55 protein-coding genes, 2 tRNA genes and 1 other RNA gene are annotated in these 55,852 nt (G+C 69.0%); 34 read left to right on the top strand and 24 right to left on the bottom strand.

From position 1 onward, the window contains the following. Window positions 1-31: 31 nt before the first annotated feature. From BST10_RS15800 to BST10_RS15790, 3 genes are all read left to right on the top strand, one after another. Entirely contained in the window at window positions 32-553 is a 522-nt protein-coding gene (locus BST10_RS15800) for a tRNA adenosine deaminase-associated protein (protein WP_083038895.1), read from the top strand. Continuing rightward, window positions 550-1,017: a nucleoside deaminase gene (locus BST10_RS15795; protein ID WP_013830954.1), complete on the top strand. Its 468-nt coding sequence runs from the start codon at window positions 550-552 to the stop codon at window positions 1,015-1,017. The genes BST10_RS15800 and BST10_RS15795 overlap by 4 nt, the downstream gene beginning before the upstream one ends. 29 nt (window positions 1,018-1,046) lie before the next feature. Then, window positions 1,047-1,137: transfer RNA gene (locus BST10_RS15790), tRNA-Ser, on the top strand. A gap of 80 nt (window positions 1,138-1,217) precedes the next feature. Here BST10_RS15790 and BST10_RS23865 read toward each other — a convergent pair. The 3 genes from BST10_RS23865 to BST10_RS15775 are packed head-to-tail and all read right to left on the bottom strand — an operon-like array spanning window position 1,218 to window position 4,029. Beyond that, window positions 1,218-1,838 carry a DUF4333 domain-containing protein gene (locus BST10_RS23865; RefSeq protein WP_235673652.1) on the bottom strand — a complete coding sequence of 207 codons (621 nt, stop codon included), beginning with the start codon at window positions 1,836-1,838 and terminating at the stop codon, window positions 1,218-1,220. Beyond that, window positions 1,835-3,298 carry a neutral zinc metallopeptidase gene (locus BST10_RS15780; RefSeq protein ID WP_083038891.1) on the bottom strand — a complete coding sequence of 488 codons (1,464 nt, stop codon included), beginning with the start codon at window positions 3,296-3,298 and terminating at the stop codon, window positions 1,835-1,837. The genes BST10_RS23865 and BST10_RS15780 overlap by 4 nt, the downstream gene beginning before the upstream one ends. Continuing rightward, window positions 3,298-4,029 (bottom strand): Rv3717 family N-acetylmuramoyl-L-alanine amidase, encoded by a 732-nt coding sequence (locus tag BST10_RS15775; RefSeq protein WP_013830951.1) that lies wholly within the window; start codon window positions 4,027-4,029, stop codon window positions 3,298-3,300. Before BST10_RS15775 ends, BST10_RS15780 begins: the two co-directional genes overlap by 1 nt. Before the next feature lie 53 nt (window positions 4,030-4,082). Between BST10_RS15775 and BST10_RS15770 the strand changes: the two genes are divergently transcribed. Continuing rightward, window positions 4,083-5,441, top strand: coding sequence for a WS/DGAT/MGAT family O-acyltransferase (locus BST10_RS15770; protein WP_083038888.1), 1,359 nt, complete (start codon window positions 4,083-4,085; stop codon window positions 5,439-5,441). A gap of 32 nt (window positions 5,442-5,473) precedes the next feature. Here the strand turns inward: BST10_RS15770 and BST10_RS15765 are convergent, their stop codons facing one another. From BST10_RS15765 to BST10_RS15760, 3 genes are read right to left on the bottom strand one after another with little or no spacing between them, the layout of a single operon-like run. Further along, the gene (locus tag BST10_RS15765) at window positions 5,474-7,318 is read right to left on the bottom strand and encodes a fatty acyl-AMP ligase (RefSeq protein ID WP_235673651.1); all 1,845 of its coding nucleotides are present in this window, start codon (window positions 7,316-7,318) and stop codon (window positions 5,474-5,476) included. Window positions 7,319-7,340: 22 nt separating this feature from the next. After that, a complete protein-coding gene (locus BST10_RS23325) occupies window positions 7,341-7,496 on the bottom strand; it encodes a hypothetical protein (RefSeq protein ID WP_013830947.1) in 156 nt (51 codons plus the stop codon). A gap of 12 nt (window positions 7,497-7,508) precedes the next feature. After that, entirely contained in the window at window positions 7,509-7,925 is a 417-nt protein-coding gene (locus tag BST10_RS15760; protein WP_083038887.1) for a DUF302 domain-containing protein, read from the bottom strand. Window positions 7,926-8,001: 76 nt separating this feature from the next. Between BST10_RS15760 and BST10_RS15755 the strand changes: the two genes are divergently transcribed. The 3 genes from BST10_RS15755 to BST10_RS15745 all read left to right on the top strand — a co-directional run bounded on the left by BST10_RS15755 (window position 8,002) and on the right by BST10_RS15745 (window position 11,108). After that, window positions 8,002-8,907, top strand: coding sequence for a haloalkane dehalogenase (locus BST10_RS15755; protein ID WP_083038885.1), 906 nt, complete (start codon window positions 8,002-8,004; stop codon window positions 8,905-8,907). A 100-nt stretch (window positions 8,908-9,007) separates the two neighbouring features. Beyond that, window positions 9,008-10,042 (top strand): ATP-dependent DNA ligase, encoded by a 1,035-nt coding sequence (locus tag BST10_RS15750; RefSeq protein WP_083038945.1) that lies wholly within the window; start codon window positions 9,008-9,010, stop codon window positions 10,040-10,042. A gap of 1 nt (window position 10,043) precedes the next feature. Next, window positions 10,044-11,108, top strand: coding sequence for a DNA polymerase domain-containing protein (locus BST10_RS15745; RefSeq protein ID WP_083038883.1), 1,065 nt, complete (start codon window positions 10,044-10,046; stop codon window positions 11,106-11,108). A gap of 20 nt (window positions 11,109-11,128) precedes the next feature. Here the strand turns inward: BST10_RS15745 and BST10_RS15740 are convergent, their stop codons facing one another. The 3 genes from BST10_RS15740 to BST10_RS15730 all read right to left on the bottom strand — a co-directional run bounded on the left by BST10_RS15740 (window position 11,129) and on the right by BST10_RS15730 (window position 13,313). Further along, a complete protein-coding gene (locus tag BST10_RS15740) occupies window positions 11,129-11,983 on the bottom strand; it encodes a M56 family metallopeptidase (RefSeq protein WP_242665671.1) in 855 nt (284 codons plus the stop codon). Between the two features lie 74 nt (window positions 11,984-12,057). Next, complete coding sequence (locus tag BST10_RS15735; RefSeq protein ID WP_083038879.1) at window positions 12,058-12,432, bottom strand: BlaI/MecI/CopY family transcriptional regulator; 375 nt, start codon at window positions 12,430-12,432, stop codon at window positions 12,058-12,060. A gap of 200 nt (window positions 12,433-12,632) precedes the next feature. Further along, window positions 12,633-13,313, bottom strand: a complete 681-nt coding sequence (locus BST10_RS15730) for a TetR/AcrR family transcriptional regulator (protein ID WP_083038877.1) — start codon at window positions 13,311-13,313, stop codon at window positions 12,633-12,635. 109 nt (window positions 13,314-13,422) lie between these two features. Between BST10_RS15730 and BST10_RS15725 the strand changes: the two genes are divergently transcribed. The 4 genes from BST10_RS15725 to BST10_RS15710 all read left to right on the top strand — a co-directional run bounded on the left by BST10_RS15725 (window position 13,423) and on the right by BST10_RS15710 (window position 17,996). Then, the gene (locus tag BST10_RS15725) at window positions 13,423-13,845 is read left to right on the top strand and encodes an MmpS family transport accessory protein (RefSeq protein WP_041319066.1); all 423 of its coding nucleotides are present in this window, start codon (window positions 13,423-13,425) and stop codon (window positions 13,843-13,845) included. Further along, window positions 13,842-16,751 carry an MMPL/RND family transporter gene (locus tag BST10_RS15720; protein ID WP_205277437.1) on the top strand — a complete coding sequence of 970 codons (2,910 nt, stop codon included), beginning with the start codon at window positions 13,842-13,844 and terminating at the stop codon, window positions 16,749-16,751. Before BST10_RS15725 ends, BST10_RS15720 begins: the two co-directional genes overlap by 4 nt. A gap of 213 nt (window positions 16,752-16,964) precedes the next feature. After that, a complete protein-coding gene (locus BST10_RS15715; RefSeq protein WP_041320345.1) occupies window positions 16,965-17,423 on the top strand; it encodes a DUF5078 domain-containing protein in 459 nt (152 codons plus the stop codon). A gap of 12 nt (window positions 17,424-17,435) precedes the next feature. After that, on the top strand, window positions 17,436-17,996 hold the full coding sequence (locus BST10_RS15710) for a hypothetical protein (protein WP_083038874.1): 561 nt from the start codon (window positions 17,436-17,438) through the stop codon (window positions 17,994-17,996). A 22-nt stretch (window positions 17,997-18,018) separates the two neighbouring features. On the opposite strand, the gene BST10_RS15705 is transcribed toward BST10_RS15710, so the two are convergent. The 3 genes from BST10_RS15705 to BST10_RS15695 form a co-directional block, all read right to left on the bottom strand. Continuing rightward, window positions 18,019-19,338 (bottom strand): DUF4226 domain-containing protein, encoded by a 1,320-nt coding sequence (locus tag BST10_RS15705; RefSeq protein WP_083038872.1) that lies wholly within the window; start codon window positions 19,336-19,338, stop codon window positions 18,019-18,021. A gap of 30 nt (window positions 19,339-19,368) precedes the next feature. After that, window positions 19,369-20,127 carry a lipid uptake coordinator LucA gene (lucA, locus tag BST10_RS15700; RefSeq protein ID WP_083038870.1) on the bottom strand — a complete coding sequence of 253 codons (759 nt, stop codon included), beginning with the start codon at window positions 20,125-20,127 and terminating at the stop codon, window positions 19,369-19,371. Window positions 20,128-20,205: 78 nt separating this feature from the next. Further along, window positions 20,206-20,291 (bottom strand) — tRNA-Ser (locus tag BST10_RS15695). 123 nt (window positions 20,292-20,414) lie between these two features. On the opposite strand from BST10_RS15695, the gene ffs reads away from it, so the two are divergent. The 4 genes from ffs (at window position 20,415) to BST10_RS15675 (ending at window position 24,526) form a co-directional block, all read left to right on the top strand. After that, window positions 20,415-20,509, top strand: an RNA gene (gene ffs / locus BST10_RS15690) — signal recognition particle sRNA small type. 32 nt (window positions 20,510-20,541) lie between these two features. After that, complete coding sequence (locus BST10_RS15685; protein ID WP_083038868.1) at window positions 20,542-21,816, top strand: aspartate aminotransferase type Ic; 1,275 nt, start codon at window positions 20,542-20,544, stop codon at window positions 21,814-21,816. Window positions 21,817-21,911: 95 nt separating this feature from the next. Beyond that, window positions 21,912-22,541 carry a CHAP domain-containing protein gene (locus BST10_RS15680; RefSeq protein WP_083038866.1) on the top strand — a complete coding sequence of 210 codons (630 nt, stop codon included), beginning with the start codon at window positions 21,912-21,914 and terminating at the stop codon, window positions 22,539-22,541. A gap of 56 nt (window positions 22,542-22,597) precedes the next feature. Beyond that, window positions 22,598-24,526 carry a DNA polymerase III subunits gamma/tau gene (locus tag BST10_RS15675; RefSeq protein WP_083038864.1) on the top strand — a complete coding sequence of 643 codons (1,929 nt, stop codon included), beginning with the start codon at window positions 22,598-22,600 and terminating at the stop codon, window positions 24,524-24,526. A gap of 4 nt (window positions 24,527-24,530) precedes the next feature. On the opposite strand, the gene BST10_RS15670 is transcribed toward BST10_RS15675, so the two are convergent. Further along, on the bottom strand, window positions 24,531-25,844 hold the full coding sequence (locus tag BST10_RS15670) for a class I SAM-dependent methyltransferase (protein ID WP_083038862.1): 1,314 nt from the start codon (window positions 25,842-25,844) through the stop codon (window positions 24,531-24,533). A gap of 100 nt (window positions 25,845-25,944) precedes the next feature. Here BST10_RS15670 and BST10_RS15665 point away from each other — a divergent pair, with 100 nt between their 5' ends. Next, complete coding sequence (locus BST10_RS15665) at window positions 25,945-27,159, top strand: FAD-dependent oxidoreductase (protein ID WP_083038941.1); 1,215 nt, start codon at window positions 25,945-25,947, stop codon at window positions 27,157-27,159. A gap of 21 nt (window positions 27,160-27,180) precedes the next feature. Here BST10_RS15665 and BST10_RS15660 read toward each other — a convergent pair whose 3' ends face one another. From BST10_RS15660 to BST10_RS15650, 3 genes are read right to left on the bottom strand one after another with little or no spacing between them, the layout of a single operon-like run. Further along, entirely contained in the window at window positions 27,181-28,488 is a 1,308-nt protein-coding gene (locus BST10_RS15660; protein WP_083038860.1) for a class I SAM-dependent methyltransferase, read from the bottom strand. Further along, window positions 28,485-29,879 carry an FAD-binding oxidoreductase gene (locus BST10_RS15655; protein ID WP_083038858.1) on the bottom strand — a complete coding sequence of 465 codons (1,395 nt, stop codon included), beginning with the start codon at window positions 29,877-29,879 and terminating at the stop codon, window positions 28,485-28,487. Before BST10_RS15655 ends, BST10_RS15660 begins: the two co-directional genes overlap by 4 nt. Window positions 29,880-29,931: 52 nt before the next feature. After that, entirely contained in the window at window positions 29,932-30,705 is a 774-nt protein-coding gene (locus BST10_RS15650) for an Rv3717 family N-acetylmuramoyl-L-alanine amidase (RefSeq protein ID WP_163762380.1), read from the bottom strand. Window positions 30,706-30,821: 116 nt separating this feature from the next. On the opposite strand from BST10_RS15650, the gene BST10_RS15645 reads away from it, so the two are divergent. The 3 genes from BST10_RS15645 (at window position 30,822) to BST10_RS15635 (ending at window position 32,728) form a co-directional block, all read left to right on the top strand. Next, a complete protein-coding gene (locus tag BST10_RS15645; protein ID WP_041319060.1) occupies window positions 30,822-31,157 on the top strand; it encodes a YbaB/EbfC family nucleoid-associated protein in 336 nt (111 codons plus the stop codon). After that, entirely contained in the window at window positions 31,158-31,769 is a 612-nt protein-coding gene (recR, locus tag BST10_RS15640; protein ID WP_083038856.1) for a recombination mediator RecR, read from the top strand. 101 nt (window positions 31,770-31,870) lie between these two features. Continuing rightward, window positions 31,871-32,728, top strand: a complete 858-nt coding sequence (locus BST10_RS15635; RefSeq protein ID WP_083038854.1) for an endonuclease domain-containing protein — start codon at window positions 31,871-31,873, stop codon at window positions 32,726-32,728. On the opposite strand, the gene BST10_RS15630 is transcribed toward BST10_RS15635, so the two are convergent. The 7 genes from BST10_RS15630 to BST10_RS15600 all read right to left on the bottom strand — a co-directional run bounded on the left by BST10_RS15630 (window position 32,725) and on the right by BST10_RS15600 (window position 38,754). Next, window positions 32,725-33,891 carry an NAD(P)/FAD-dependent oxidoreductase gene (locus BST10_RS15630; RefSeq protein ID WP_109559541.1) on the bottom strand — a complete coding sequence of 389 codons (1,167 nt, stop codon included), beginning with the start codon at window positions 33,889-33,891 and terminating at the stop codon, window positions 32,725-32,727. The genes BST10_RS15635 and BST10_RS15630 overlap by 4 nt on opposite strands. Next, complete coding sequence (locus tag BST10_RS15625; protein WP_083038852.1) at window positions 33,888-34,070, bottom strand: rubredoxin; 183 nt, start codon at window positions 34,068-34,070, stop codon at window positions 33,888-33,890. Before BST10_RS15625 ends, BST10_RS15630 begins: the two co-directional genes overlap by 4 nt. Next, complete coding sequence (locus BST10_RS15620; RefSeq protein WP_013830920.1) at window positions 34,067-34,240, bottom strand: rubredoxin; 174 nt, start codon at window positions 34,238-34,240, stop codon at window positions 34,067-34,069. The genes BST10_RS15625 and BST10_RS15620 overlap by 4 nt, the downstream gene beginning before the upstream one ends. After that, on the bottom strand, window positions 34,240-35,472 hold the full coding sequence (locus tag BST10_RS15615) for an alkane 1-monooxygenase (RefSeq protein WP_083038850.1): 1,233 nt from the start codon (window positions 35,470-35,472) through the stop codon (window positions 34,240-34,242). The genes BST10_RS15620 and BST10_RS15615 overlap by 1 nt, the downstream gene beginning before the upstream one ends. A 63-nt stretch (window positions 35,473-35,535) precedes the next feature. Further along, window positions 35,536-36,807 (bottom strand): PucR family transcriptional regulator, encoded by a 1,272-nt coding sequence (locus BST10_RS15610; RefSeq protein ID WP_083038848.1) that lies wholly within the window; start codon window positions 36,805-36,807, stop codon window positions 35,536-35,538. A 14-nt stretch (window positions 36,808-36,821) separates the two neighbouring features. Continuing rightward, window positions 36,822-37,535, bottom strand: a complete 714-nt coding sequence (locus tag BST10_RS15605) for a type 1 glutamine amidotransferase (protein WP_083038846.1) — start codon at window positions 37,533-37,535, stop codon at window positions 36,822-36,824. Next, complete coding sequence (locus BST10_RS15600) at window positions 37,528-38,754, bottom strand: Mur ligase family protein (protein ID WP_083038844.1); 1,227 nt, start codon at window positions 38,752-38,754, stop codon at window positions 37,528-37,530. Before BST10_RS15600 ends, BST10_RS15605 begins: the two co-directional genes overlap by 8 nt. A gap of 75 nt (window positions 38,755-38,829) precedes the next feature. Here BST10_RS15600 and BST10_RS15595 point away from each other — a divergent pair, with 75 nt between their 5' ends. Next, complete coding sequence (locus BST10_RS15595) at window positions 38,830-39,819, top strand: DEDDh family exonuclease (protein ID WP_083038842.1); 990 nt, start codon at window positions 38,830-38,832, stop codon at window positions 39,817-39,819. A gap of 5 nt (window positions 39,820-39,824) precedes the next feature. Here the strand turns inward: BST10_RS15595 and leuA are convergent, their stop codons facing one another. Then, entirely contained in the window at window positions 39,825-41,639 is a 1,815-nt protein-coding gene (leuA, locus tag BST10_RS15590) for a 2-isopropylmalate synthase (RefSeq protein ID WP_083038840.1), read from the bottom strand. 236 nt (window positions 41,640-41,875) lie between these two features. Between leuA and BST10_RS15585 the strand changes: the two genes are divergently transcribed. The 14 genes from BST10_RS15585 (at window position 41,876) to BST10_RS15520 (ending at window position 55,813) form a co-directional block, all read left to right on the top strand. Further along, window positions 41,876-43,141 carry an aspartate kinase gene (locus BST10_RS15585; RefSeq protein WP_083038838.1) on the top strand — a complete coding sequence of 422 codons (1,266 nt, stop codon included), beginning with the start codon at window positions 41,876-41,878 and terminating at the stop codon, window positions 43,139-43,141. Window positions 43,142-43,144: 3 nt separating this feature from the next. Then, window positions 43,145-44,194 carry an aspartate-semialdehyde dehydrogenase gene (locus BST10_RS15580; protein ID WP_083038836.1) on the top strand — a complete coding sequence of 350 codons (1,050 nt, stop codon included), beginning with the start codon at window positions 43,145-43,147 and terminating at the stop codon, window positions 44,192-44,194. Window positions 44,195-44,277: 83 nt separating this feature from the next. Next, complete coding sequence (locus BST10_RS15575; protein WP_013830910.1) at window positions 44,278-45,405, top strand: DUF4185 domain-containing protein; 1,128 nt, start codon at window positions 44,278-44,280, stop codon at window positions 45,403-45,405. 53 nt (window positions 45,406-45,458) lie between these two features. Further along, window positions 45,459-45,842, top strand: coding sequence for a hypothetical protein (locus BST10_RS15570; RefSeq protein ID WP_083038834.1), 384 nt, complete (start codon window positions 45,459-45,461; stop codon window positions 45,840-45,842). Between the two features lie 78 nt (window positions 45,843-45,920). Beyond that, on the top strand, window positions 45,921-46,283 hold the full coding sequence (locus tag BST10_RS22600) for a hypothetical protein (RefSeq protein ID WP_041319055.1): 363 nt from the start codon (window positions 45,921-45,923) through the stop codon (window positions 46,281-46,283). A 120-nt stretch (window positions 46,284-46,403) separates the two neighbouring features. After that, window positions 46,404-47,852: a catalase gene (locus BST10_RS15560; RefSeq protein WP_083038832.1), complete on the top strand. Its 1,449-nt coding sequence runs from the start codon at window positions 46,404-46,406 to the stop codon at window positions 47,850-47,852. 32 nt (window positions 47,853-47,884) lie between these two features. Then, window positions 47,885-48,316: an organic hydroperoxide resistance protein gene (locus BST10_RS15555; RefSeq protein ID WP_083038830.1), complete on the top strand. Its 432-nt coding sequence runs from the start codon at window positions 47,885-47,887 to the stop codon at window positions 48,314-48,316. A 1-nt stretch (window position 48,317) separates the two neighbouring features. Beyond that, window positions 48,318-48,971, top strand: a complete 654-nt coding sequence (locus tag BST10_RS15550) for a sensor domain-containing protein (RefSeq protein ID WP_371869171.1) — start codon at window positions 48,318-48,320, stop codon at window positions 48,969-48,971. A 66-nt stretch (window positions 48,972-49,037) separates the two neighbouring features. Continuing rightward, complete coding sequence (gene egtA, locus BST10_RS15545; protein ID WP_083038828.1) at window positions 49,038-50,324, top strand: ergothioneine biosynthesis glutamate--cysteine ligase EgtA; 1,287 nt, start codon at window positions 49,038-49,040, stop codon at window positions 50,322-50,324. Beyond that, window positions 50,321-51,637 carry an ergothioneine biosynthesis protein EgtB gene (gene egtB, locus BST10_RS15540; RefSeq protein WP_083038826.1) on the top strand — a complete coding sequence of 439 codons (1,317 nt, stop codon included), beginning with the start codon at window positions 50,321-50,323 and terminating at the stop codon, window positions 51,635-51,637. The genes egtA and egtB overlap by 4 nt, the downstream gene beginning before the upstream one ends. Beyond that, window positions 51,637-52,338, top strand: coding sequence for an ergothioneine biosynthesis protein EgtC (gene egtC / locus BST10_RS15535; protein ID WP_083038824.1), 702 nt, complete (start codon window positions 51,637-51,639; stop codon window positions 52,336-52,338). Before egtB ends, egtC begins: the two co-directional genes overlap by 1 nt. Then, complete coding sequence (gene egtD / locus BST10_RS15530; protein ID WP_083038822.1) at window positions 52,335-53,315, top strand: L-histidine N(alpha)-methyltransferase; 981 nt, start codon at window positions 52,335-52,337, stop codon at window positions 53,313-53,315. Before egtC ends, egtD begins: the two co-directional genes overlap by 4 nt. After that, entirely contained in the window at window positions 53,264-54,394 is a 1,131-nt protein-coding gene (gene egtE / locus BST10_RS15525) for an ergothioneine biosynthesis PLP-dependent enzyme EgtE (RefSeq protein ID WP_371869169.1), read from the top strand. The genes egtD and egtE overlap by 52 nt, the downstream gene beginning before the upstream one ends. A gap of 108 nt (window positions 54,395-54,502) precedes the next feature. Then, entirely contained in the window at window positions 54,503-55,813 is a 1,311-nt protein-coding gene (locus BST10_RS15520; RefSeq protein ID WP_109559540.1) for a class I SAM-dependent methyltransferase, read from the top strand. The last annotated feature ends 39 nt before the right edge of the window (window positions 55,814-55,852 follow it).

Here is a 55,852-nt window from a genome sequence, read left to right as displayed (position 1 = left end):
AGGGCGTGAACGGCGACTACCGTTGGCGGCCATGGGAGCACAGGGCGCGTCCACACAGGGCCGGCCGGCGGACACGCTGGACGGCTTCGGTGTCGCTGTTGTGCGCGAAGACGGCAAGTGGCGTTGCACGTCGATGCGTGCGGTGGCGTTGACCAGCCTCACCAAGGCGGAGACGGAGCTGCGTGAACTACGCAGCGCCGGAGCGGTTTTCGGACTCCTCAACGTCGACGACGAGTTCTTCGTGATCATCCGGCCCGGCCCGGCGGGCACCCGGTTGCTGCTGTCGGATGCCACGGCCGCACTCGACTATGACATCGCCGACGAGGTGCTTGAGGAGCTCGACGCCGACATCGACGCCGACGACCTGGAGGATGCCGACCCGTTCGAAGAGGGCGATCTGGGCCTGCTGTCCGACGTCGGGCTGCCCGCCGCGGTGCTCGGCGTCATCCTCGACGAATCCGATCTGGCCGTCGACGAGCAACTGCACCGGATCGCCAGCGAGATGGGCTTCGACGAGCAGCTCACCGCGGCGCTGCCGCGACGCGGTCGGTGACCGGCCCGGCCGCAGATGAGGACCTGATCCGCGCGGCATTGGCGGCTGCCGGACAGGCCGGTCCCCGCGACGTCCCGGTGGGCGCGGTGGTCGTCGGTCCCGACGGCATCGTGCTGGCCCGGGCGGCCAACGCCCGCGAAGCCCTCGGGGACCCGACCGCCCACGCCGAACTGCTGGCGATCCGAGAGGCCGCCGCGGTGCTGGGCGACGGCTGGCGGCTGACCGGCGCCACGCTGGCCGTCACCCTGGAGCCGTGCACCATGTGCGCGGGAGCGCTGGTGGCCGCCCGGGTGGCGCGGCTGGTGTTCGGGGCCTTCGAACCCAAGACCGGTGCGGTCGGCTCACTGTGGGACGTGGTGCGCGACCGCCGCCTCAACCACCGCCCGGAAGTGCGCGGCGGCGTGCTGGCGGCCGAGTGCGCCGCACCACTGGAGGCGTTCTTCGCCCGGCAGCGATTGGGCTGATGGGACCGTCGTTCGGTAGGCTGTCCCGCGGTGGCGTGTCCGAGCGGCCTAAGGAGCACGCCTCGAAAGCGTGTGACGGGTAACCCCCGTCCGTGGGTTCAAATCCCACCGCCACCGCCATGTGAAACGCGCGCCGAGTGTGCGGTTTCGCGCCAGATCCTCGGGGTCAGCGTGCGAAACCGCACACTGGACGCCGAACGTCACCGCGGCCGGTCGACCTCGTAGGTCCCTGCGTCGTCGGCGAACTCCGCCAGCACCTGGCGCTGGACGCCGTTGACGATGACCGTGCAGGTGAAACTGCTGCCCTTGCGCACCCTGGGATTGACGCCGTTGTTGCAGCGGACGTCGGTCACGTCGTCGCGCCCGTAGCCGTTGATCGGATCGGTGAGCACCCGCCAGACACCGTCTTGGGCGTGGCCGACATCGAGTTCGACCGGCCCGGAGTCGGCGACACCGCGCAGCACCAGCGTCACCAGCACGGCCAGCACCAGCGTCCCGGTGACGGCCGCCGCGGTCAACAGCATCCGATTCGACGGCTGGTGCGGCTCAGCCTTTTTCGGCGACGACCGCGAAGGCGGCGGCGAGGTCGACGTGGGCGGTATCGGCGGGCGCGAGCCGGGGGCGGGCTGCCGCGGCGGCCGGGCCGGCGATGGAACCCGCGGCGGCTGCGCCGGGGGACGGCGGAACTCCAGATACCAGGGCTGCTGGCCGGGCGGCTGCGCCGGCCGGCGCGGGGGTGGCGGCGCTGGACGCTGCGGCCGACGGGGTATCGGCGTGGTGCGCCGCTCCGGGGGTTCGGGCGGGTCGGGCCGGCGGTTCACCGGAACCGCTCGAAACAGCCGTCGACGTCGCCGTGCAGCCCGGAGCGAAACGCCAGGATCCGAGTGAACCCGGCCGGCACGGTGTTGTCGTCGACGTCGCTGGCAACCACGCCGTTCATCAGCAGACCGGTGATCGCCTCATCGAGGTCGCCGCCGGCCAGCGTCAGACCCGGGCCCGACGGCAACCTCATCGGCTCGGCCATCCGGCGCTGGGCCACCCCGGTCAGGCACGCCGTCCGCAACGCCGCGGCCGCCGACTCCAAACCGACCTCGCGTTCGCGTTGCACCGCAAGCGCATACCGCGACGTGACGGCTGACAACCCGGTGTTGTCGCCCTGCGGCAGACTCAGTGTCGACTGGTCGGTGGGTGCGCTCATCTCCTGCAATCCGGCCAGATCCACGACGACGGTATTGGACTCCGGGCAGTAGGCCACCGGGTCGGGCTCATGCCCGCTCGGGCATTTACCGGTCGTCGCCAGCGCGGGCGGGCGGGACAACGCGAAGATCTGGCCCAATTGCTCCATCAGGGTCGACAGCACGTGTTCGTCGATGGTCAGATCGCTCTGCGGGTTCTCCGAATCGAACAGCGCGTGCGGCAGATTCCCGCGGCGCTTGCGGATCTCATCCATGTCGATCGCGGCGCACATCTCGGCGCCGCCGTCGAAGCCGGTCTGGAAGGCGCCGACTCGATCCAGCGCGGTGCCGTGCTCGTCGGAGATCGACACCGGATTGTCCAGCGTCGAAACCGGATCGCGGATCACGATCAGTCCGGCCAGCACGTGATTGAGGCCGTCGCCGGTGCTCAACGTCGCGCGCGACGACTTGCCGGCGGCCACCCACTGCAGGTACACCCCGGCGAAGCAGTCGGCCTGCTGTTCGCGCACCAGGGTTCGGGTCAGCGGGTTCACGATGTGGGCCATGGCCTGCAGGGCGTGACCGTATTCGTGGGCGAGCGTCCCGTTGATGGCCATGTCGCCGAAGTACTTTCGGGCGGCCGGCATGAACTTGGCCCGATCCCAGGCCATGGTGTCGGCCCGTCGGCAGTACATCGCGTTCGGCAGATGGTAGACGTCGCCGCCGCACACCTGCGGGCTGTTCGGGTCGGTGGAGGCATACGACATCAACGTCGACACCGGCTCGAAGCGTCCGCGAAGGGAGTCGGCGTAGTGCTGCGTCCAGAACTCCTCGATGTCGTCGATCGCGAACAGCGACAGTCGGTCGATCTCGCCGCCGTCGCTGTTGCCCACCCTGGCGGTGACCGGCGGGACGTCGCCGCGCGGGCCACTGGGTCCCTCGGCGGTCGGTAATCCGCCGACCCGCCCGGGGTTGTACAGCATCGACACCGCGCGGCCGGTCACCACCGTGGGCGTGGTGTCCGCGCAGCCGGTCAATGCCAGCATCACGCAGGCCACGCCGAAAAGCGTTCTGGCGAAACGGCCGGGGCGCTGACTCGACATCATCACCCGCTGAGGAAGGCGACGATCCCGTTGGTGACGGCAGCGGCGTACCGTGCCCGCCCGTCGGCGCTGCCCAGCAGGGCCGCGTCGTCGGCGTTGCGCATGTTGCCCAGTTCGACCAGCACCGCCGGATATTCGGCCAGGTTCAGCCCGGCCAGATCGGCCCGACCGTAGAGGCCGTCGGCGCCCAAGTAGCTGGAGGTGGGGATGCCCGCGGCCGACAGCGAGTCCCGGATGTCACCGGCCAACCGCACCGCCGGGCCGGACTGGGCGTCGTTGAGCGGCGGGCTGGAGTAGTTGACGTGAAACCCGCGGCCCGAGGCCGGCCCACCGTCGGCATGGATGGACACGATGGCGTCCGGGTGTGCGGCGTTGGCCGTGGCGGCCCGCGCGTCAATGCATGGGGCGGGCGAGGCGTCGTCGGCACGCGAGAGTTCGGTGCGCACGCCCATCCCGTCGAGGGCGGCACGGATCCGGTTGGTCACATCCCAGTTCAGGCTGTGCTCGGGATAGCCGTCGTCGGCGGCCGTCCCGCTGGTCTGGCACGGCTTGGTGCCGCCGCGTCCGTTAGGGACCTGCCGGGCGATCGACGAGTCGTTGGCGCCGGCGTGCCCGGGATCCAGAAACACCGTCTTACCGGTGACATCGGGGTCCGCGGGAGCAGCGGGCGCACCGACGCCGGCCGCCACCAAGCACGCGGTGAAGCCGACGCAGACGATGGTCGGGCGACGCACCCGAAAAGACTAGCAAGCAAGCGCCCGCCGGCCGGTCGCGGTGTAATGGATCGATGCAGCTGATGTCACCGACCGATTCGGTCTTCTTGCTGGCCGAAAGCCGCGAGCATCCCATGCATGTCGGTGGCCTGATGCTCTTCGAGCCGCCGGAGGGCGCCGGCCCGGAATTCGTCGGCGAGATCTATCAGGGGCTGCTGGGCGCCCGCGATCTCCAGCCGGCCTTCCGTAAACGACCGGCGACGCTGCTCGGGGGGATCGCGAACGTCGGGTGGGCCTTCGATGACGAGGTCGACATCGAGTACCACGTGCGTCGGTCGGCGCTGCCGGTTCCCGGCCGGGTGCGTGACCTGCTGGAGTTGACGTCGCTGCTGCACGGCAGCCTGCTCGACCGGCACCGGCCGCTGTGGGAGGCGCACCTGGTGGAGGGCCTCAATGACGGCCGGTTCGCGGTCTACGTCAAGATCCACCACAGCTTGATCGACGGGGTGTCGCTGTTGCGGCTGCTGCGCCGCACGCTGTCGGCCGATCCGCGAGAGGCCGAACTGCGCACCCCGTGGTCGATGCGGCCGCCGTCGCGGCCGCGCCCCGATGCTCCGTCCCGGCTTCGTGAGCTGACCGGGATGGTCAAAGGCGTTGCGGCGCTGGGTCCGTCGACGGTGAATCTGGTGCGTGCCGCACTGTTCGAGCAGCAGCTCACGCTGCCGTTCGAAGCCCCGCGCACCATGTTCAACGTCAAGATCGGCGGCGCCCGCCGGTGCGCGGCACAGTCCTGGCCGGTGGAGCGCGTCGTTGCGATCAAACGGGCCGCCGGGGTGACCGTCAACGATGTGGTGCTGGCGATGTGCGCCGGGGCGCTGCGGGCTTACCTCGACGAACGGCAGGCACTGCCGGAGCATCCGTTGGTGGCGATGGTTCCGGTGAGCCTTCGTACCGAAGCCGACGCCGATTCCGGCGGCAACATGGTCGGCACTATTTTGTGCAATCTGGCCACCGATCTGGCCGACCCCGCGGAACGACTGGCCACCATCAGCGAATCGATGCGCCGCAACAAGAAGGTGTTCAGCGAGCTGCCGCGCACGCAGGCGCTGGCACTGTCGGCGGCCAACATGGCGCCGCTGGCGTTGGCGGCCATCCCCGGCTTCGTCTCGACGGCGCCGCCGCCGTTCAACATCGTCATCTCCAACGTGCCCGGTCCGGCCGAACCGATGTACTGGCGGGGCGCCCGCCTGGACGGCAACTATCCGCTGTCGATCGCCCTGGACGGCCAGGCGCTGAACATGACCGTGGTCAGCAACGCCGGCAACCTCGACTTCGGCCTGGTCGGCTGCCGCCGCTCGGTGCCGCACCTGCAGCGCCTGCTCGGCCACCTCGACGCCTCGCTGGAAGACCTGGAACGCGCTGTGGGTGTGTGAGGCGTGGCCAGTCGCAGCGCCGGACTGCTGCCCTAACCGCCGGCGCGAGGCGGTATTCCGCGCTGTTGCTGTTGTTTTTGACGCTGCGTCAGGCTGTTGGAGATCAGCCGGGCCAGCCCGCCGGCGTTCGGGGTCCGATCGGCCGGCGGCGCCGGGGCATGCCATTCGGCCAGCGCTTCCAGTTCGCCGTCGAGGAACTGCCGCCGGCATTCTGCGCGCCGGATCTTGCCGCTCGAGGTGGTGGGCAACCGCATCGCCGGTACCAGCAGCACGTCGTGCGCCTCGAGGCCGTGCTGCGCACTGACCGCCGCCCGGATGGCGTCGATGATGCCGGGGAGCTCGTCCGCGGCGACCTGCTGCTGGTGGTCCACCTCCTGCAAGACGACCAGGCGGTTGTCGGCGCCCTGGGTGCCTTGCACTGCCAACACCGCACCGCGGTCGGCGAGCAATGCCGGATGGCAGGCATGCACGGTCGGCTCGATGTTGTTCGGGTAGTAGTTGCCGTCTCGAATGGTAATCAGGTCGTTCCAGCGTCCGGTGACGAAAACCTCGCCCTTACACAGGAAGCCGAGGTCACCAGTGCGTAGGAACGGGCCGTCACCGGTGTCGGCCAGGAAGCCGGCGAAGGTGTGCGCGTTCTCCGCCGGTCGGCCCCAGTAACCCTGCGCGACGCTGGGCCCCGACACCCAGATCTCGCCGACCTCGTCGGGGCCGCGTTGCAGCCGGGTCTCCGGATCGACGATCACGACCCGCTGGCCGTACACGGGCGGACCGCAGCTGACCACCGGGACGGCCGCGGTGTCGGGAGTGACGTCCACGGCCCGGTTCTCACTCAGCGCGGCGGCGTCGACGTACCGGACGCCGGCGACGTCGCGGGCGGGTCCTGCGGCGACCAGCAGGGTGGCCTCGGCCAGGCCATAGCACGGCAGAAACGCCTCAAGCCGGAAGCCGGCCGGGGCGAACGCGTCGGCGAACTCCTGAATGGTCGACGCGTGGATCGGCTCGGAACTGCTCGCGGCGGTGGTCCAGTGCGACAGATCCAGTGCCGCACGCTGCGCCGGCTTGCTGTGTTTGACACACAACCGGTAGGCGCTGTTGGGTGCCGCGGTCGTGTTGGCGCGAAACCGGGACATGGCTTCCAGCCACGCCATCGGCCGCTGGAAGAAGACGATCGGCGACATCAATACGGTGCTGCAACCGACGTAGATCATCTCCAGGACCCCACCGATCAGGCCCATGTCGTGCTGCTGCGGCAGGAAGTAGACGCTCGTCTGGTGTTCGTCACCGTGGTAGGCCCGCCGAATGGCTTCCAGATTGTCCATGAGGTTGCCGTGCGTCACGACCACGCCCTTGGGCGATCTGGTCGAACCGGAGGTGTATTGGATCAAGGCCGTGGTGCTCGAGTCGACGTCGGGGGTCTCCCAGTCTTCGGGGTCGGCGGTGTACTCGTCGATGGCGCACCACCGCAGCGTCGACAGGCCGGGCACGTCGGCGGCCACCGCCTGCAATTGGTTCCGGGTGCCGGCCGTCGCGACCGCGAAGGCGGCTTGCGTATCGGGGGCGACCAGTTTCAGGCGCGGGAGCGGAGTGTCCACCGGCACCGGGACCGCGCCGGCGTACAAGCAGCCGAAAATACTGACGATGCTGTCCAGGCCGGGCCGGCAGATCACCAGTGCGCGCTCACCGGCGGCGCCCTCATGTTGCAGGGTGGTCGCGATTGCCCGCGCTTGGACGTCGAGCTCCCGATACGTCAGCCGGGCGGTGATTTGCTTCCCATCGGGGGCGAAGCTGAACGCGACCTTGTCCGCGTGCCGCTCGGCCTGCAACCGCAGCAACTCCACCAGGGTAGGCACGGTCGGCGGTGTCTGCTCTGGCATCCCGACACCATAGTCGCTGGACTCAGCGTCGCCACCAGGAACGCGGTCCGGTCTGCTGTTCGCGATGCCCCTCGCACCACTGCTCGGGCGGCACCTGCGCGCGGACGTCGGCGATGTGCTCGCCGCAGCCGTCCCAGGTGGTCTTGCCGCAGACCCGGCACGGTACGGGGTAGCACATCAGCGGTTCCTCTCAGGCGGTGCGCAATGCACCAGCCAGGGTATCGATGACGGCACGGATTTTCTCGGTCACCTCGTCGGCGATCGGCGCGAGCGCCGGATTGTCGACGACTTGGGCCATCAGCTGCGGGTTCATCGCGTCGACGAGCACCGTCTCGGGCTGTTGCGGGTCCTCGCGCACCACGACATTGCACGGCAGCAGCACCCCGATGCGTTTCTCGGCGGTCACCGCGCGATGCGCCAACGGCGGGTTGCAGGCGCCCAGGATCAGGTAGCGCTCCATGTCCTCGCCGAGCTTGGCCTTGAGCGTCGCCTGCATGTCGATCTCGGTCAGCACGCCGAAACCGTTGTCCTTCAGTAGCTCCCGGGTCTTCGCGGCAACAGTGTCAAAATCGGCGCCGGTCACCGCGGTGCTCATCGCGACGGACATGAGACCTCCTTGGTCGTAGTGATCACAGCCCAGTATATACCCCCGCGGGTATATACCGTCACGGTATCGTCGGCTCATGCAGACCCTGCGCACCCCCGATGACAGGTTCGTCGACCTCCCCGATTTCGGATATTCGCCCCAGTTCTGCGACCTCGACGACGACGACGGCGGCACGCTGCGGGTGGCCTGGGTGGAGGACGGCCCGGACGATGGCGACCCGATCCTGATGCTGCACGGCGAGCCGTCGTGGTCGTATCTGTACCGCAAGATGATGCCGATTCTGGCCGAAGCGGGGCACCGGGTCATCTGCCCGGACCTGGTCGGGTTCGGGCGCTCGGACAAGCCGACCCAAGCGTCAGACCACACCTATGCCCGCCACGTCGAGTGGATGCGGGCGCTGGCATTCGACCACCTCGACCTGCAGAACGTGACTTTGGTCGGCCAGGACTGGGGCGGGCTGATCGGGCTGCGGCTGGTCGCGGAGAACCCGGAGCGGTTCAGCGGCGTCGTGGTGGCCAACACCGGCCTGCCCACCGGTGATATCCCGATGCCGGAGATCTGGTGGCGCTTCCGGGAGAGCATCCAGGCCGCGCCGAAGATCGATGTCGGCTGGTTCGTGCAGTCCGGGTGCCGTAAGCCGATGACCGATATCGCCCGGGCCGGCTACGACGCGCCGTTCCCCGACGACAGCTACTGCGTCGGGCCGCGGACGATGCCGTCACTGGTCCCGACCAGTCCCGAAGACCCAGCCGCGGCGGCCAACCGGTCGGCGTGGGCGACGCTGTGCGCCTCGGAGACGCCGATGCTGGTGGCTTTCAGTGACGGCGACCCGATCACCGGGGCGATGGGGCCGATCTTCCAGCGCGAGATGCGCGGCGCACGCGGACGCGCACACCCGGTGATCCACGACGCCGGCCACTTCCTGCAGGAGGACGCCGGCGAGGAGTTGGCCCGCCACATCGTGGAGTTCCTGCGCCGCTGAGCGCTTACCGTTCGTCGAGCGTGCGGTTTGTGCGCCGATTCGGCCGTTTCCCGTGCCAAACCGCTCACTCGGCACGGTTCACATCGACATGATGGACACCATGGACACCATGGACCTGCCCGTAGCGCCGCCGGTGGATCCGATGCTGGCCAAGGCTGCGGTCAAGGTTCCGGCCGACGCGGGGCGCTGGTCCTACGAGCCCAAGTGGGACGGCTTTCGCGCCATCGTGTTCCGCGACGGCGACGAGGTGTTGCTGCAATCGCGCAACGGCAAACCCTTGGGCCGCTACTTCCCGGAACTGCTGGAGGCGTTGCGCGCCGAGGTGGGCCCGCGCTGCGTGCTCGACGGGGAGGTGGTGGTGCCCCGGCAGATCGACGGCCGGACCCGGCTGGACTGGGAGTCGCTGAGCCAGCGGATCCATCCCGCCGACAGTCGGGTGCGGTTGCTGGCCGAGCAGACCCCGGCGCAGTTCATCGGCTTCGACGCGCTGGCCACCGGCTCGGCATCGCTGCTCGACGAGCCGTTCCGGGTGCGACGGCAGGCGCTGGCGGACTCGATCCACGCCGGTCCCAGCTGTCATGTCACCCGCGCCACCGACGATCCCGAGCAGGCCACGGTCTGGCTCACCTCGTTCGAGGGCGCCGGGCTCGACGGGGTGGTCGCCAAGCGGACCGACGGGCCGTATCTGCCCGGCAAGCGCGAGATGGTCAAGGTCAAACACCGCCGGGACGCCGACTGTGTCGTGATGGGATACCGAATCCACAAGAGCGGCAACGGTATCGGTTCGCTGCTGCTGGGACTGTACCGCCCCGACGGCGAGCTGGCGATGGTCGGCGGCGCGGCCTCGTTCACCGATGCCGACCGGCTGGCGCTGCTGGCCGAGCTGGAGCCGCTGCGGATCGGTGACGTCCGCGAGGGTGAGCCCAGCCGGTGGAACTCCGCCGCCGACAAGCAATGGGTGCCGATCCGGCCCGAGCGCGTCGCCGAGGTCGCCTACGACCAGATGGAGGGCGATCGCTTCCGGCACACCGTGAAACTGCTGCGGTGGCGTCCCGATCGCGACCCGGCCAGCTGCACCTTCGACCAACTCGACGTCCCGTTGACCTACGATCTCGCCGACGTGCTGGAGACCTGACATGCCCGCCGGGGACAGCGCCGAGGAACTGGACGTCGACGGCACCGCCGTCCGGTTCACCAGCGGGGACAAGGTGTACTTTCCCCGGCTCGGCGCCGGCGGGACGAAGCGGGCACTGGCCGACTACTACCTGGCGGTGGCCAATGGCCCGCTGCTGCAGGCGTTGGCCGACCGGCCCACCCATCTGCAGCGGTTCCCAAACGGTGGGGTGGGCGCTGAAGGCACTGCGGTCTATCAGAAGCGGCTGCCGCGCGGGCACCCCGACTATCTGCAGTCCTGCCGGGTGACGTTCCCGTCCGGCCGCACCGCCGACGCGCTCAAGGTCACCCGGCCGGCGGACATCTTGTGGGCGGTGCAGATGAGCACCGTCACCTTCCACCCGTGGCCGGTGCGCTGCGGTGACACCGACCATCCCGACGAGCTGCGCATCGACCTGGACCCCCAGCCCGGCACCGGCTTCGCCGAGGCACGCGCGGTCGCACTGGAGGTGCTGCGCCCGCTACTCGATGAGCTCGGCCTGGTCGGTTACGTCAAGACCTCCGGTGGGCGCGGCCTGCACGTCTTCCTGCGGATCAAGACCGACTGGGACTTCATCGAGGTTCGGCGGGCCGGAATTGCGCTGGCCCGCGAGCTCGAGCGGCGCGCGCCGGAGGCGGTCACCTCGTCGTGGTGGAAAGAAGAGCGCGGTAAGCGGATCTTCATCGACTTCAACCAGAACGCCCGCGACCGCACCATGGCGTCGGCCTACTCGGTGCGTGCCACCCCGATCGCCACCGTCTCCATGCCCTTGACGTGGGATGGGTTGGCCGAGGGGGCCGACCCCGACGACTACACCATCGCCACCGTGCCCGACTTGATCGCGCGGCGCGGCGACGCGTGGGAAACCATCGATGGCCTCGAACAGTCCCTGCAGCCGCTGCTGGAGCTGGTGGCCGCCGACGAAGCCCGCGGGCTGGGCGACCTGCCGTACCCGCCGAACTATCCGAAAATGCCGGGCGAGCCGCCACGGGTGCAGCCCAGCAAGCAGGTGGCCGAGCATTGGGATGACAAGGGCAACCGCCGTTAGAGCCGCGCCGGCCGCGGTAATCAGAGCGTGCAGAGCCCCAGGGCCAAACCGGGAACGGCGGCGGTGGCCGCGATAACGCCGACCATTGCGAGTGAGCGCGGCTGCCACCACGATCCGCGGCCGGAGTTCATCAGCCTTGTCATGCGATCGACGACCGCGGTGCCGGCGGCCGCGAGCGCCCCATCGGGGGTGCGGTGTCCGGTGCTCAGCGTGAGCAGGCTGGTCAACAGCGGTTCGTGGCCGTGTTCGCGGGCAGCGGCGTCGTCGGCGCACATCTCCAGCAGCACGGGCACTGATTGTGCCGCCGAACGCAGCAGCGGCAACCGTGGCAGCGCCGCTGACAAGGCGTTAAGGGTCGCGATGATCCGATGGTGGCGGCCGCGCAGGTGCGCCCGCTCATGGGCCAGCACCGCGGCCAAACCGGCCGAGCTCAGCAACTCCAGGGCGGCGGTGGTCACCACGACGGTCTGTCGCCGTCCACCTGAAACGCAGTACGCCGTAGCCTGATCGGCGCTCATGGCGACAACGCCGTCGTGCTCGGTCGGGTAGCCGACGATGCGTACCGCTTCAGCGTGCCGCAGGTTCTGGCGCCGATAACCGAGCAACGAGCTGACCACGCGGCGCACGGTGTGCAGCGCCACCGACATGGTGACCAGCAGCAGCGCCACCACCAGCGCAGTCGCGACGGACGGCGGCAACATCGCCACGGGGGTGATACCGAGTGTCTTCACGCAGAAGGTCATCGCGGTGTGGGTGATCACGCTGTGGGCCGCCCCGACGATCATGACGGCCAGCGCCGAGACCCACGCGGCCAGCGTCGTTGCCACCGCTACCAGCCAGCCCGCCACGGCCAGGCGCGGAGGAATTCGGGCCATGCCGGGCCCGGTGAGCATCGCCGGCGCGAAGCAGCTCAGTACAACGGCATAGCCGAGCAGGAGCGTGACCGCATTCAACGGGCTTTGTCTTTCTTGAAGCGCTGCAGTGCTTTTCGAACAGTCTCCGAGTCTTCATCGCCGATTCTGTCGAGGAAGAAGTTCAGAATCAACTCGCCATCGCCGCCGGATTCGAACACCGTCCGCATCAACTGTGCCGAGTGCTCCTCGCGGGTCATCGTGGGCCGGTAGTGGTAAGCCAGCCCGATCTTGTCCCGGAGCAGCCAGCCCTTGCGGAACAGGTTGTCCATCGTCGACATCACGGTGGTGTAGGCGATCTGACGTTGGGAAACCAGCTCGTCGTGCACGCTGCGGACCGTGGCCGGACCGGAGCGCGACCACAGCAGATCCATCACGACAGCCTCAAGTTCGCCGAAGCCCTTGATCGCCATTCCGTCTACCGCCCGTTTTCGTGCTGTGCCATCTCGGTGCCCACCGTGCTACCGGACGCGCTAAGCCTACGTAGCGTCATAGTAGCCTCCCCGCTCACCTGCGCGAATCCCTGGCGACGGTGTCCGCAGTGGCCGGCGTTGTGGCATCGGGACGTGATAGATCAGGTGATCTGGAGGTCGGGCTCTGGCCTGGATTGGAACTACACCTGTTCCAGCAGCCCCACGCAGGTGGCGGTGAGCAGCCGGGTCAGGGCGGTGGTGAAGTCCAGGTTCCACTCCGGCAACAGCTCCGGTTCGTCGGAGTAGGCATTGGTCAGCGTCTCCGGCGGGTGCGCCCGCTGCCACAGCACCGAGCCCAGTGAATAGGCGGCCAGCAGCAGATCCAGGGCGCCACGGGGCCCGAGCCCCGGCAGCGCCCGCTCGATGGCGCCGGCACCGGCCATCACCGCGGCGGTGCTGACCCGCCTCACCTCGATCACCCGCTCGGCGTCCACCTCGTGTTCCAGGTGCAGGTGCAGGTTGGACAGCAAGTCGCAGAACAGCGGGTCGGCGGCTAAACCGCTGACCAGGATCTCGACTACTTGCTCGGGGGACATCGGCCCGGGCTGGTCCAATCCGGTGCAGACTGCCGCCGACCACCGTTGCCAGCTCTCGGCCGCCAGGCGCAGCAGCACCTCCTTGTAGGAGCTGAAGTAGCGGCGCACGGCCGAGTAGTGCACCCCGGCCCGGGCGGCCACCGCGGTCAGCGTCACCGATGCGACACCGGCCTCCAGCGCCACCGAACGCGCGGCTTCCATCAGGACTGCTGCGCGTTGGCGCTTCTTCTCTGCGCTGCGAGCGCGCTGAAACGAGACCTGCCGCACGGCGCGAGGATAACGCACATGCTGTGCGTTGCGACGGTTCTGGGCGGTGCTGTAGCGTGCGTTTACGCACGTGGACTTGGGTTAGGGTACCCAAAGGTGCTAGGTGAAGGGGACTCCGATTTTCAAGGTGCTGAGCCGGGTGTGGATACCCCTGGTGATACTGGCCGTGGTCGGTGTCGCCGGGTTCACGGTGACGCGCATCCACGGGCTGTTCGGATCCGAGAAGCGCCCGTCCTACGCCGACGGTCAGATCGACGAGACCAAGCCCTTCAACCCCAAGCGAATGACCTACGAGATCTTCGGCCCCCCCGGAACCGTGGCCGACATCAGCTATTTCGACGTCAACTCCGAGCCGCAACGCGTCCAGGACGTCGCGCTGCCGTGGCAACTCGAGATCGTCACCACCCTCCCGGCGGTGGTGGGAAGCATTATGGCGCAAGGTAACAGCAACAGCATCGGTTGCCGGATCACCGTGGACGGGGAGGTGAAGGCCGAGCGCATCTCCAATGAAGTCAACGCCTACACCTTCTGCCTGCTGAAGGCGGCATGAGCCCGCCGATAACCGGTAGCGCGGGCGGACATCCGGAGCGGACATTCATCGCGCGTACCATCCGCAGGCTGTCGGTGCCGATCATTCTGGGCTGGTTGGCGCTGATCGTGCTGCTCGGCGCCACCGTGCCGTCACTCGAGCAGATCGGCAAAGAGAACGCCGTGTCGGCCAGCCCGACGACCGCGCCGTCCATGCAGGCCATGACCGAGATGGGCCGGGTCTTTCAGGAGTCGGACTCCGACAGCACCGCGATGATCGTGCTGGAGGCCGACCACGAACTCGGCGACGCCGAGCACGAGTACTACGCCGAGATGGTCGAGCGGCTCAAAGCCGACACCGCTCACGTGCAGCACGTCCAGGACTTCTGGGGCGATCCGCTGACTGCGGTCGGTGCCCAGAGTGCCGATGGCAGAGCGACTTACGTGCAGCTGAACCTGGTGGGCAACATCGGCCAGGCCAAGGCCAATGAGTCCGTCGAGTCGGTCCGCACCATCGTGGACTCGATCGAGAAGCCACCCGGGCTGACGGTCTACGTCACCGGCACCGCGGCGCTGGCCAACGATATGAACCACGCCGGCGACAAGTCCATGCTGCGGATGATGGCCGTCACCATCGCGGTGATCCTGACCATGCTGCTGGCGGTCTACCGCTCGGTCACCACCGTGGTGTTGCTGCTGGCCACGGTCGGCATGGAGCTTTCCGCCGCCCGTGGCGTGGTGGCCTTCCTGGGCCATCATCACCTGGTCGGATTGACGACGTTCTCCGTCAACCTGCTGGTCTCGCTGGCGATCGCCGCCGGCACCGACTACGCAATCTTCCTGATCGGCCGCTATCACGAGGCCCGCCATGACGGTGAGGACCCCGAAACGGCCTACTACACGGCGTTCAACGGCGTGGCGCACGTCATCCTGGGCTCCGGCCTGACCATCGCCGGCGCCGTGTTCTGTCTGCACTTCACCCACATGCCCTACTTCGTCTCGCTCGGTATCCCGTGTGCGGTCGGCATGGTCGTCTCGGTGCTCGCCGCGTTGACGTTGGGTCCGGCGATCATCACGGTCGGCAGCCGGTTCGGACTGTTCGAACCCAAGCGCAAGATGAGCACCCGCGGCTGGCGGCAACTGGCGACGGCGATCGTGCGCTGGCCCGGGCCGATCCTGGTTGCCTCACTGGCGATTGCGGCCGTCGGCCTGCTGGCGTTGCCGGGCTATCAGCCGGCCTACGACGACCGCAAGTACATCCCCAGCGACATCCCGGCCAACGAGGGCTTCAACGCCGCCGACCGGCACTTCTCGCAGTCCCGGATGATGCCGGAGGTGCTGATGATCGAAGCCGATCACGACCTGCGCAACCCGTCGGACTTCCTGGTCATCGACAAGCTGGCCAAGGCGGTGTTCAAGGTCATCGGGATCTCCCGGGTGCAGGCCATCACCCGGCCGCAGGGCACCCCGCTGGAACACACCTCGATCCCGTTCCAGATGAGCATGCAGAACGCCGGCCAGATGCAGACCATGCAGTTCCAGAAGAAGCGCATGGACGACATGCTCACCCAGGCCGACGCGATGGGGGAGACCATCGCCACCATGCGCGAAATGCTCGGCTACATGAGCCAATTGGCCAACACCACCCACGAGATGGTGGTCGACATGGACGAGCTACAGGCCCAGATCTACGACATCCGCGACCACATCGCCGATTTCGAGGATTTCTGGCGGCCGATCCGCAACTACTTCTACTGGGAACCGCACTGCTACGACATCCCGATCTGCTTCTCGCTGCGCTCGGCGTTCGACATGGTCGACAGTGTCGATCCGATGAGCGAGAGCATGGACAAGATGATCGCGCACATGGCCGACATGGATGCGCTCATGCCGCAGATGCTGACCACCTTCCCGCCCATGATCGACACCATGCAGACCATGCAGACCATGATGCTGACGATGCACAGCACCATGTCGGGGATCTTCGCCCAGATGGAGGAGATGGGCGACAACGCCACCGCGATGGGCAAGGCGTTCGACGAGGCCAAGAACGACGACTCGTTCTATCTGCCGCCGGAGGTCTTCGAGAACCCGGACTTCAAGCGCGCGATGAACATGTTCGTCTCGCCGGACGGCAAGGCCGTGCGGATGATCATCTCGCACCGGGGCAATCCGGCTACGGCAGAAGGCATTGCGCGCATCGACCAGATCCGCACCGCTGCCGAGGAGGCGCTCAAGGGAACGCCGCTGGAGGACGCCAAGATCTATCTGGGCGGGACCGCGGCCCTGTTCAAGGACATGCACGACGGTTCCTACTACGACCTGCTGATCGCCGGAATCGCGTCGCTGTGCCTGATTTTCGTCATCATGCTGCTGATCACCCGTGCGCTGATCGCCGCGCTGGTGATCGTCGGAACCGTCGCACTGTCGCTGGGGGCGTCGTTCGGGCTGTCGGTGCTGGTCTGGCAGTACCTGATCGGCATGCAACTGCACTGGCTGGTGATGGTGATGTCGGTGATCGTCCTGCTGGCGGTGGGATCGGACTACAACCTCATGCTGGTCTCCAGATTCAAAGAGGAGATCCATGCCGGGTTGCATACCGGCATCATCCGGGCGATGGGCGGTACCGGGAAGGTGGTGACCGCAGCCGGGCTGGTGTTCGCCTTCACCATGGCGTCGATGGCCGTCAGCGATCTGCGCATCATCGGCCAGATCGGCACCACCATCGGGCTGGGCCTGCTGTTCGACACCCTGATCGTGCGGGCGTTCATGACGCCGTCGATCGCGGCGTTGCTGGGCCGCTGGTTCTGGTGGCCCATCAACGTGCTGCCGCACGTCGGCGGTAAGGCCGCCCGGCATCGCGAGGCGGCCGCCGCCGCGCGCGGTGCCGACGCCGACGCGCCCGATGCGTTGGCCGACAGGCCCTGATCGACTGTGAGTGATCCCATGCGATCAGGGACTACAACTAATTAGGTAGCAAGGCTAAAGTTATGTAGCATTGTTTTCCGAGTTCGTCATCGCCCGCCGCATCCGGCTTATCCGGATCATCGGTCTGAACAGCGGGGATCGGGCTGAAGAAACTGACATAGGGGAAAGGACCGGGGAATGGCTACAGTGGATTCCATGCCCACGCACCGCCCGATCCGCCGCCGCGGGGCCGCGGTGGCCGCTGCGGCCGGTCTGGCCGCGCTAACCGCCGCCCTGTTGCCGGTGACCGCTTCCGCTGACGCCACCGACGACTTTCCCATCCCGCGCCGGGTGATCCGGACCGACTGCAGCGCCGAGCAGATGCTGGCCGCCAGCCGCGACCTGTCGCCGATCTACTACGAGCGCTACATGATCGACATGCACAACAAGCCGGTACAGGTGCAGCAGGCCACCATCGACAAGATGCACTGGTTCTTCTCGCTCAGCCCCGAGCAGCGCCGGGCCTACTCGGAGGAGTTGGCGACGAACTTCGCCGACCCGCTGACCGTTTCCTGGCCCAACCACGCCAAGATCTTCTTCAACAACAAGGGTGTCGTCGCCAAGTCGACCGAAGCCTGCAGCCAGTACCCGCGTGACGACATGTCGGTGTGGGACTGGTCGCCCAAGCCCTGACCGGAGCCACCGATGACCGGTTTCGTCCGTCGAATCCCGCAGGCGCTGGCCGTCGCCGGCATGGCGGCCGGTCTGCTCGCGACTGCGGGTGCACCGGCGCAGGCGCAGCCGGCGGGGTTCCCCGATCTGGATACCTTCAGCCCGGCCCCGGTCGACGACTACATCACGACCGGCCCCAAGGGACCCGGCCGCTGGGTGAATTTCTCCACGCCCTACAACATCGCCTGCCAGTTCGACGCCACCGAGCCGCCGGCGGGTTCCTCGCAGGCCATCATGTGCGACGGCGACATGCCGGGCATGGCGAACGCGCCGCTCAGTTCGGGCGCTCCGGTGGCCGACGGCTGTGTGATCGGGACGGTGCGTTCCCAGGGCGCGGCGGGTCTGCGCTTGAACCGTGAATCGGCGAGTTGCGGCCGCCAGTTCTCCCATGGAGCGTTCCTGGGGGTCGGGCAGAAGCTGTCCTGCGGCAACGTGACGTGTGCGGTGGGCTCCGATCAGCTGGTCGCCTGCCTCGACACCTCGCTGGGCCACCACGGTTTCGTGCTGCGACCGTCCGGCAGCACAGCGTTCTGAGCCTCGGTCGAACCCGTCGCGACTACGGGTTGACGTTGAACGTCGTGGTGTAGGTCCGCGGGTGGTACGGCGGCGGCGGGGCATCCGGCCCGACCGGCCAGCCCTCGGGGGTCGGCCAGGTACTGACCCGCATGGTGACCTGTTCCTGCCCGTTCGGGAGCGTCTCGATGCTGACGACGCTGGGGCCGTAGGGGACGGCCGGTTGATTGCCCGGGCTGGGAATGAAGCCCGGGCCGGTGAGCTCGTGCGACGGCGCGGTGAGTAGCCCTTGTGGGCTGCCCGCGGTCACGCCGACGATCTGGCTGCCGTTGCTCGCGCTGGTCAGCAGGTAGCCGCCCTGGGGTAGCGACACGATCTGGTTCTCCCGGTCGCCGGCGCCCAGATTGTTGAAGGTGCCGACCTGGTGCAGGCTGTCCATCCACGCGTTGGGAGGGGCGCCGGCGGCCACCGGGTCGGATTGCCACATGGCGCGCTGACCGTCCTGGCCGATGTTCCCGACGATGATCATGCGTCCCGACTCCGCGTCGAAGACCCCGCTGGCCTGCGCGATGCCCACCTTGGTGTCCGAGCCGATTGTGGTGCCCATCAGCGGCCCCAGATCCGTTGCGGGATCAGCCAGGTTCTGCACCCGGGACTCCGGCGCGATGAAGTTGTCCGGCGACGTCCCGGGCCCGTAGGGGCGCACACTGTAGAACGCGTACTGCTGACCGTCGGGTCCGACCGCCGTCCCGGTCGGCAGCGCCCGGAATCCCTCGTCGACGGGAAACGGGTTGTCGATGTCGGGCTGTCCGGGGAGGTGCAGCCGCGGATGACCGGTCTCCGGATCTCCGGTGATGACGATTCCGGTCCCCGGGATGGTGGCGCCCAGATCGTAAGGCGATCCCTCCTGGTTCTCCGGTACCGGTGGGCTGCCCGAGCCGGCAATGCTGGGATCGTGCGGAGTCGGTATTTCATTGTCCACCAAGCGGATATGCGGATCCGTGTCGCCGTCGCCGCCGAGCTTGTAGCGATTGGTCAGGGTCCGTACCAGGCCAGCCCGGTGCTCACTGTCCGCGTGGGCGTCGTTGACGATCTTGTGGATCTCGCGGGCCTTGCCGGTCAGGTACCGCTGGAACTGACGGGAGCCCGCGGGGGTGTCCAATCCGGGCCAGGTGGCCGCTGCCTGCCTGATCTCGGCGGCCATCGCGTCGAGGCGCTGCCGCGAAGCCGAGTTGTTGCGGACCGCCTCCCGCAGGATCGCCTGGAAGTCGTGGTCGGCTGCCACCGAAGCCGCCAGCCGGTTGACCAGCTTGTTCTCCCGCGCCCGCGCCGCGTCGGCGAAAGCACCGCGGTTCTCGGTCATGGGGCAAAGGTTAACCGGGCGGCGTTGGTCCTACTTGCCCTTTTTCGCCCGGCGCTTGCCCGACGGGCGCAACTTCTCCTGCGCTCCGGTCGATGCGAGTTCGGGCGCTTCTTCGCCGGCCGACTCGGTGACCTCCGTGGCCGAGTCGGCCTCGACGGTTTCGAGAGCCTCACCGGACTCGGCGTCCTCGTCGGCGTCCTCGTCGGCGTCGTGACCGTCGTGGTCTTCGTCGGCGTCCTCATCGGTGTCGTCGTCCTCAACACCGTCGGCGGCGCCCGCGTCCGGCTTCTTCGCCTTCTTGGCGCGCCAGCGCCGCAGCGTCGACTGCTTCTCCGACTTGGGCTTGATCGGTTTGGGCGGCGGCGGTGGCATTGCGGCGACAAACGACAGGTAGAACGCGCCGATGCCCAGCAGTGCGATCGCGGCGGCGGCCCCGTAGATGCCGAACAGCCATACCCCGGCGGTGTCCAGCGACAGCCAGATCTCGCTGATCGCGGTGCCCGCAATCAGGGTTCCGGCCACCACGTGGCCCACGATCGAACCGGTCAGCAGCGTCAGCGTCAGCTGCGGAGTCCCATACTCCGGTTTGCGAGCGTGCCTGAGGGTGGCCACCACCGGCAGCGCGGTCCCCGCCACCAGCAGTCCGAGGAAGATCCGCAGCACAGTGCCCAGCACATGCGGGGAGAAGCCGGTCAGCTCCCACCACCGGGGAAGAACGAACAGGAAGTACAAGATGGCGGCGAGGGTCGAGAGTGACGCGTGCCAAACCGTGGCAGCGGTGCGGCTCACGCCACCTCCCGTGTTTCGTCGGTAGTGATTCAGGTGCGACCGGGCCGCGGCAATTGCGGTCCGGTCGCACCTGCGGTGCGGAGGATGCGGGATTTGAACCCGCGAGGGCTATTAACCCAACCCGCGTTCCAGGCGAGCGCCATAGGCCACTAGGCGAATCCTCCGTCGGCAATGGTAGCGGAGACTCCTGCGGGGGCCACGCGCTCCTCACCCGGACGACCGTGCCTGATGGCGGTGGCCCACTGCGCCCGGCTTCGCCGCGCCAATGGCCACCGCTAGACTTGGCACTCGGACCCCGCGCGGCGTCTATCCTGTGAACTCCCCCAGGGCCGGAAGGCAGCAAGGGTCAATGGGCTCTGGCGGGTGCGCGGGGTCCCCTTATGTGTTTGGCCTTCGATTGTGAAAGGCGCACCCGTGTCGTTGCAGAACCTCAGCCGTGCCGACTTGGCCGCTCAACACGAGAGCTACCAGCGCGCTTACGCCGAACTACAGGCCAAGAAGCTGTCGCTGGACCTCACCCGCGGTAAGCCGGCGCCCGAGCAGCTCGACCTGGCCAACGGCCTGCTGGCACTGCCGGGGATCGACGACTACCGAGCCGACGACGGCACCGACACCCGCAACTACGGCGGCTTGCACGGTCTGACCGAGCTGCGGGCCGTATTCGGCGAACTCCTCGGCATCGCGGTGCCCAACCTGATCGCGGGCAACAACGCCAGCCTGGAGTTCATGCACGACGTCGTCGTCTACTCGATGCTGCACGGTGGTGTCGACTCGCCGCGTCCCTGGGGTCAGGAAGCCGCCGTCAAATTCCTGTGCCCGGTGCCCGGCTACGACCGGCACTTCGCGATCACCGAGACGCTGGGCATCGAGATGATCTCCGTCCCGCTGCGCGAGGACGGCCCGGACGTCGACCTCATCGAGGAACTCGTTGCCGCCGACCCTGCGATCAAGGGCATGTGGACGGTGCCGGTGTTCGGCAACCCGACGGGCATCACCTATTCCTGGGAGACGGTGCGCCGGCTGGTGCAGATGGCCACTGCCGCGCCCGACTTCCGGCTGTTCTGGGACAACGCCTATGCGGTGCACACCCTGACCACCGAGTTCCCCCACCAGGTCGACGTGCTGGGGCTGGCAGCCGCCGCCGGCAATCCGAACCGGCCCTACGTGTTCGCCTCCACCTCGAAGATCACCTTCGCCGGCGCCGGCGTCAGCTTCTTCGGCGGCTCGCTGGGCAACATCGCCTGGTACCTGCAGTACGCCGGCAAGAAGTCGATCGGCCCGGACAAGGTCAACCAGCTGCGCCACCTGCGGTTCTTCGGTGACGCCGACGGGGTGCGGCTGCACATGCGCCGCCACCAGGAGATCCTGGCGCCGAAGTTCGCGCTGACCGCCGAGATCCTGCAGAACCGGCTCGGCGAATCCAAGATCGCGTCGTGGACCGACCCCAAGGGTGGTTACTTCGTCAGCCTCGACGTGCTGCCCGGCACCGCGCGGCGCACCGTGGCGCTGGCCAAGGACGCCGGGATCGCCGTCACCGAGGCCGGCGCGTCCTTCCCCTACCGCAAGGACCCCGACGACAAGAACATCCGGATCGCCCCGTCGTTCCCGTCCACCGACGACCTGCGCAACGCTGTCGACGGCCTGGCCACCTGCGCGCTGCTGGCCGCGGCCGAGCACCTGCTGGGCTGACACGGCGTGGAATTCGGCGTGCCTGCGGGCGCCGCCGCCTAACATTTCCCGAAGTTGCGTCGGGAGCCCGTCGACATGCCGGTGGAGGCCGAGAAATGGCGAACAAGATCGGTGTCGTGGGCTGCGCGGTGGCGGCGATAGCCGCCTTCGGGCTCGGCCCGGTTCCCGCGGCGTACGCCCCCAGCCGGGCGGATCCGGTGATCGACCACTCGCCGGTCCACGCCGGCGATGCCGGGCCCGGTCCGGCCGAGGCGCTGCCGGCCAAGGTCAACGATGCACTCGACGTCTTCCGGGGAGCGGCCGCCGACGCCGCGCTCGGCCACCCGGTGATGTACGGCGACGGCCAGTGTTACCCGCTGATCCTGCAGTACATCCGCGCGCTCGGGTACCCCTGGCGGAATCGCGACCCCAGCGGCAACGCGTTCGATCTCTACGAACATTTCCCCACCAACGGCCTGGGCGAATTCTTCGACCAGGTGCCGTCGTCGCGACTCGACGGCGGCACGAACCTGCCGCAGGTCGGCGACATCGTCGTCTACGGACCGGGCGGGTACGTCAGCGAGCACGGGCACGCCGCGGTGGTCACCGCCGTGCGCGGAAACGGCCCGCTGTTCGGCTACGAGACGGCCGACCAGAACTCCGGCGGCCGGTTGTTCGTGACGTTGAACTGGCGTGACCTCAGCCCGATGTGGAACACCCTGGGGTATCTGCGGCCGAGGGTGTAGCGCCGGTGGCCGCCGGGCGGCGCACCGGCGTCGGCCCGAGGAAGTAACCTGCTGGCGTGGCGCTCTACCGCAAGTACCGGCCGGCAACCTTCGCCGAAGTGGTGGGGCAGGAGCACGTCACCGAACCGCTGTGCACCGCGTTGTCGGCGGGCCGGATCAACCACGCCTACCTGTTCTCCGGGCCGCGCGGCTGCGGCAAGACGTCGTCGGCGCGCATCCTGGCCCGGTCGCTGAACTGTGCGCAGGGGCCCACCCCCACCCCGTGCGGAACCTGCGATTCGTGCGTGGCGCTGGCCCCCAACGGTCCGGGCAGCATCGACGTCGTCGAACTCGACGCCGCCAGCCACGGCGGGGTCGACGACACCCGGGACCTGCGCGACCGCGCGTTCTACGCCCCCGCCCAGTCGCGGTACCGGATCTTCATCATCGATGAAGCGCACATGGTGACCCCCGCGGGCTTCAACGCGCTGCTCAAGATCGTCGAGGAGCCACCCGAGCACCTGATCTTCGTGTTCGCCACCACCGAACCGGAGAAGGTGCTGCCGACCATCCGCTCCCGCACTCATCACTATCCGTTCCGGCTGTTGGCGCCGCGGACCATGCGCGAGCTCATCGGGCGGATCTGCGAGCAGGAGAACGTTGCCGTCGACGACGCCGTCTACCCGCTGGTGATCCGGGCCGGCGGCGGCTCGCCACGCGACACCCTGTCGGTGCTCGACCAGCTGCTGGCCGGCTCGGAGAAAATGCCCGGGGACTCCAACATCAGCCACGTCCGCTACCAGCGGGCACTGGGCCTGCTGGGCGCCACCGACGTCGCCCTGATCGACGAGGCGGTCGATGCGCTGGCCGCCGGCGATGCGGCGTCGGTATTTGCGGCGGTCGAAGCCGTTGTTGATGCCGGCCACGACCCCCGCCGGTTCGCCATCGACTTGCTGGAACGATTCCGCGACCTGATCGTGCTGCAGGCCGTGCCGGACGCGGTGGCCAAAGGTGTGGTCGACGCGCCCGAAGACATCCTGGAACGCATGCAGGAGCAGGCCGCCCGGCTCGGCTCGGCGACCCTGGCCCGCTACGCCGAGGTGGTGCACGCCGGTCTCGGCGAGATGCGTGGCGCGACGGCACCGCGGCTGCTGCTGGAGGTGGTGTGCGCCCGGCTGCTGCTGCCGTCGGCCGCCGACACCGAAGCCGCGCTGCTGCAGCGGGTCGAGCGCATCGAGAGCCGGCTGGACATGTCGATTCCGGGTGCGGCGGCCGCCCAGCCGGCAGCCGGCGACGCCGCGGCCGCCGCCAGGCAGTTCACCCGTCGCTCGCAGGTCGCCGCGCCGGCTGCCCCGCGACAGCCCGCGCCGGAACCCGCGCCCCCGGCGGCGCCTGCCGCCGCGCCGGTGCCCGAGCCGAAGGTCGCTCCCGAGCCCGCTTCGCCACCCGAACCGGCACCGGCAGCACCGCCGCCCCCGGCAGCAGCAGCACCCCCGCCGCCGGCCGCGGCTGCACCGCCGCCCGCTGCGCCGGCACCCGGCTCGGCCGCGCGGGGCGAGCCCGACGTCGCTGCGGTCCGCGCGATGTGGACCACCGTGCGAGAGAAGGTGCGCCAGCGCAGCCGCACCACCGAAGTGATGCTGGCCGGTGCTACGGTGCGCGCCGTCGACGGCAACACCCTGGTGCTGAGCCACGAGTCGGCTCCGCTGGCCAAGCGGCTCTGCGAGCAACGCAACGCCGATGTCATCGTCGAGGCGCTCAAAGACGCCCTCGGAGTGAACTGGCGGGTGCGCTGCGAAGCCGGGGCGGCGCCGGCCGAACCCGCATCGACCGCCCCACCCGCGCCGGTGGCCGCGGACCTGGCACGGCGAGCCGACGAGGAGGCTATGCTCGCCGAAGCCGAGGCCGAGCGCGGTGAACCCGCCGCACCGCGCCGCGATCCCGAAGAGGCGGCCCTGGAGTTGCTGCAGAACGAATTGGGCGCCCGTCGAATCGGTGGTGAGTGACGGTCTAGGGAGTCCACCAAGGCCGCAGCGGTAGGTCGTCCTCGCCGCGCTCATCGACATTGGCGGCCAGCACGTGGTGCAGCTGACACAAGTTGCGCTCGAAGCCTAGTACCGCCGCCGCCATGTACAGGCCCCACACCTTGGCGCGGCCCAGCCCGACCTCGGCGACGGCCTCGTCCCAGTGGTCGACCAGGTTCTGGCACCAGCCGCGCAGCGTCTTGGCGTAGTGCAGCCGGAAATCCTCCTCGTGAAGCACCTCGAAACCGGCCTGCTGGATCTGGGTGACGATGCTGCCCACACCGGTGAGCTCCCCGTCGGGAAAAACGTACCGGTCGCTGAAGGCGTCGCCTTTGTAGACCGAGTTGTCCGCCGTAGTGATGCAGTGGTTGAGCAGCAGGCCACCGCTACGCAGTTTCGACTTGAGGAAACCGAAGTACGACGGGTAATTCTTCACCCCGATGTGCTCGGTCATTCCGATCGACGAGACGGCATCGAACCCGGTCTCGGGCACGTCGCGGTAGTCGCAGTGTCGGACTTCGGCGAATTCGGACAATCCCTCGTCGGCGATCGCCCGCTGCGCCCAGGCGACCTGCTCGCCCGCCAGGGTGGCGCCGACCGCGTGCACCCCGCGGCGCGCGGCGTAACGCACCATGCCGCCCCAACCGCAACCCACGTCGAGCAGCCGGTCGCCGGGCTTGAGGCGCAGCTTTTCGAAGATCAGCCGGTACTTGTTCTCCTGGGCTTCCTCCAGCGTCGCCTCGGGTTTCGGGTAGATCGCGCAGGTGTAGGTCATCGACGGACCCAAGACCCACTCGTAGAAGGTGTTGGACACGTCGTAGTGGTGGTGGATGGCATCGGCGTCCCGGGCTTTCGAGTGGCGCAGGCCGGCCGAGATGCGGCGGCGCCATTTGGCCGGGGCCTCCTCCGGGGGCGGCGCGATCGGCTTCAGGTGCTTCAAACCGATCGAGCGGACGATGTGGAGGAGATCCTGCGGTGACGGCTGTTTGAACTCCAGATCCTCCAGGGCCTTGAGCACCTCGTAGGGGTTTCCCGGGTGCACGCCGCGCAGCTCCAGGTCACCGGCGATGTAGGACCGGGCGATCCCCAGTTGTCCCAGCGAGGTGGCCAGGTAGGTGGTGGCGCGCGAGTTGAGCAGGCCCACACCCAGTGTGGCGTCATCGGGACCGGCGCTGCTGCCGTCATAGGCGGTGACCTTGACCGGCGGTTGCCCGCCGCCGGAGAGCAGCACCAGAATCTCGGCCAATCCCAGCTTGCCGTTCGTGGTGGTCTGAGTGGCTTTCGCTTGCGTTTTCAACATGGTGGTCTGCCCCCTGGCATCGTGTGCTCCCTGGCCCAGATGCGGATTACCACGCGGCCGCCACCTCAAACACGCGTAACCTGGCACCGCAATGGGCCACATGACCGAAACCACCTCCTGTGCGATCGTCGGCGGGGGTCCCGCCGGCATGGTGCTGGCGCTGCTGTTGGCTCGCGCCGGTGTCGAGGTGACGCTGCTGGAGAAGCATGCGGACTTCCTGCGCGACTTCCGCGGCGACACAGTGCATCCCACGACGTTGCGGTTACTCGACGAGCTCGGCTTGTGGGACCGCTTCGCGGCGCTGTCACACAGTGAGATCCACCAGGTCGTCCTCGACGTGGCCGGTCGGGGCGTCACGGTGGTGGACTTCGGCCGGCTGCGGGGCCAGCCGCACCCCTACATCGCGATGGTGCCGCAGTGGGATCTGCTCAACCTGCTCGCCGAATCCGCGCAGACCGAGCCGACTTTCACGCTGCGGATGCAGACCGAGGTCACCGGACTGCTGCACGAGAACGGCCGGGTCGCCGGAGTGCGCTACCAAGGCCCCGATGGTCCGGGCGAACTGCGTGCCGGGCTGACGGTGGCCTGCGACGGGAGGTGGTCGATCGCACGGCATGAGGCCGGCCTGCGGTCCCGGGAGTTTCCGGTGAACTTCGACGTGTGGTGGTTTCGCCTGCCCAACGACGGGGATGCGAAGCCGACCCTGCTGCCGCGGCTCGGCCCGGGCCGCGCCGCGATCATGATCCCGCGCGAGGGCTACTTCCAGGTCGCCTATCTCGGGCTCAAGGGCGGCGATGCGGTGCTGCGGGAGCGCGGCATCGAGGCGTTCCAGCGCGAGGTGGTCGACCTCATTCCAGAGGCTGCCGATGCGGTGGGCGCCCTGCGCAGCCTGGATGACGTCAAACACCTGGACGTACGGGTGAACCGGCTGCGGCGGTGGAGCGTCGACGGCTTGCTGTGCATCGGCGACGCCGCCCACGCCATGTCCCCGGTAGGAGGGGTCGGCATCAATCTGGCCGTGCAGGACGCGGTCGCCGCAGCGACCATTCTGGCCGAGCCGCTGCGGCGCGGCCAGGTGACCGGGCGTGATCTGGCGGCGGTGCAACGGCGCCGGGTGTTTCCCACCGTCGTCACCCAGTCGGTTCAGCGGGTGCTGCACCGCGCCCTCACGCCGATCCTGCGAGGTAAGAACCTCAGCCCGCCGGCGGCGTTCGGCACCGTGATCGCCAGACTGCCCTGGCTCGCCGCAATCCCGGCGTATCTGGTGGGCGTCGGGGTGCGCCCGGAACGCGCGCCGTCGTTCGCCCGGCGTTAGCCGATGGCGGTGACCCGCCGGCTAGGGCTGCCACCACTGCCGTAACGGCAGGCCGTCGTCGCCGCCGCGGTCATCGAGCCTGGCCGCCAACACGTGATGCAGCTGAATCGCGTTGTGCTCGAAGCCCAGTCGCGAACCGGCCATGTACAGGCCCCATACTTTCGCGGTGGCCAGCCCGACCTCGGCGACGGCCTCGTCCCAATGCGCCACCAGATTGGCGCACCAATCCCGCAGCGTCAGCTCGTAATGGTGCCGGATGTTCTCGGCGTGGACCACCTCCAGGCCGGCGTCCTGGATCTCGCTGATGATCCGCCCCGACCCGGCCAGTTCGCCGTCCGGGAACACGTAGCGGTCGATGAAGTCGCCGGCGGTCGCACTGGATTTATTGTCCGCTCGGGTGATGCAGTGGTTGAGCAGCAGGCCGCCGCGGCGCAGCTTGGACTTGAGGAATCCGAAGTACGCGGGGTAGTTCGCGACGCCGATGTGCTCGGTCATGCCGATGGAGGAGACCGCATCGAATTCGGTCTCGCGCACATCGCGGTAGTCGCAATGGCGGACCTCGGCGAGACCGGCTAACCCCTCGGAGGCGATCGCGCGCTGCGCCCACCGGGCCTGCTCGGCCGAGAGCGTCGCACCGATGGCGCGCACGCCGTGCCGCGCGGCGTAGCGGACCATGCCGCCCCAGCCGCAGCCCACGTCCAGCAGCAGGTCGCCGCGACGCAACCGCAACTTGTCGAAGATCAACCGGTACTTGTTCTCCTGGGCCTCCTCGAGCGTCGCGTCGGCGTTCGGGTAGATCGCGCAGGTGTAGGTCATCGACGGCCCCAGCACGGCTTCGTAGAAGGCGTTGGACACGTCGTAGTGGTGTTGAATCGCGCTGGCGTCTCGATGCTTGCTGTGTCGCAGACCGTCGGCGACGCGCAGCCAGCGGGGGCGGGCCTCCTGCGGCGGCGGCGCGATCGGCACCAGGTGCTCGAACCCGATGGAGCGCACGATGTTGGCCAGCACCCGCGGCGACGGGCGCTTGAAGTGCAGCTCGTCGGCGAGCGCCTTGAGCAGCCGGTACGGGTCGCCGGGATGCACGCCGTGCGCCGCCAGGTCTCCGGCGACGTAGGCGCGGGCCATCCCCAGGTCGCCCGGCGCGGTGGCCAGATAGGTGGTACCGCGCGGGGTGAGCAGTTCCAGGCCCAGCGGGGCGTTCTCGGGTCCGCTGCTGCTGCCGTCGTAGGCGGTGAACCGCAGCGGCAGATGACCGTCGGTGGCCAGCGTCTCCAGGACCTCCGCCAGGGTCAGCCTGCCGGTGTGCGTCTGCTCCTTATAGGTGGTCATCGTCGTCGCACCGCCTTGTCGTAGAGGTCCAGCAGTCGGGAGTCGGGGTCGTAGGTCCGCTTGACCTGGCGGTAGGTTTCCCCGCCGTAGAGCTCATCGAACTCCGCGGGGGTGTAGTAGGAGTCGGAGTACAGCGACTTGTGGCCGTCGAGTGCGCTCACCTTTGCCTCGATCAGCCGATTGGTGGCGCCCTCGGTGGCGCCCGCCGGGACCGAGGACCAGAAACCGACGTTGACGTAGGTGCGGTTGGGCCGCATCGGGTACAGCGGCCAGTTCTCGTCGGTGCGCAGTCGCAGCGGGCACAGCCACACCGGCTCGATCGGCACGTGCTCGAAGAACCAGTCCAAGAACTCCCGGCAACGCCCCAACGGCACCTCGATGTCCTGCACCACCCGCTCGCGCGGGGGGGCGGTCTTCGGGCGGAGGACACTGCGTTTCTCGATCCGGTCGGCGATGGCGAACCGCCGGTCGTAGCCGATCAGCTTCGAGTAGAAACTGCTGCGCCGATAGCGCCGCGGCCAGGCGCGCCGCACCAGTGGGTGCTGCGCCCCGAACGCCCGCGAGCACCAGAACCAGTCGGTATCCCAGCGCCACAGGTAGTCGTGGATGGTCAGCCGGTCGTCTTTGATCCCGTGCCCGTGCTGGATCGAGCGGTAGTAGACCCGCTGGCCGGTGTAGTCACTGACAGCGCCCGGGGTGTCGGTCTCGATCCCCAGGCACAGGTAGCTCTCGGTGGGGGAGAACACCACACCGTCTAGGTAGTCCACCGCAACACCGTCGAACCCGCCGGTGTCGATGATCCGGTCCATCGTCGCGATCAGGTCGTCCAGCGCATCGAACCGGATGTGCCGTAGCGCCACGAACGGTTTGACCGCCTCCAGCTCGATCCGCAGTCGCGTCGAATAGCCCAGCGTGCCATACGAATTGGGAAACGCCCGGAACAGGTCCGCATGCCGGTCGCGGGAAACGGTCAGCAGCTCGCCGGCACCGGTGAGAACATCCATCTCCAGCACCGACTCATGCGGCAGGCCGTTGCGGAACGACGCCGACTCGATGCCCAGACCGGACACCGCCCCGCCGACTGTGATCGTCTTCAACTGCGGAACCACCAGCGGTGCGAACCCGTACGGCAGGGTCGCGGCGACCAGATCCTCGTAGGTGCACATACCGCCGACGTCGGCGGTGCGGTTCGCCACGTCGAGGCCGATGACGTTCACCAGGCCCGAGGTGTCCAGGCCCGGGGCATCGCGTTTGGCGCGCGCCCGGAACAGATTCGAGGTGGGTTTCGCCAGCCGGACCGATGCGCTCGCGGGAATCACCCGGTAGCTGTCCAGCAGCCGTTGCACCCCCCGCGTGTGGGATGTCGGTGCGTCGGCCGGCCGGACGGACATCACCTCCCACGCTAGCGGCCGATCGTCGGCCGCGCACTCGACGCGGCCGGGCTCACTGGGATTGTTGCGGCATGTTCTGCGTGCTCAGGTAGCCGGCAATGCCACGGGCCACGGCGTCGGCGTAGCGTTGCCGTCCCCCCGGACTCTCCATCAGAGCGGCGTCCGCGGGGTTCTTCATATTGCCCAGCTCGACCAGGATCGACGGATACTCGGCCAGGTTCAGCCCGGCCAGGTCGGCGCGTCCCTTCAGCCCGTCGGTGCCGATGTAGTTGGCCGGCGGAATGCCCGCGGCCTGCAGCTGGCTGCGCATCGCCTGCGCCAACCGCACCGCCGGGCCCTCCTGGGCCGGGTTGAGTGGCGGCGCGGAGTAGTTGACGTGGAATCCGCGGCCGGTGGCCGGTCCGCCGTCGGCGTGAATGGACACGATCGCGTTGGGGTGCAGCGAGTTGGCCATCGCGGCGCGCTGGTCGACGCACGGTCCCGGCCCGTTGTCGTCGCCGCGGGACATCGCGGTGCGCACCCCCGCGGAGTTGAGGGCCTGCCGAATCCGCAGCGTGGTGTCCCAGGCGAAGCTGTGCTCGGGATAGCCGGAGTTGGTGGTGGTGCCGCTGGTCTGGCAGTTCTTGGTGCCGCCCCGGCCATTGGTCACCTGGCGGCCGATGGCCGCGGGATCGGCGGTGCCGCTGTGTCCGGGGTCGAGGAACACGATCATGCCGGCGATGTTGCCGGGAGCCGCCCAAGCCGACGGGGCGCTCGGGACCGCGGCGGCCGCCACCAGGCCGGTGATGATCGCGATGCCGACACGCGAAAGAACAGGTACGCGCACGCCGCCAACGTAGGCTCGCGCCGACTACGCTGGAGTTTCAACACGCGCCGGTTCTTGGAGCTGAAACCAAGCCGCAACCAAGTCGAGACCACGCACAACAACGCAAGGGGAGTGTCATGCAACCAGGAGGCCCGCCCGACATGTCGGCGTTGCTGGCCCAGGCCCAGCAGATGCAGCAGCGACTGTTGGCCGCGCAGCAGGAGCTGGCCGCCACCGAGGTGCAAGGCGAGGCCGGCGGCGGCCTGGTCAAGGTCACCTCCAATGGCAGCGGCGAGGTGCTGGCCGTGCAGATCGACCCGAAGGTCGTCGACCCGGCCGATATCGACACGCTGCAGGACCTGATCGTCGGCGCGCTCGCGGATGCGTCGAAGAAGGCGCACACCCTGGCCCAGGAGCGGCTCTCCCCGCTGGCCGGTGGCATGGGCAACGCGCTCGGCATGCCGGGGGCCTAGGTGTTTGAAGGTCCGGTCCAGGACCTCATCGATGAGCTGGGCAAGCTGCCGGGTATCGGCCCCAAGAGTGCCCAGCGGATCGCGTTTCACCTGTTGTCGGTGGAGCCGTCCGAGATCGATCGGCTCACCGCGGTGCTCACCAAGGTCCGCGAGGGGGTCCGGTTCTGCGAGGTGTGCGGCAACGTCTCCGACGCGCAGCGCTGCCGGATCTGCGGGGACTCGCGCCGTGACTTCGCCCAGATCTGTGTGGTCGAGGAACCCAAGGACGTCGCCGCCATCGAGCGCACCCGGGAGTTCCGCGGCCGCTACCACGTGCTCGGCGGAGCCTTGGATCCGCTCTCCGGGATCGGCCCGGAGCAACTGCGGGTGCGTGAGCTGCTGAACCGGGTCGGGGAGCGGGTCGACGGCGTCGACGTCAGGGAGGTCATCATCGCCACCGACCCCAACACCGAGGGCGAGGCGACCGCCACCTACCTGGTGCGGATGCTGCGCGATATCCCCGGGCTCTCCGTGACGCGCCTGGCGTCCGGGCTGCCGATGGGCGGCGACCTGGAGTTCGCCGACGAGCTGACACTGGGCCGGGCCTTCACCGGCCGCCGTGCTATGGCCTGATCCGCGTCCGCGAAACCGACGTTTCGCAGGTCCCTTCTCGCACTTTCCCTGCAAAACGTCGGGCTCGGCGAGGTGTCGGTGGGGACTGGCACCATCTCGCCATGGACGGGGTCTTCGTAGGCAGTGAGGCGATCGCTGCCGGCCAGCTGACCCGCCACGAGCTGCAGCGGTGGTATCGCCCGCTCTACCGCGGGGTCTACCTGCCCAAGGGGGCGACCACTACCCTGCGTGATCGCGCGATGGCTGCCTGGCTCGCCTCTGGGCGCAAAGGGGTGATCGCCGGGGTCGCCGCCTCGGGCCTGCACTGGGCCGAGTGGGTCGACGCGGATGTGGATATCGAGCTTGTCGCGAAGAACACCCGCGCGCAACCAGGCATCATCGCCCGCGACGAAACCCTCTCCGACGACGAGATCACCACGGTCGCCGGCATTCCGGTCACTACAACCGCCCGCACCGCCTACGACCTGGGCCGCCACCTGCCGCGCGACGAAGCGGTGGCCAGGATGGACGCCCTGGCCCGGGCCACCCCGTTCCATGCCGAGGACGTGATTCTGCTGGCCAAACGTCACCGCGGCGCCCGCGGTTTGCGACGGCTGCGGGTGGCCCTTCCGCTGGTGGACCCCGGCGCCGCCTCACCCCGGGAGTCCCGGCTGCGGCTAAGGCTCATCGACGCCGACCTGCCCACCCCGACGACCCAGATCCCGGTGATCGAGCGGGGGTATCGGCCGTTCGCCTGGCTGGACATGGGCTGGAGGGAGTACAAGGTGTCCGCCGAATACGACGGCGAACACCACCAGAGCCAGCGCCCGCAGTACGTCAGGGACCACAAGCGTCAGCGCAGGCTGGAAGCCTTGGGCTGGATCAACATCCGGGTGATCAACGAGGACGACGCCACCGAGACCGTCCACCGTGTCGCCGACGCCCTGCGCTCCCGTGGCTGGCGACCGCAAGCGGCCTAAGCCGGCTGCAGCACCTCGGTGATCGCTGCCCCGGCGGCGATCTTCCCGCGAGCGGTCCGCACCACCTCCGGGATGCCCGCCCCGACCACGCCGACGAGCACTCCGTCACGCTCGTAATAGGCGACGAACCGTCGGCCGTCATCCTCGGTCAGGTGCACCGTGTCGCCGGTCCGCGGGTGGCCCAGGCACTGGATCTTGACGTCGTACTGGTCGCTCCAGAAGTAGGGCACTCCCGCTCGGGGCACCGCCGAACCCAGCATCGCCGACACCATGGTCTTCGCCTGCTCGGCGACGTTGCTCCAATGCTCGACGCGCGCCTGCGCTCCCGACAAGTCCCGCCACGATGCCACGTCGCCGATCGCCCACACATCCGGGGCGCTGGTACGGCCGGCCTCGTCGCAGCCGATGCCGTCGGCCACCGCGATTTCGCTGCCGGTCAGCCAATCGCAGGCGGGCCGTGATCCGACCCCGACGACCACCAGATCGGCCGGGATCACCGAACCGTCGGACAGCGTCACCGACTCCACGCCCTCGGACCCGGAGACCGAGTCCACCTTCACACCGGTGCGCACGTCGACGCCCTCGTCGCGGTGCAGCCGGGTGATCAACGCGCCCACCTGCTCGCCCAGCACGGCGGCCAGCGGGGTGGGCTGCGGCTCCACCAGCACCACCTGCACACCGGCGCCGCGCAGGCTGGCCGAGACCTCGCAGCCGATGAAGCCCGCCCCGATCACCACGGCGCGGCGCGCACTGGCCGCCCGCCGGCGCAGCGCCCGAGCGTCATCGAGCGATCGCAGTACGAAGACGCCGTCCAGGTCGCCGACCCCGATGCGGTTGGGCACCAGGCCGGTGGCGATCACCAGCTGGTGGTAGCCCAGCACATCTCCGTCGGCCAGTGTCACGGTGTGGGCCGCCACGTCGACGGTGCGGGCCGCGCAGCCCAGCCGCAACCCGATGCGGTGCTGTTCGTAGAAACTCGCCGGTTTGAGGGCCACATCGTCGACCTCGCCGCGCAGCAGCTGCTTGGATAACGGCGGGCGGTCGTACGGCAGGTGGGTCTCGGCGCCGACGATGGTGATCGGCTCGGTGTAGTCGTTGCGGCGGAGTTGTTCGGCGGTGCGGACCGCGGCCAGCCCGCCACCGATGATGAGCACCCCGGTCACGGCCGCGCCACCTCCACCATCTCGAAGTCGGCCTTCGCCGCGCCGCAGTCCGGGCAGCTCCAGTCCTCGGGGATGTCGGCCCAGCGGGTGCCGGGGTCGATGCCGTCCTCCGGCCAGCCCAGCGCTTCGTCGTACTCGAAGCCGCACTGCAGGCACCGGAATAGTTTGTAGTCGTTCATGAGTTCACTCCCATCGGTTCGAAATCGAGCTTTTCGCGGACCGCACAGTCCGGGCAGGTCCAGTCGTCGGGGATCTGCGCCCACGCCGTCCCGGCCGGGAAGCCTTCGCGCGGCGCGCCGACACCTTCGTCGTAGACGTAGCCGCAGCCCGGGCAGCCGTAGCCGGCCATCAGGCGTTCACCGCCGCTGCCCCGTAGCGGGCCAGGATCTTCTCCCGGCGGCGCGGCGAGATGTTGGCCCGGGTGATGTCGCCGGCGTAGTGCGCCAGCACCCGGTGGTCCATCAGCTTGCGCCACACCGGCGGGAAGTAGGTCACCCCGATGAGCGCCCCGTAGCCGGCCGGCAGGTTCGGCGAGTCGTCGAAGCTGCGCAGCGTCTGGTAGCGCCGGGTCGGGTTGGCGTGGTGATCGCTGTGGCGCTGCAGGTGGTACAGGAACAGGTTGGTGACCATGTGGTCGGAGTTCCAGCTGTGCTGCGGGGTGCAGCGCTCGTAGCGGCCGCTGGGCTGCTTCTGGCGCACCAGCCCGTAGTGCTCCAGGTAGTTCACCGACTCCAGCAGCGACGAGCCGTAGAAGGCGTTGATCAGCACGTACGGGATCAGTGCGACACCGAACACCGCGATCATCACGCCCCAGAACAGCAGCGACATCGCCAGCGCATTGATCACGTCGTTGCCCGGCCAGGTCCGCGGGTTCCAGGGGTTCTTGCCGGTCCGGCGGACCCGCGCCGCCTCCAGCTCCCACGCCGAGCGGATGCCGCCCCAGGTGCTGCGCGGCAGGAACTCCCAAAACGTCTCGCCGAAGCGGGCTGACGCCGGGTCTTCGGGGGTGGCGACCCGCACGTGGTGGCCGCGGTTGTGCTCGACGTAGAAGTGCCCGTAGCAGACCTGCGCCAGGGTGATCTTGGCCAGCCAACGCTCCAGCGACTCCCGCTTGTGACCCAGTTCGTGGGCGGTGTTGATGCCCACCCCGGCTACCGTCGCCGCCGACATCGCCACACCGATCTTGCCCAGCCAGCCCAGCGACCCGTCGAAGCCGAGCCAGCCCAGGTCCGACGCGGTGAACAGGTAGGCGCCCAGGACGGCGCTAGCGTACTGGAACGGGATGTAGGCGTAGGTCGCATACCGGTAGTACTTGTCGTTCTCCAGCGCGGCCATCACCTCATCGGGCGGATTCTGCCCGTCGGCCCCGACGGCCAGGTCCAGCACCGGCAGGATCACATAGAGCAGGATCGGCCCGATGTAGAACGGCAGCTGCGACGCGGTCTGCCAGCCGGCTTGGTTCATCGCCCACACCAGCGGCAGCATCAGGAACATCATGGTGGGCACGAACAGGCCCAGCAGCCACAGGTGCCGCTTCTTGTCGTGCCAGATCTTTGGCTTGTCACTCAGTTCGGTATTCATGTCGCCGACGTTAGGTAGCCGCGCCGCCTCGTCGCTCGTCCCGCGAAACCGGAATTCGGCGGGTTATTCGTCTCCAGGAGACAACGGGGACAACACGGCGGCGCCGTACCACTGACAGAGCAGCAGCGCGATCTCGACGTCGAGCCGGTCCTCGGCGATCGGGCGGCCCCGACGTTCGATCGCACGCTGGACGCGGTACTTCATCGTGTTGACGTGGAAGTGCAGCTGCTCGCCGGCCGCCTTGAAGCTGGAACCGGCCCGCAGGAACACCCGCAGCGTGTCGCGGAGTCGCTCGTCGCCGTCGGTGGCACGGGCCAGCGGGCCGAGCACCTCACCGACCCAGGCCCGTGCGGCGGCCACGTTGTCGCCGCCGAGCAGTGCCGCCGCCGACAGCCCCGGATCGGCTGCCGCGCTGACCCGGGTGACACCGGAGGCCACCGCCAGGGTGTGGACGGCCAGCGCCTGCTGGTGAGACCGGCGGAAACCCTCGACGCCGGGCAGCGGATCACCGATCGCCACCCAGGGCTCGCCGGACGCGGTCTGCGCGCAGCCGCGGATCTGTTCCACCGCGTCGTGCCCGGCGTTCGACGCCAACGGAATCCAGGCCCAGCCGGTGGTGCTATCGGCCGGGATGAACAGCGGTGCGCCTTGTCCGGCAACAGATTCGGCGAGTTGCTTGATGAAACCCTCGGCGGCTGCGAGCTTGTCGCCGGCTGACTCCGGGTACCAGACGATCAGCGCGACATGGGTTCGCCGCAGCGGATAGCGGATCGCGGTGGTCATGGCATCGACGTCCAGGCCCTCGTCGGCGAGGATCTCACGGACCCGCAACGCGCGCACCGCGTTTCGGCTCTCCAGCCAGCGTTCGCGTTCGGCCTGGTAGACGGCGGACACCTGTTGCGACATCTCGTCGATGTAGCCGAACATCAGCGTCGACATCTCCGAGAGCACGTCTAGACGAAGGTCGGGATCCAGCTCGGCGGAACGGATCTCCTCCAGCACCACCCGCAACGCCATCGAGTGGCCCAACCGGTAGCCCCGCACCAACGCGTTCATCGGGACCCCGCGTTGCGCTAGCCGCCGTGCGTGCTCGAGCGCGACCGCCGGCGCAGCGATTTCGGCCACCGGGATGTTGTGGCGGATCGCCGAGAAGTACGTGTCGACGTTGGCCGCCACGGTTTCGTGCAACAGCTGCAGCAGCGACGAATCCGTGATCAGGTCCGGCGACTCCTTGGCGATCAGATCCTCGATCACCTGGGTGGTTTCGGTCAGGTGATCGTAGAGCCGCTGTGAGATTCCGATCGCGGCCTCGGCGACGGTGCTCGGATCGGTCATGGTCGCAAACGTAGTCAGGCTCGCCGGGGCGCGCCCAGTCTTTCGGCGCGCAGCATCTCCACCTCGGGCAGCTCCAGCGGCGCCAGCTCGCCGACCACCTTCGACAGCAGCACGTCGGCCAGTTCCGGATTGCGGGCCAGACACGGCCCGTGCAGGTAGGTGGCCACGACGCTGCCCTGCACCGCACCGTCGAATCCGTCGCCGGCCCGGTTGCCGGCGCCCTTGGTCACCTTGCTCAACGGCGATGCGGCCGGACCCAGCACGGTGCCGCCGCGGTGGTTCTCAAAGCCGGTCAAGGGTTGTGTCAGGCCCGCCAGCAGCGGGTCCCCGACCACCTCGCCGATAGTGCGCGTCTGCTGCGGTGCGGTGGTCACATCCAGCATGCCGACGCCGTCGACGCGTTCGCCGGCCGAGGTCTCATACCAGGCCCCGAGCACCTGGACCGCTGCGCAGATCGCCAGCACCGGTGCGCCGCGTTCGGCGGCGCGCTGCAGGCCCGGATACCGGATCAGGTGCCGGGTGGCCAGCCGCTGCGCGTAGTCCTCGGCGCCGCCGAGGGTGTAGAGGTCCAGTGACTCCGGGACCGGGTCGGCCAGGGTGATCTCGACGATCTCGGCGGCGATACCGCGCAGCGCCAGCCGCTGTCGCAGCACCACCGCGTTGCCGCTGTCGCCGTAGGTGCCCATCACGTCGGGCAGCACCAACCCGATCCGCACCGGATCAGCCACGGTCTAACCTCCGCTGCAGCTGCAGGAACGCGGTGTAGTTGGCGACCACCTCGACCGGCCCGGGCGGGCAGGAGGCGATCGCGGCGAGGGTGTCGTGCACCAGGGTGTGTTGCACACCGGCGTAGCCGAGTCGCACCGCCAGGTCGGTGCCGCGCTCGCCGGCCGCCACCACGTGGACACCCTCGAAGTGTTCGAACCGGACATCCCACAGCCAGGACAGGTCCTCGCCGTCGGGCACCTGCCCGTTGACAGCGATCACCACCCCGGCGGCGTGGTGGTCGACCATCGACAGGGCCTCCTGCCAGCCGGCCGGGTTCTTGGCCAGCAGCATGCGCACCGTGTGCTGGCCGACCTGCACCGACTTGTAGCGCCCGGCCACCTCGTCGACCGAGGAGACCGCGGCCACGGCCTTGACGGGGTCGGCGCCCAAGGCGACCGCGGCGGCGACGGCCTGGGCGGCGTTGCCACGGTTGACGGTGCCGGGCAGGGCGAGCCGCATCGGCAGCACCAGTCCGTCGGGCCCGTACAGCGAGTCGTCGTCGAACCACCACTGCGGGGCGGGCCGGGCGAAGTCGCATCCGGTGGAGGACCAGTGGTCGTCGCGTCGGTCGATCACCTCGCCGCTGCGCGGGCAGCTGACCGAATCGCCCGCCCAGCCGCCGCCGGCGGCGACCCACACCACGTCGGGACAGTCGTAGGCGGCCGAGGTCATCAGGATGTCGTCGCAGTTGGCGACCACGATCGTCTGCGGATGCCGGGCCAGGCCGGTGCGCAGGGCGCGTTCCACCGCGTTGATCTCCCCGACCCGGTCCAGCTGGTCGCGCGACAGGTTCAGCAACACCACCACCGTCGGCGACACCGCGTCGGCCACATGCGGCACATGCATCTCGTCGACCTCGAGTGCGGCCAGCTCGGCGGTGCGGTCGGCGGCCAGCGCCGCCACCAGCCCGGCGTCCATGTTGGCGCCCTCGGCGTTGGTGGCCACCGGGCCCAGGTCGCGCAGCGCGGCCGCGATCATCCGCGTGGTGGTCGACTTGCCGTTGGTGCCGGTGACGACGACGCTGCGCCGCCCGGTGCCGAGCTGACCCAGGATCGAGCGGTCCAGCGTCATCGCGACCAGGCCGCCGATCATCGCGCCGGCGCCGCGGCCGGTGATGCGAGACGCCCACCGGGCGCTCGCTCCGGCGGCCAGCGCGAGGCGTCCACGGGCGGTGATCACCCGGTGAGTCTAAATTGGGACGACACGGGCCCTCGCCGACCGCTATCGCTCACCCCGGCGTGCCATTCTCATGGCATGAGTGCGCTGTGGGGGCGCCCGGCCCGCGAATCCGGCGACGGCTGGGTGGTCGTCGACGTCGAGACGTCGGGGTTCCGGCCCGGGCAGGCCCGGGTGCTCAGCCTCGCGGCCCTGGCACTCGACGCCGACGGGCGAATCGAGAAGTCGGTGTCGCACCTGGTCAATCCGGGCACCGACCCGGGCCCCACCCATGTGCACGGGCTGACCGCCGAGATGCTGGCGGGCCAACCGCAGTTCGCCGATGTCGTCGACGAGGTCGCCGCGCTGCTGGCCGGCCGCACCCTGGTGGCCCACAACGTGGCATTCGACTACACGTTCCTGGCCGCCGAGGCCGAGATGGCCGGCGCGGAACTGCCCGTCGACTCGGTGATGTGCACCCTGGAGTTGACCCGGCGGCTCGACCTGGGCCTGGCCAACCTGCGGTTGCAGACACTGGCAGCGCACTGGGGTGTGGTGCAGACCAGGGCACACGACGCGCTCGATGACGCCCGAGTGCTGGCCGGCGTATTGGAGCCGGCCCTGCAACGCGCCCGGGAGCGTGACGTGTGGCTGCCGGTGCGGCCGGTGACCCGGCGTCGGTGGCCCAACGGCCGGATCACCCACGACGAACTGCGGCCGCTGAAGGCGCTGGCCTCGCGGATGCCGTGCGCCTACCTCAACCCGGGACGCTACGTGCGGGGACGCCCGCTGGTGCAGGGCATGCGGGTGGCGCTGTCGGCGGAATGCCGCCGCACCCATGAAGAACTCGTCGAACGGATCCTGTTCGCCGGGTTGGCCTACAGCGACGTCGTGGACGCCAACACCTCGCTGGTGATCTGCAACGACGACAGCCCGGAGCAGGGCAAGGGCTACCTGGCGCGGGAACTCGGCGTGCCGACGGTCTCCGACGAGCAGTTCATGAACGCCGTCACCGGGGTCGTCCAAGGCACCGACGTCGAGCAGTTCGCCGACACCGGCCCGGCCGGCGAGCAGATCTCGCTGTTCTGAGCGGCTCAGCCGAGCCGGGCCGCCCGGTTCACCGCCGAGACCACCGCCCGCAGTGACGCCGTGGTGATCGACGACGCGATCCCCACACCCCACACGGTGTGGTCACCCAGGGACGCTTCCACATACGCCGCGGCCTGGGCCTCCTCGCCGGCGCTCATCGCGTGCTCGGAGTAGTCCAGCACGTTGACGTGGATCCCGACGTCGCTCAACGCGTCGACGAACGCGGCCAGCGGCCCGTTGCCGGCGCCGGCGATCTCGGTCTCCACCCCGTCGACCAAGACCGTGGCCTCGATGCGGTCGGTGCCGTCGTCGGTCTCGGCGGCGATCAACCGCTGGTGCATCCGCTCCAGCGGACGGATCGGGTTCAGGTACTCCTCGGCGAACGCGTCCCACATCTCCTTGGGGGTGACCTCGCCGCCCTCGCCGTCGGTCAACTGCTGGATCACCTTGGAGAACTCGATCTGCAGCCGCCGTGGCAGTACCAGCCCGTGGTCGGTCTTCATCACGTAGGCCACCCCGCCCTTGCCTGACTGCGAGTTGACCCGGATCACCGCCTCATACGTGCGGCCCACGTCGCGCGGATCGATCGGCAGGTAGGGCACCTGCCAGAGCATGTCGTCGACATCCGAGTCGGCGGCATCGGCGTCGACCTTCATCTGGTCCAGGCCCTTGTTGATCGCGTCCTGGTGACTGCCGGAGAACGCGGTGTAGACCAGGTCGCCACCGTAGGGGTGGCGCTCGGGCACGCCCAGCTGGTTGCAGTACTCGACGGTGCGGCGGATCTCGTCGATGTTGGAGAAGTCGATCTGCGGGTCCACCCCACGCGAGAACAGGTTCAGCCCCAGCGTCACCAGGCAGACATTCCCGGTGCGCTCGCCGTTGCCGAACAGGCAGCCCTCGATGCGGTCCGCCCCGGCCTGATAGCCCAGCTCCGCTGCGGCGACAGCGGTGCCGCGGTCGTTGTGCGGGTGCAGGCTCAAGATGACCGAGTCGCGCCGCTTGAGGTTGCGGTGCATCCACTCGATCGAGTCGGCGTAGACATTGGGGGTGGCCATCTCCACGGTGGCCGGCAGGTTGAAGATGATCGGCGAGTCGGGCGATGGCTGGATCACATCGCCCACCGCATCACAGACCGCTTTGGCGTACTCCAGTTCGGTTCCGGTGTAGGACTCCGGGGAGTACTCGTAGCGCCACCGGGTGCCCGGATATTTGGCCGCCTCTTCCAGGCACTTGCGCGCCCCGGCCACCGCGATCTCCTGCACCGCGGCGCGGTCGGCACGGAAGACCACCCGGCGCTGCAGGATCGACGTCGAGTTGTAGAAGTGCACGATCACGTTCGGAGCGCCGTCGCAGGCCTCGAAGGTGCGCTCGATCAGCTCGTCGCGGCACTGCGTGAGCACCTGCAGCGTGACGTCGTCGGGGACGGCGCCGGCTTCGATGATTTCGCGGACGAAGTCGTAGTCGGTCTGGCTGGCCGAGGGGAACCCGACCTCGATCTCCTTGTAGCCCATCGCCACCAACAGGTCGAACATCCGACGCTTGCGGGCCGGGCTCATCGGGTCGATCAGCGCCTGGTTGCCGTCGCGCAGGTCGACGGCGCACCACATCGGGGCGCGCTCGATGACCCGGTCGGGCCAGGTGCGCATCGGCAGGGTGATGGGCTCCACCTCATCGGCGAAACTGCGGTACCGGCTGATCGGCATCGCCGAGCCGCGCTGGGTGTTCCAGCCGGGTTGGCCGGGGTTGGGCGGCCCGACGGGTTTGGTGATGCGGCGTCCCGACGTGAAGGCGTCTGGGGAGGCCTGCGAAAAACTGGTCACGGTGATTGCTCCGGGGTTCTCAGATGGAATTGGAGACCGGCGCATCGCGAAAGGCCCGCGACGGGAAGCCGGTCTGGATCAGACCCCGCCGCGGCGTCCGAGAAGGAGCACCCGCTGCACATCGTGGAGTTTACGCGCTCAGACGGCCGTTGCGGAAAACGGCCCCGGGCGCAGCGGCAGCGCCCAAAGCCGCTTCCCCTATTCTGGGACGAGCCCAGCCGAGGAAGGGACCAATAGTGGCGCTCGTCGTGCAGAAATACGGCGGCTCGTCGGTGGCCGACGCCGATCGGGTCCGCAGCGTCGCCGAGCGCATCGTCGAGACCAAGAACGACGGTGACGACGTCGTCGTGGTGTGCTCGGCGATGGGGGACACCACCGACGACCTGCTGGACCTGGCCCAACAGGTCTCGTCGGCGCCGCCGGCCCGGGAACTGGACATGCTGCTCACCGCAGGCGAGCGGATCTCCAACGCGCTGGTGGCGATGGCCGTCGAGGAGTTGGGCTGTCAGGCCCGCTCCTTCACCGGATCGCAGGCCGGGGTGATCACCACCGGCGTACACGGTAAGGCCAAGATCATCGACGTCACCCCGGGCCGGCTGCAGGCTGCGCTCGGCGAGAATCAGGTGGTGCTGGTCGCGGGCTTCCAGGGCGTCAGCCAGGACACCAAGGACGTCACCACGCTGGGCCGCGGCGGCTCGGACACCACCGCGGTGGCGCTGGCCGCGGCCCTGAACGCCGACGTCTGCGAGATCTACACCGACGTCGACGGCATCTACAGCTCCGACCCGCGCATCGTGCCCAACGCCAAGAAGTTGGACACCGTCACCTTCGAGGAGATGCTCGAGCTCGCCGCCTGCGGCGCCAAGGTGCTGATGCTGCGCTGCGTCGAGTACGCCCGCCGCTACCACCTGCCGATTCATGTGCGCTCGTCGTACACGGACAAGCCCGGCACCATCGTTACCGGATCGATCAAGGACATCCCCATGGAAGACGCGCTGCTGACCGGAGTCGCCCACGACAAGAGCGAAGCCAAGGTGACCGTCGTCGGCATCCCCGACCTGCCCGGCTACGCGGCCAAGATCTTCCGCGCGGTCGCCGACGCCGACATCAACATCGACATGGTGTTGCAGAACGTCTCCAAGCTCGAGGACGGCAAGACCGACATCACCTTCACCTGTCCGCGCGACAACGGCCCGGCCGCGGTGGCCAAGCTGGAATCGCTCAAGACCGAGATCGGCTTCACCGAGGTGCTCTACGACACCAACGTGGGCAAGGTGTCGCTGGTCGGAGCGGGCATGCGCAGCCACCCGGGCGTCACGGCAACCTTCTGCGAGACGCTGGCTGAAAACGGCATCAACATCGACCTGATCTCCACCTCCGAGATCCGCATCTCGGTGCTGGTGGCCGAGGACGACTTGGACAAGGCCGTGGTCGCGCTGCATCAGGCATTCGACCTCGGCGGCGACGAGGAAGCCACCGTCTACGCCGGAACGGGGCGCTGACGAATGGGTCGCCAGGGGTTATCAATCGGCATAGTCGGGGCCACCGGCCAGGTCGGCCAGGTGATGCGCACCCTGCTCGAGCAGCGCAACTTCCCCGCGGACAAACTGCGATTCTTCGCCTCGGCGCGGTCGGCCGGGCGCAAGCTGGAGTTCGGCGGCGTCGAGATCGAGGTCGAGGACGCCGAGACCGCCGACCCCGCCGGCCTGGACATCGCGCTGTTCTCGGCGGGTGGGGCGATGTCGAAGGTGCAGGCGCCGCGGTTCGCCGCCGCCGGGGTCACGGTGATCGACAACTCGTCGGCGTGGCGCAAGGACCCCGACGTTCCGCTGGTCGTCGCAGAGGTGAACTACGACCGGGACGTGCGCGGGAAGAAGTTGGCCAAGGGCATCATCGCCAACCCGAACTGCACCACCATGGCGGCGATGCCGGTGCTCAAGCCGTTGCATGAGGAGGCCGGCCTGACCCGGCTGATCGTCTCGACCTATCAGGCGGTCTCGGGCAGCGGACTGGCCGGGGTCCAGGAGCTTGCCGAGCAGGTCCGTGCGGTCGCCGACGGCGCCGAGCAGTTGGTGCACGACGGCGGCGCGGTGCAGTTCCCGCCGCCGAACACCTACGTCGCGCCGATCGCCTTCAACGTGGTGGCGCTGGCCGGTTCGCTGGTCGACGACGGCTCCGGTGAAACCGACGAGGACCAGAAGCTGCGCTACGAGAGCCGCAAGATCCTCGGCATTCCGGAGCTGCTGGTCAGCGGCACCTGTGTGCGGGTGCCGGTGTTCACCGGGCACTCGCTGTCGATCAACGCCGAGTTCGCGCGGCCGTTGTCGCCGCAACGGGCCGCCGAGCTGCTGGACGCCGCCCCCGGGGTGACGCTGACCGATGTGCCCACCCCGCTGGCCGCCGCCGGCGCGGACGACTCGCTGGTGGGCCGGATCCGGGTGGACCCGGGCGCGCCCGACGGGCACGGCCTGGCATTGTTCGTGTCCGGTGACAACCTGCGTAAGGGCGCTGCGCTCAACACGATTCAGATCGCCGAGCTGCTCGCCGCGTCCTAGTCCGGCAGCGTTGGGCGCCGAACGTGCACCGGCTGCGAAAGATCGCAACGAATCTCGCGGTGATTGCACGCTCGGCGACGGGTATGGCCGTGGCGGCGCTGCTGACGGGCCCGCTGGTCGCCCACGCCGAACCGCCGGCGCCGATCCCGCGTCCGGTGTTGTGGCCGCTGGCCGAAGGGCAGGTGGTCCGGATCGGCCCGAGTGCGGGAACCGGCACGCTCACCGGTGATTACGGCATCGGCGCGACCGATCTGTGCGAGTTCATGGAGTTCCCCAGCGCGGTGCTGCAGATCTGCGGGGACAGCTTCGCCGGGCAAGGCGTGGGGTTCGGTGGCTGGTACTCGCCGATCGCGCTGCGGCTCGACCCGGACTCGGTCGACGACTCCGTCGGGGTGCGCTATACCGGCGTGCTCGGGGTGGACCGGCCGCTGCTGGCCGACCCGTCGCCGGCCGGCAGCACGCAGTTGCCGGCCGGGATCGTCTCGATCAACCGCACCAACTACCTGATGGTGACCACCGCCAAGATGCTGGTGCCGCAGACGTCACGGCTGGTGAAAGCCGATCCGGCGCAACCGGGTTGGCAGACGGTGCCGGGATCGGTGCGGGCGGCCTCCTACCAGGATTTCGGTCAGTCCCAGATCAGCGGCTACTACGATCCGGTTCCGACACCGGATTCGGTCACCGGCTGGGTGTACGTCGTGGCCAACAACTTCGACCGCAGCGCGTCGGTGACGCTGTATCGGGTCACCCCGGACAAGTTCACCGACCGGTCGGCCTGGCAGGGCTGGGCCGCCGGAACGGGCTGGGGCCACAAGCCCACGCCGTTGTGGAACGACCAGATCGGCGAGCTCAGCCTGCGCCAGATCGACGGCAAGCCGGTGCTGTCCTACTTCAACGGCACCACCGGGAACATGGAGGTGCGGGTGGCCTACGACCCGACCGGTCTCGGGACGGCTCCGGTGACCACGGTGGTACAGCACGCCGAGTGGCCGGACCCGCCGGTGCCGGTCGAGACACTGCCGTCGCCGTTCGACAACCGGCTGGCCCAGCCGTACGGCGGCTACATCTCACCGGGGTCGACGCTGGACGAACTGCGGGTGTTCATCAGCCAGTGGAACAACAGCGAGCCGTGGGCACGGGCGCCGTATCGGGTGATCCAGTTCGCGGTCAACCCCTTCAAGCCCTGGTCGGCCGGCATCGTTCATAGCTGACGCATAGCCGGCACCTAGCGGTTGAGGGTGGTTGCCCACGCACGATGTCAACCATGAGCGAAACACCCGAAACCACGACTCCGCCGGCCACACCGCCCGGCCCCGTCGAGCCGAAGCCGTACTGGGTTTATCGGCTCGCCGCCTGGGTGGCCATCGTCGCCGGCGTCGTCTTCATCGTCTCGTCGATCTTCTTCGCCGGAGTGTGGGCCAGCAAGGGCGGCCCGCGCGGGCACCACTGCCACCACGGCCCTCATCACGGCGCGATGTTCCACAAGGGGTTCCACAAGGGGTTTGACAAGGGCTTCCACGACGGTCCCCGCCAGGGTCCCGACCACGGCCCCGGCCGGATGGGGCCGCCGCCGGGACCGGAAGGCCCGGGACCCAGCGAGGTTCCGCCGTCGGTCACCCGCCCCCCGGCGCCCACGCCGGGCCGGTAAGCCCCGGCCACGAACAACCAGCCGCCGCCCCTCCCGAAGGGCGGCGGCTGGCGTCGTTGTCAGGCATGATTGGGCGATATGACCGAAACACCTGCACCGAAGCCGCCGCCACCGCCGCCACCGGCAGCACCGGCGGCCAAACCGAACAGGCTGTATCAGGCCGCAGCGTGGGTGGTGATCGTCGCCGGGACCGTATTCATCGCCGCGGTGATCTTCTGCGCCGGCAGCTACCTCAGTAACGGTGGTTGGCACGGACACCAGCACGGGCATTGCATGATGCACCACGGCCCGCCGATGGGCCCCGGCTTCGGGCCCGCCGGCCCCGGCAACGAACCGGGCTGGCCGGGGTTCCGTCCCGCCGGCCCGGGTAATCCGCCCGGCGGTCCGGTCGGTCCGCCGCCGGGGCCGCCGTCCGCGCCCCCGGCGCCGCCGCACCGGTAATTCCCACGAGACCCGCCGAGGGTGCGGTTTCCGACGCCTCGCATGGCGAGTCACGCAGGAAACCGCACACTCGCGGGCCCCTTTAGCCAAAACCCTTTGAGCAAAAGAGGAGATTGACCGATGGCCGAGCATCACACCACCACCGAGGCCGGTGCGCCGGCACCGAGCGACACCGACTCGTTGACGGTCGGCCCGGACGGCCCGATCCTGCTGCAGGACCATTACCTGCTCGAGCAGATGGCGATGTTCAACCGGGAGCGCACCCCGGAACGCCAGCCGCACGCCAAGGGGGGCGGGGCATTCGGGCACCTCGAGGTGACGGCCGACGTCAGCGCCTACACCCGAGCGGCGGTGTTCGCGCCGGGCGCCAAAACCGAGATGCTGGCCCGGTTCTCCACCGTCGCCGGTGAACGCGGCAGCCCCGACACCTGGCGCGACGTGCGTGGATTCGCACTGAAGTTCTACACCGCGCAAGGCAACTTCGACATCGTCGGCAACAACACCCCGGTCTTCTTCTTCCGGGACCCGATGAAGTTCCAGCACTTCATCCGATCCCAAAAACGGCTGGTGGCAAGCAATCTGCGCGACCACCACATGCAGTGGGACTTCTGGACGCTCAGCCCGGAGTCGGCCCATCAGGTGACCTACCTGATGGGCGACCGCGGCCTGCCAAAATCCTGGCGGCACATGAACGGCTACGGCAGCCACACCTACAGCTGGAGCAACGCGGCCGGCGAGATCTTCTGGGTGAAGTACCACTTCATCAGCGACCAGGGTGTCGAGAACCTCAGCCAGGAAGAAGGGGAGCGGCTCGCGGGAGCCGACGCCGACTACCACCAGCGCGATCTCTACGACGCGATCGAACGCGGCGACCACCCGAGCTGGGCGGTGAAGGTGCAGATCATGCCGTTCGAGGACGCCAAGACCTACCGGCTCAACCCGTTCGATCTCACCAAGGTGTGGCCGCACGCCGACTACCCGCTGATCGACGTCGGTCGTTTCACCCTGGACCGCAACGTCGCCGATTACCACAACGAGATCGAGCAGGCGGCGTTCGAACCGAGCAACACCGTGCCCGGCACCGGGCTGAGCCCCGACAAGATGCTGCTGGCCCGCGGCTTCTCCTACGCCGACGCCCACCGCGCCCGGATCGGGACCAACTACAACCAGCTACCGGTCAACGCGCCCAAGACCGACGTGCACACGTACTCCAAGGACGGCAAAATGCGGTTCCGCAACGCGTCCGACCCGGTGTACGCGCCGAACTCGGTCGGGGGCCCGGTCGCCGACTCGGCTCGCGCCGCCGAAGTGCGCTGGCATGCCGACGGTGACATGGTGCGTGCGGCGTACACGCTGCGTGACGACGATGACGATTTTGGGCAGGCTGGAACCCTGGTCCGTCACGTGTTCGACGACGAGCAGCGGAAACGGTTGGCGGCCAACATCATCGGCCATGTCTCCGCCGGCGTTCGCGAGCCGGTGCTGTCCCGGGTGTTCGAGTACTGGCACAACGTCGATGAGGACCTGGGTCGCGATGTGGAGGCCGGGGTGCGGGCCAACCTTGCCTGACGGCCGGGCCGCCGGACTGGCATGATCGGGCCATGAGCATCAAAGTCGTTTTCGCCACCGAGTCGACCGCGACCGGCGGTGGCCGAGACGGCCACGTTCGCTCCGCGACCGGCCGCGTCGACCTGGACACCCGCCCGCCCCGCGAGTTGGGCGGGGACGGTGAAGGCACCAACCCCGAGGAACTGTTCTCCGCGGGCTACGCGGCGTGTTTCCTGGGCGCCCTGCGACTGGTGGCGCGCCGGTCCGCGGTCGCCCTGGACGACGAGAGCAACGTCACCGTCCAGGTCGCGCTGGGCAAGGACGTCGCCACCGAGGAGTTCGGCCTGACCGGCACCATCATCGGGAATCTGCCTGGGCTGTCGCAGGCCATCGCCGACGACCTGATGGCCCAGGCCCACGAGGTGTGCCCATACTCGAGAGCCACCCGCGGAAACGCCGACTTCATCGTTTCGGCGAAGGTATAGCGTGCGGGCCGCCGCGACGTTCATGGTGGCGGGCCTGGGCCTGGCCGTGACCTCCACGGCGACCGCCCCGGCCGCTGTGGCGCGGCCTTCTGAACCCGGCGTGGTGTCCTACGCGGTGTTGCCCAAGGGCTCGGTCGGCAACATCGTCGGCGCCCCGATGACCTGGGACGCGCCGTCCGGCCAGCCGTTCCAGGCGTTCTGGGTCGACGATCCGGCCTGCAACAACTGGGCCGACATCGGCCTGCCCGAGGTCTACAACGACCCCGACCTGGCGTCCTTCAACAGCGCGGTCACCCAGACCGCGGCCAACGACCAGACGCATTTCGTCAAGCAGGCGGTGGGGGTGTTCGCCACCGAGGCCGCCGCCGACCGGGCCTTCCACCGCATCACCGACCGCACCGCCGGGTGCTCGGGGCGCACCACCGCGATGCACCTGGACAACGGGGCCACCCAGGTGTGGGCGTTCGACGGCGGGCCGGCCGGGGCGATCGACGCCGCTTGGGTCAAGCAGGAAGCCGGCACCGATCGGCGCTGTTTCAACCAGACCCGGCTGCGGCTCAACGTGCTGCTGCAGGCCAAGGTCTGCCAGTCCGGTAACGCCGGGCCGGCGGTGAACGTGCTGGCAGGAGCGATGCAGAACTCGCTGGGCCAGTAAAGGGCCGTCACGGTGTCGGGTGGCTCCGGTAACGTCGACAAGATCGACGGGCGGAGGGGTTGATATATGGCGCTCGCCGCGGCGACTCAACTGTCCCGCGTCGATGAGCCTTGCCCCGCCGAGACCGAACTGTCCGGTTCCGCCGAAGCCGCCGAGTACATCGCCGACCGCTGCCTCACCGATGGGCCGCCGGGCCGGGTGGGCTTAGAGATCGAGGCCCACTGCTTCGACCCGGCCGATCCGCTTCGGCGACCCGGTTGGGCGGAGATCGGTGAGGTGCTGCGGTCGCTTCCCGGGTTGCCGGGCGGCAGCAGGGTCACCGTGGAACCCGGTGGCGCGGTGGAGTTGTCCAGCCCGCCGTTGGCCGGTGCACCCGCCGCGATCGCAGCAATGGCCGCCGATCAGGCGGTGCTGCGAGCCGCGTTCGCCGAGGCCGGACTGGGGCTGGTGGCCCTCGGTGCCGACCCGTTGCGGCCGACGCAGCGCATCAACCCGGGCCCGCGTTACGCGGCGATGGAGCAGTTCTTCGCCGCCAGCCACACCGGTTCGGCCGGTGCGGCGATGATGACGTCGACGGCGTCGGTCCAGCTCAATCTGGATGCCGGCCGGCGTTCCAGGTGGGCCGACCGGGTACGGCTGGCGCACGCTTTGGGCCCGACCATGGTCGCGATCGCCGCCAATTCCCCACTGTTGAGCGGGGAGTTCTCCGGCTGGCGTTCCACCCGGCAACGGGTCTGGAGCCGGCTGGACTCGATGCGGTGCGGTCCCGTCCTGGGACTGGACGGCACCGACCCGGCCTCCGATTGGGCGCGCTACGCCCTGAAGGCGCCGGTGATGCTGGTGCATGCACCCGACGCCATCCCGGTCAGCCGGTATGTGCCGTTCGCCGACTGGGCCGACGGACGGGTGCGGCTGGGTGGCCGCCGCGCCGCCCTCGCCGACCTCGACTACCACCTGACCACGTTGTTCCCGCCGGTGCGCCCCCGCGGCTGGCTGGAAATCCGCTACCTCGACAGCGTCGGTGATGCGCTCTGGCCGGCGATCGTCTTCACCTTGGCGACCCTGCTCGACGACCCGGCCGCGGCCGACGCCGCCGCCGAGGCCGTCGCGCCCGTCGCGACCGCCTGGGACGTCGCCGCCCGGATCGGCCTGGCCGACCCGCGGCTGCACGCGGCCGCCCGGCGATGCGTGGGGCTGGTGGCCGGCCGGGCACCGGCCTCGCTGCGTGACGGGATGGACCGGTTGGCCGAGATGGTCGAATGGGCCCGCTGCCCGGCCGACGACGTCGCCGACGAGGTGGCTCGCACCGGGGTGACCGCGACGGTGGCGAGGCTGGCGGGAGGACGGTCGTGACCGAGGGCGTCACCAAGGCCCTCACCAAGGCCCTCACCAAGGCCGAGACGCTGGCCGGTGAGCTGTCCCGGGCACGGGAACGCACGCTGGCGCTCGTCGACTTCGACGAGGCCGAACTGCATCGCCAGTACGACCCGCTGATGAGCCCGTTGGTGTGGGACCTGGCCCATATCGGCCAGCAGGAGGAGCTGTGGCTGCTGCGCGGCGGGGACCCGGACCGGCCCGGAATGCTGCCGGCCGACGTCGAGGGCCTCTACGACGCCTTCGTCCATCCGCGGGCCAGCCGCGTCGACCTGCCGCTGCTCTCCCCGGAGCAGGCCCGGAAATATTGCGCCACGGTCCGATCCAAGGTGTTCGACGAACTGAACGCGTTGCCCGGTGATTTCGCGGACGGTTTCGTGTTCGGGATGGTGGTCAGTCACGAACACCAGCACAACGAGACCATGCTGCAGGCACTGAACCTGCGCACCGGGGCGCCGCTGCTCGACGCCGGCCGCCCCCTGCCGGCAGGCCGGCCCGGCGTGGCCGGGACCTCGGTGCTGGTGCCGGCCGGCGAGTTCGTGCTCGGCGTCGATGCCACCGCCGAACCCTTCGCGCTCGACAACGAGCGGCCGGCGCATCGCGTGGAGGTCGCGGCCTTCCGGATCGGCCGGGTGCCGGTGAGCAACGCCGAATGGCGGGCGTTCATCGACGACGGCGGCTACCGGCAACCGCGGTGGTGGACCGAGCGCGGCTGGTCCCACCGGATGCAGGCCGGGCTGACCGCACCACAGTTCTGGAGTCCCGACCACACCTGTCGGACCCGCTTCGGCCACCTCGAGGACCTCCCCGACGACGAACCGGTGCAACACGTCAGCTACTTCGAGGCGCAGGCCTACGCGACCTGGGCCGGCGCCCGGCTGCCCACCGAGATCGAATGGGAGAAGGCCTGCGCGTGGGATCCGCAGGCGGGGGCGCGACGTCGCCGCCCCTGGGGCGACGGCGAGGCGACGGCCCAACTGGCCAACCTCGGCGGTGCGGCACTGCGCCCGGCCCCGGTCGGGGCGTACCCGAACGGCGCATCGGCCTACGGGGCCGAACAGCTGCTCGGCGACGTCTGGGAGTGGACCAGCTCCCCGCTGCAACCGTGGCCGGGCTTTACACCGATGATCTACCAACGCTATTCCGAGCCGTTCTTCGGCGGCGACTACCGGGTGCTGCGCGGCGGGTCATGGGCGGTCGCGCCCGAGACCCTACGGCCCAGCTTCCGCAACTGGGATCACCCGTACCGTCGGCAGATCTTCGCCGGCGTCCGCTTGGCCTGGGACGTCTGATGTGCCGGCATCTGGGCTGGCTGGGCAGCCCGCGTTCGCTGGCCGAGTTGATGCTGGATCCGCCGTACGGTCTGCTGGTGCAGTCCTATGCGCCGCGCCGCCAACAGCACGGGCTGCTCAACGCCGACGGGTGGGGCGCCGGGTTCTTCGATGTCAGCGGCAGCGGCGAACCGCGGCGCTGGCGCAGCGCCTCGCCGCTGTGGAGTGACACCTCGTTCGCGTCGGTGGCGCCGGTGTTGTCGAGTCATTGTGTGGTGGCCGCGGTGCGCTCGGCCACCGTCGGCATGCCGATCGAGGCCAGTGCGACCGCCCCGTTCGCGGGAGGCAACTGGCTGCTGTCGCACAACGGCGTGGTGAACCGCGCGGTGCTGTCCAGCCACGCAAAGGCCGAATCCGTCTGCGACAGCGCGATACTGGCCGCGACGATCTTCGAGCACGGGGTGGACTCGTTGGCGGAGGTGATCGTCGAGACCGCCGCGGCCGATCCGCAGGCGCGGCTGAACATCTTGGCCGCCAACGGCTCCCGTCTGTTGGCCACCACCTGGGGGGATACCTTGTCGATGTTGCACGGTGCCGACGGTGTGGTGCTGGCCAGCGAACCCTACGACGACGACCCGCGCTGGATAGACATACCGGACCGGCACCTGGTCGACGCCCATGACGGCGAGGTCAGTGTCACCGCGTTGGAAGGAAGTCGATGACGGGGTTCGATGCGGCGGTCTCGCTGTCCAATCATCTGGCCGCCGACGCCGCCCGCACCGCGCTGCGCGACGACGTCCGGTTCGGCCTGCAACAAGATCCGAAAACGTTGCCGCCCAAATGGTTCTACGATGACGTCGGCAGCGAACTGTTCGATCGGATCACCCGGTTGCCGGAGTACTATCCGACCCGCGCCGAGACGGAGATCCTGCGCGAACACTCCGCGGAGGTGGCGGCGCTGTCCGCCGCGGACACCCTGGTCGAGTTGGGCAGCGGCACCTCAGCGAAGACCCGGATGCTGCTCGATGCGCTGCAGAACACCGGAGCGCTGCGTCGTTTCGTCCCGTTCGACGTCGACGCCGGCATCTTGGAGACGGCGGGGGAGGCCATCGCCCGCGACTATCCCGGGGTGCAGGTGCACGCCGTCTGCGGCGACTTCGAGCACCATCTGGCGCAGATCCCCGACGGGGGCAGGCGGCTGTTCGTGTTTCTCGGGTCCACCATCGGCAACCTGACGGCGGGTCCACGTGCCGACTTCCTGGCGGATCTCTCCGCGGTGATGCGCGACGGCGACGGCCTACTGCTGGGAACCGACCTGGTCAAGGACACCGCGCGGCTGGTGCGTGCCTACGACGATGCCGCCGGCATCACGGCGGCCTTCAACCGCAACGTGCTCGCCGTGGTCAACCGGGAACTCGGCGCCGACTTCGACTTGGACGCGTTCGCTCATGTGGCGCGGTGGAATTCCGGCGAGCAGCGCATCGAGATGTGGTTGCGGTCGCGCCACCGGCAGCGCGTGGTGATCACGGCGCTGGACCTGGCCGTCGAGTTCGCGGCCGGCGAGGAGATGCTGACCGAGGTGTCGTGCAAGTTCCGACCGGACCAGGTCGCCGCCGAGCTGGCCGCCGCGGGGCTGCGCCGCCGGCGATGGTGGACCGACGCCGCCGGCGATTTCGGCCTGTCGCTCGCCGTCAGATGAGCCTTGCCGACGCGTGGCGGGCAGCGCGTCCGCCGGTCGCCGGACTGCACTTGGACAGCGCCGCCTGCTCGCGGCAGAGCCATGCCGCCATGGACGCCGCCGCCCGCCACGCCCGCCATGAGGCCGAGGTCGGCGGCTACGTCGCCGCCGAGGCCGCCGCACCGGTGCTTCGCACCGCCCGGGCCGCGTTCGCGGCACTGACCGGCATGGCTGCCGCCGACGTCGAGTTCAGCACCGGGTCGCGGCACGCGCTGGAACTGCTGCTGTCCCGGTGGCCCGCCGCCGGTCGCACGCTGGCCTGCCTGCCCGGGGAGTACGGCCCCAATCTGGCGATCATGGCGGCGCACGGCTTCGCCACCCGGATGCTGCCGGTCGATGCCGCCGGCCGGCTGGTGCTCGAGGAGGCGGCGGCCGCGCTTGCCGCCGACCCGCCGAGCCTGGTGCACCTGACCCCGGTGGGCAGCCATCGGGGACTGGTACAGCCGCTGGCCGGCATGGCGCAGCTGTGCGCGGACGCGGGGGTGCCGCTGGTGGTCGACGCCGCCCAGGCATTGGGTCACATCGACTGCGCCGTCGGTGCCGACGCGGTGTATTCGTCGTCGCGCAAGTGGCTGGCCGGTCCCCGCGGCGTGGGGGCGCTGGCGATACGGTCGCAGCTAGCCGCGCGGCTGCAGCCCGCACCGCCCGGCGGTGATGTGAATGTCGCTGCGCAGGTGGGGTTTTCCGCTGCCGTGGCTGAGCATCTGGCGGCCGGGCCGGCGGAGGTGCGGGCCCGATTGGCCGACGTGGGGTCGCTGAGCCGGCGGGTGCTGGCGGCAGTGCCGGGCTGGCGAGTGGTCGAGCCGGTCGACGAACCCAGCGCGATCACCACACTGGCACCGCTGGCCGGTGCCGACCCGGTGGCGGTGCGCTCCGCACTGCTCGCCGAGCACCGCATCGTCACCACCGCGGCCGGCGTCGAACGCGCACCGCGGGAACTGACCTCGCCGGTGCTGCGGATCTCACCGCACGTCGACACCACTGAGGCGGACTTGGCGACGTTCGCCCAGGCTTTGGTGGCCGTGACCGCAGCGTGCTGAACCGCTGCAGATCCAGCACCGTTTCCCGATTGAGCCATCCGTGATGTGGGTATGGACGAAAACGCCGCCCGTAAACGGGGGGAGGCCACATGGGGGGACGGTGCAGTTATGACCACATTGAAATCGGAGCGCGCTCGCTCCACCAAAGGCCGGCTGGGCCTGGCCGAGATTCTGGTGCTGCTGGCCGGCGGGGGGCAGCCGCCGATCAAGATCACCGCGTATGACGGCAGCAGCGTCGGGCCTGATGACGCCGCGCTGGGCGTGGATCTGCTCAATCCGCGCGCCACCACCTACCTGGCCACCTCGCTGGGACAACTGGGGATCGCCCGGTCCTACATCGCCGGTGACCTGGAATTGCGCGGCGTGCACCCGGGAAACCCCTACGAGGTCCTCAACGCGCTGGCGGACCTGGAGTTCAAACAGCCCTCACCGCAGGCGCTGCTGAACATCATCCGGTCGATCGGTTTTCGGCACTTCAAGCCGATCGCCCCGCCGCCGGAGGAAGCGCCGGCCAAGTGGCGCCGCACCGCGGCGGGCCTGCGGCACTCCAAGGCACGTGACGCCGATGCCATCCACCACCACTACGACGTGTCCAACACCTTCTACGAGTGGGTGCTGGGTCCGTCGATGACCTATACCTGCGCGATCTACCCGAACGCCGACGCGACCCTGGAGGACGCCCAGGAGAACAAGTACCGGCTGATCTTCGACAAGCTGCGGCTGCAACCGGGCGATCGGCTGCTCGACGTCGGCTGCGGCTGGGGCGGCATGGTGCGCTACGCCGCCCGGCGCGGGGTGCGCGCAGTCGGCGCCACCCTGTCGGGCGAGCAGGTCGACTGGGCGCAGCGGGCGATCGCCGACGAAGGGCTCTCCGATCTGGCCGAAGTCCGGCACTGCGACTACCGCGACGTGGCCGAGACCGGATTCGACGCGGTCTCCTCGATCGGACTCACCGAGCACATCGGGGTGAAGAACTACCCGTCGTACTTCGGTTTCCTCAAGTCGAAGCTGCGTTCCGGTGGCCTGCTGCTCAACCACTGCATCACCTTGCCGGACAACTCGACGTTCAAGGGTGACGCGTTCACCGACCGGTATGTCTTTCCCGACGGCGAGATCACCGGCGCGGGGCGAGTGATCACCGAGATCCAGCAAGCTGGTTTCGAGGTGGTGCACGAGGAGGACTTCCGGCATCACTACGCCAAGATACTGCGCGGCTGGAGCCAGAACCTGGTCGACCACTGGGACGAGGCCGTCGCCGAGGTCGGCTTGGGCCGCGCCAAGGTGTGGGGCCTGTACATGGCGGCGTCAGTACTCGGCTTCGAGCGCAACCTGTTTCAGCTGCACCACGTGTTGGCCACCAAGGTCGGTGAGCGAGGCGAGGACGGGGGCTTGCCGCTGCGGCCCTGGTGGCAGCCCTAACAACCGCTCGGCGCGCCGGCCCCGACCGAGGGGCCGGCG

The sequence above is a fragment of the Mycolicibacter algericus DSM 45454 genome, from assembly GCF_002086455.1.
GTDB lineage: Bacteria > Actinomycetota > Actinomycetes > Mycobacteriales > Mycobacteriaceae > Mycobacterium > Mycobacterium algericum.
The sequence above is the reverse complement of the archived record's forward strand: the minus strand, read 5'-3'. Positions and strand labels throughout refer to the sequence as shown.

What these genes read in the sequence shown, in the direction of transcription:
- BST10_RS15800 (WP_083038895.1), top strand. Translation starts at nt 32, where the DNA reads ATGGGAGCACAGGGCGCGTCCACACAGGGCCGGCCGGCGGACACGCTG.
- BST10_RS15780 (WP_083038891.1), bottom strand. Translation starts at nt 3,298, where the DNA reads ATGATGTCGAGTCAGCGCCCCGGCCGTTTCGCCAGAACGCTTTTCGGC.
- BST10_RS15770 (WP_083038888.1), top strand. Translation starts at nt 4,083, where the DNA reads ATGCAGCTGATGTCACCGACCGATTCGGTCTTCTTGCTGGCCGAAAGC.
- BST10_RS15765 (WP_235673651.1), bottom strand. Translation starts at nt 7,318, where the DNA reads ATGCCAGAGCAGACACCGCCGACCGTGCCTACCCTGGTGGAGTTGCTG.
- BST10_RS23325 (WP_013830947.1), bottom strand. Translation starts at nt 7,496, where the DNA reads ATGTGCTACCCCGTACCGTGCCGGGTCTGCGGCAAGACCACCTGGGAC.
- BST10_RS15760 (WP_083038887.1), bottom strand. Translation starts at nt 7,925, where the DNA reads ATGTCCGTCGCGATGAGCACCGCGGTGACCGGCGCCGATTTTGACACT.
- BST10_RS15755 (WP_083038885.1), top strand. Translation starts at nt 8,002, where the DNA reads ATGCAGACCCTGCGCACCCCCGATGACAGGTTCGTCGACCTCCCCGAT.
- BST10_RS15750 (WP_083038945.1), top strand. Translation starts at nt 9,008, where the DNA reads ATGGACACCATGGACCTGCCCGTAGCGCCGCCGGTGGATCCGATGCTG.
- BST10_RS15745 (WP_083038883.1), top strand. Translation starts at nt 10,044, where the DNA reads ATGCCCGCCGGGGACAGCGCCGAGGAACTGGACGTCGACGGCACCGCC.
- BST10_RS15740 (WP_242665671.1), bottom strand. Translation starts at nt 11,983, where the DNA reads ATGGCCCGAATTCCTCCGCGCCTGGCCGTGGCGGGCTGGCTGGTAGCG.
- BST10_RS15735 (WP_083038879.1), bottom strand. Translation starts at nt 12,432, where the DNA reads ATGGCGATCAAGGGCTTCGGCGAACTTGAGGCTGTCGTGATGGATCTG.
- BST10_RS15720 (WP_205277437.1), top strand. Translation starts at nt 13,842, where the DNA reads ATGAGCCCGCCGATAACCGGTAGCGCGGGCGGACATCCGGAGCGGACA.
- BST10_RS15710 (WP_083038874.1), top strand. Translation starts at nt 17,436, where the DNA reads ATGACCGGTTTCGTCCGTCGAATCCCGCAGGCGCTGGCCGTCGCCGGC.
- BST10_RS15705 (WP_083038872.1), bottom strand. Translation starts at nt 19,338, where the DNA reads ATGACCGAGAACCGCGGTGCTTTCGCCGACGCGGCGCGGGCGCGGGAG.
- BST10_RS15680 (WP_083038866.1), top strand. Translation starts at nt 21,912, where the DNA reads ATGGCGAACAAGATCGGTGTCGTGGGCTGCGCGGTGGCGGCGATAGCC.
- BST10_RS15670 (WP_083038862.1), bottom strand. Translation starts at nt 25,844, where the DNA reads ATGTTGAAAACGCAAGCGAAAGCCACTCAGACCACCACGAACGGCAAG.
- BST10_RS15665 (WP_083038941.1), top strand. Translation starts at nt 25,945, where the DNA reads ATGACCGAAACCACCTCCTGTGCGATCGTCGGCGGGGGTCCCGCCGGC.
- BST10_RS15660 (WP_083038860.1), bottom strand. Translation starts at nt 28,488, where the DNA reads ATGACCACCTATAAGGAGCAGACGCACACCGGCAGGCTGACCCTGGCG.
- BST10_RS15655 (WP_083038858.1), bottom strand. Translation starts at nt 29,879, where the DNA reads ATGTCCGTCCGGCCGGCCGACGCACCGACATCCCACACGCGGGGGGTG.
- BST10_RS15645 (WP_041319060.1), top strand. Translation starts at nt 30,822, where the DNA reads ATGCAACCAGGAGGCCCGCCCGACATGTCGGCGTTGCTGGCCCAGGCC.
- BST10_RS15635 (WP_083038854.1), top strand. Translation starts at nt 31,871, where the DNA reads ATGGACGGGGTCTTCGTAGGCAGTGAGGCGATCGCTGCCGGCCAGCTG.
- BST10_RS15625 (WP_083038852.1), bottom strand. Translation starts at nt 34,070, where the DNA reads ATGAACGACTACAAACTATTCCGGTGCCTGCAGTGCGGCTTCGAGTAC.
- BST10_RS15620 (WP_013830920.1), bottom strand. Translation starts at nt 34,240, where the DNA reads ATGGCCGGCTACGGCTGCCCGGGCTGCGGCTACGTCTACGACGAAGGT.
- BST10_RS15615 (WP_083038850.1), bottom strand. Translation starts at nt 35,472, where the DNA reads ATGAATACCGAACTGAGTGACAAGCCAAAGATCTGGCACGACAAGAAG.
- BST10_RS15610 (WP_083038848.1), bottom strand. Translation starts at nt 36,807, where the DNA reads ATGACCGATCCGAGCACCGTCGCCGAGGCCGCGATCGGAATCTCACAG.
- BST10_RS15595 (WP_083038842.1), top strand. Translation starts at nt 38,830, where the DNA reads ATGAGTGCGCTGTGGGGGCGCCCGGCCCGCGAATCCGGCGACGGCTGG.
- BST10_RS15580 (WP_083038836.1), top strand. Translation starts at nt 43,145, where the DNA reads ATGGGTCGCCAGGGGTTATCAATCGGCATAGTCGGGGCCACCGGCCAG.
- BST10_RS15575 (WP_013830910.1), top strand. Translation starts at nt 44,278, where the DNA reads ATGGCCGTGGCGGCGCTGCTGACGGGCCCGCTGGTCGCCCACGCCGAA.
- BST10_RS15570 (WP_083038834.1), top strand. Translation starts at nt 45,459, where the DNA reads ATGAGCGAAACACCCGAAACCACGACTCCGCCGGCCACACCGCCCGGC.
- BST10_RS22600 (WP_041319055.1), top strand. Translation starts at nt 45,921, where the DNA reads ATGACCGAAACACCTGCACCGAAGCCGCCGCCACCGCCGCCACCGGCA.
- BST10_RS15560 (WP_083038832.1), top strand. Translation starts at nt 46,404, where the DNA reads ATGGCCGAGCATCACACCACCACCGAGGCCGGTGCGCCGGCACCGAGC.
- BST10_RS15555 (WP_083038830.1), top strand. Translation starts at nt 47,885, where the DNA reads ATGAGCATCAAAGTCGTTTTCGCCACCGAGTCGACCGCGACCGGCGGT.
- egtA (WP_083038828.1), top strand. Translation starts at nt 49,038, where the DNA reads ATGGCGCTCGCCGCGGCGACTCAACTGTCCCGCGTCGATGAGCCTTGC.
- egtC (WP_083038824.1), top strand. Translation starts at nt 51,637, where the DNA reads ATGTGCCGGCATCTGGGCTGGCTGGGCAGCCCGCGTTCGCTGGCCGAG.
- egtD (WP_083038822.1), top strand. Translation starts at nt 52,335, where the DNA reads ATGACGGGGTTCGATGCGGCGGTCTCGCTGTCCAATCATCTGGCCGCC.
- egtE (WP_371869169.1), top strand. Translation starts at nt 53,264, where the DNA reads ATGGTGGACCGACGCCGCCGGCGATTTCGGCCTGTCGCTCGCCGTCAG.
- BST10_RS15520 (WP_109559540.1), top strand. Translation starts at nt 54,503, where the DNA reads ATGACCACATTGAAATCGGAGCGCGCTCGCTCCACCAAAGGCCGGCTG.